Below are 43,165 nucleotides of genomic sequence, written 5' to 3'. Positions count from 1 at the left end.
CTTCGCCCGAGCCGCCCGCGCCCGCGCCGACTTCGCCCGAGCCGCCCGCGCCCGCGCCGACTTCGCCCGAGCCGCCCGCGCCCGCCTCCACCCTGCCGCCGACGACGTCCGTCCCCACCGCCCTCACCACCAACGAGTCGGCTTTCACCTCGCCGACCTCCACGACCGCACCGACCTCCACGACCGCACCGACCTCCACCACACCCATTTCCACCGCACCGACTTCCAACGAGCCTTCTTCGGTTCCACCTTCACCTGACTCGCCCACCGCGTCCGCACTCGATTCGCCTACTGCCGCCGCGCCTGGCTCGTCCACCGCACCCGCGCCCGGCTCGCCTGCCATGTCCGGCCCCGGATCGCCGGGTCCATCCGCGCCTGGTTTGTTCCCCGTGCCCGTGTCGAGTCCGCCCGAGACACCTGCCGGCCCCTCCGATCCGCACACACCCGCGACCTCGCCGGAGGGCACGCCTGGCCGGCCTTCCCACGGCTCGTCCCGGCCATCGGCACCCTCCACGCCCGGATCCAGCGAGGAAGGGGCGCGCCGATCCCCACAGCCATCGACGGATTCCTCCTCATCGGCGTCCCGCGCTCCTTCGGCTAACACAAGCGAGACAGCGACCGCAGGTGAGACCACGACCGCGGGTGAGGCAGTGGCCGCAGGTGAGACGGCTACCGCGGGTGAGGCAATGGCCACGGCCGAGACGACGGCCGCGAGTGAGACGGCAGGCGTAGGCGAGACGGCGATCGTGAGTGGGTCGTCGATCGTGGGCGAGACGGCGGCCGCTGACGGCGAGGCCGATGGTGCGTCCGGTGCCGCTGGTCGATCGGGTGGTGTTGGTAGGGACGTGGCGTTCGGGCTGGTGCCGGACGCGGTGGTGCGGACGTTCCGGTCGACGGCGGGGGAGTCCGCCTACATCGCGCACGTGCTGCGTGAGGCGCACCTGCTCTACGGCGTTCCGTGGTCCCGGATGGCGGTTCTGATGCGGTCCGCGACTCTGCAGCAGCCTTCGGTGCTGCGGGCTCTCGCCGCCACCGGGGTGCCGACCGTGATTCATCCCGAGGATCTGCCGTTGCATCTCCAACCGGCGGTGGCACCGTTCCTGTTGCTGCTGCGGTGTGCGATCGATCCGGCGGCGCTGACCGAGGAGTCGGCCGTCGCGCTGCTGCATTCGCCGCTCGGCGGTGCCGACCCATTGGCGGAGAGGCGGCTGCGGCAGGGGTTGCGGGCGCTCGCGGTGGCGGCCGGTGACCGTCGACCGTCGGGTGCGCTGCTGGTGGACGCGGTCCGTGATCCGGCGGGCCTGGACATGGTCGAACGCCGCTGGGCCCGCCCGGCTCAGACGATCGCCCGGTTGATCACGGTGGCCCGGGAGGCGGCCGGGGTTCCGGGTGCTTCCGCCGAGCAGGTCCTGTGGACGGTCTGGCGGGAGAGCGGTCTGCACGACCGCTGGTTCGCGATGAGTACGGGAAACGTCCCGATGCCGGACCAGCGTGATTCGGGCCGGGCCCGGGAGTGGCGTTCCGAGGCCGCCGACCGTGACCTGGACGCGATGGTGGTCCTGTTCGACGCGGCGGCCCGTTTCACCGACCGCCTGCCGGGTGCGGGTGTGGGCGTGTTCCTGGACCACGTCCTGGGCCAGGAACTTCCCGCCGACTCGATAGCCCCGAGCGCGGACCGTGGCGAGGCCGTCCGCCTGCTGACCGCCCACGCCGCGAAGGGCCTGGAGTGGGACGTGGTGATCCTGGCCGGAGTCCAGGAGGGCATCTGGCCGGACCTGCGCTTGCGGGGCAGCCTCCTGGGCTCGGAACGCCTGGTGGACTTCCTGGCGGGCCGCCCCGCCTCCGGCCCGGAAGCGATCATCGCCGAAACCTCGGCCCTGCTGGACGAGGAACGCCGCCTCTTCTACGTAGCGGCAACCCGAGCCCGCCACCGCCTGATAGCCACCGCAGTCTCCTCAGCCGGAGTGGGAGGCCAGCTGGGCGAGGAACAACCAAGCCGCTTCCTGACCGAACTGGCCACCCCTCTACGCCGCCCCGGCGACGGCCCCGACGGCCTCCCCCCACCACCCCCCGACGAGAACCCGAATCCAGGCCCGACTTCAGGTCCCAACCAGGGCCCCACACCAGGCCCGACTTCAGGTCCCGGCCAGGGTTCCATGCCGGGCCCGACTTCAGGTCCCGGCCAGGGCCCCACGCTGCGTCCCGGTCACGGCCCGACCTCGGATTCTGACCAGGGTCCGGCCACAGGTGTTGACCACGGCCCGATCTCAGGCCCAGGTCAGGGCTCTGGCCAAGGCTCCGACCTGGACCTCGACCCATGGGACACCGGCCCTCCCGGTGCCCCGTCCGCTCCGGATCTCCTTCGCAGCGGCGGCTTGGGCTCTAGCCCTTCCGCCGTGGACCACATGGTGGCTTCGGACAGCGTGACGAGCCGTGAAGGGACAGTGGATCGTGCCGATTTGCCGGAAATAAGCGATATTTCGGTCGAGGAGTCGCTGCTTGACCAAGCAAAGCAGACGAACCCCCACTCCGGGCATGCCGCCGCAAAAAGGAATGCGAAGAAGAAAGGGATCGGCGCCCCAGACAAAACCGATGACGTCCCGGAATCAGGTGACGTCCCGGAAGCAGACGACGCCACGGGGACGATTGGCGTAGCGGAAAGAAGTGACGTCCCGGAAGCGGACGACGCCATGGGGACGATTGGCGTAGCGGAAAGAAGTGACGTCGCGAAAGCAGGCGCCGCCATGAAAGCGATCGGCGCCATGGAAGCAGTCGGCCCACCGGAACCGGAGGGCGATGACTTCGCGGGTCCGGGCGCCGCCGACGAGGCAGATGACGTCGAAGGGGAACTTCCGGCGGGTCGCCCGCCCCGGGCGTTGACCCTCGCCTCGCTGGTGGCTGAACTCCGTACCGTAGTAATTGGGGTCAATGAATCGCCGAGCCGGAAGCGCGCCGCCGCCGCCGAGTTGGCACGTCTCGCCGCGGCCGGAGTGCCAGGGGCGCATCCGGACGAATGGTGGGGTTTGCGTCCGCTCTCCGACGACCGCCCGCTGGTCGACGAGGGCAGACCGGTCAAGGTGACCCCGTCGTCGATGGAGAGCGCACTCCGCTGCAGCTTGCGCTGGTTGCTGGAGCGGCACGGCGGCGCGGCCCCGGCCGGCCCGGCGCAGGGGATCGGCAACCTGGTGCACGCGGCGGCGATGCTGGCGGAGGACGCGAACGCGGACCGGGAGAAGCTGGTGGAGTACGTGTCGGCCAGGTTCCCGTCGATCGAGCTGGCCGCGCAGTGGCTGGCCGGGCCGGAGCAGGAGCGGGCGCAGGCGATGGTGGACAAGTTGTTGCGCTGGCTGGCGGTGAACCCGAGGCGGCTGCTGGCGATCGAGCACGAGTTCACCGTGATGTTGGAGGACGAGCGGAATCCGATCCAGTTGACCGGCCGGGTGGATCGGCTGGAGGTGGACGAGGAGGGCCGTCTGGTCGTGATCGACTTGAAGACGGGCCGGACGACCGCGGTCTCGACTGCTGACGTGGCGGAGAACGCGCAGCTCGGCGGCTATCAGGCGGCTGTCGACGCGGGCGCGTTCGGCGATTGGGGCCGGGATTCGGGCGGGGCGGCGCTGGTGCAGTTGGGCCCGGGGAAGGATGCCCGGGAGCAGATGCAGTTGCCGTTGACGGAGGTGTCCGATCCGCAGTGGGCGGACGGGATGGTGCGCCGGACGGCGGCGGCGATGGCGGCGTCGACGTTCTCGGCGGTGGCGAACAGCCGGTGCCGGGTCTGCCCGGTCCGGACGAGCTGCCCGATCTCCGGTAAGGGCCGGCAGGTGGTGGAGCCGTCATGACGGGAAGGGGGCCCCGGTTCACGCCGCGTGAGCTGGCTCTGTTGTTGCGGCTGCCGTTGCCGACGCCGGAGCAGGAGTCGATCATCGCCGCGCCGGTGGAGCCGCTGCTGGTGGTGGCGGGCGCCGGTTCGGGCAAGACGGAGACGATGGCGTCGCGGGTGGTGTGGCTGGTCGCGAACGGTTACGCCCATCCCGGCGAGATCCTCGGCCTGACGTTCACCCGGAAGGCGGCGGGCGAGCTGTCGCACCGGGTGCGGACCAGGTTGAGCCAGCTGGCGAGCCGGCTGGGCCGGGACGACGCGCTGGCTGGTGAGGCGACGGTGTCGACCTATCACGCGTACGCCGCCCGGGTCGTCACCGAGCACGGCCTGCGGGCGGGGTTCGAACCGTCGGCCCGGCTGCTGACCGAGGCGGCCCGCTGGCAGATCGTGGATTCGCTGGTCCGGACGTACACCGGTGAGATGACCGGCCTGAACCGCGCCCCGGGCACGGTGACCGACGACGTGCTGGCGCTCTCCGCCGAGCTGGCCGAGCACCTGGTCGGCCCGGACGAGCTGGCCGCGTGGACCGGCCGGTTCTTCGCGGACGTGCAGGAGTTCCCCGGCCGGGTCTACCGGGACGTGTCCGAGGTGTTGCGCCGCCAGCAGGGCCGGCTCACCCTGCTGCCCCTGGTCCGCCTCTACGAGCAGCGCAAACTCGACCTGGAGGCGATGGACTTCGGCGATCAGATGGCCCGGGCGGCGCTGGTGGCCCGGGATCATCCGCAGGTGGGTGCGATCGAGCGCGGCCGGTTCCGGATCGTGCTGCTCGACGAGTACCAGGACACCAGCCACGCCCAGGTGACGATGCTGAACAACCTGTTCGGCGGCGGTCATCCGGTGACCGCGGTCGGTGACCCGTGCCAGTCGATCTACGGCTGGCGGGGCGCGTCGGCGGGCACGCTGGAGCGGTTCCCGGAGGAGTTCCGGGACAGTCAAGGGCATCCCGCTTGGGTACGGACGTTGAGCCGCAGCTGGCGGAACCGCCCCGAGATCCTGAGCGTGGCGAACACCATCTCGGCCGCACTCCGCTCCCGCGCTCAGGTGATCGAGTTGGAGGCGTCACCGCGGGTGGCCGCCGCGGTGGGCGGCCGGACGGTGACGTGCGCGCTGCTCCCGACGTACGCCGAGGAGGCCGGCTGGATCGCCGACACCATGCTGACCGCCTGGCGTCTGGTGGCCGGGATGCCGTCGGCGCAGCCGGGCGAGATCCCGTTGGAGAGCCGTCCGACCAGCGCCGTTCTGGTCCGGGTGCGCAGTCAGATCCCGGTGATCGAGGAGGCGCTGCGGGCCCGGGGCCTGCCGGTCGAGGTGGTCGGCCTGGGCGGGCTGCTGGACACCCCGGAGGTGCGGGATGTGATCTGCACACTGCGGGTGCTCGCCGATCCGGCCGACGGGGCGTCGCTGTTGCGGCTGCTGACCGGCGCCCGCTGGCGGATCGGCCCGCGCGATCTGGTGGCCCTGCACCGGCGCGCCCGGCAGATCGCCGCGGCCCGGGCGGTCACCTCCGCGGACGGCGAGGAGGAGGCGGTCTCGACGGACCGGCTGGACGACGCGACGCTTGTCGAGGCGATGGCCGACCTGGGCCCACCGGCGCTGTACTCGCCGGACGGCCATCCGCGTCTGCTGGAGTTCGCCCGCGAGCTGGCCGCCCTGCGCCGCCGCCTGGACCAGCAGCTTCCGGACCTGCTCGCCGACATCGAGCGGACCATCGGCCTGGACGTCGAGGTGGCGGTCCGTGGCTGGGCAGCGGGTGACGCCGGCCTGGCCCGGGGCCATCTGGACGCGCTCGGCGAGGCCGCCACCCGCTACATCGGCGAGAACGAGACCGGCACGGTCGCCGGGTTCCTGGCGTTCCTGGCCGCCGCCGAGGAGGAGGAGCGGGGGCTGGAACCGGGGCAGGTCGACGTGGTCGAGGGCGCGGTGCAGATCCTGACCGCGCACGCGGCGAAGGGCCTGGAGTGGGACGTGGTCTCGGTGGCCGGCCTGTGCAAGGGTGTCTGGCCGGGTCAGGCCCGGTCCTCGGATCATTTCCTGGGCGGGATCGGGGTGCTGCCGTTCCCGTTGCGCGGTGACGCGGACGGCCTGCCGGCGCTGGACCTGTCGGACGCGCTGGAGCAGAAGGACGTGGCCGGCGCGGTGTCCGCTTTCACCCGTTCCTGGCGGGAGCACGACGAGCGGGAGGAACGGCGGCTGGCCTATGTCGCGGTGACCCGGCCGCGGCGGCTGCTGCTCTGTTCCGGCTACTGGTGGGGTGACGGGGTGAAACGCCCGCGCGGCCCGTCGGTCTTCCTCGACGAGGTCCGGGCAGCGTGTGACGACGGCGCCGGGGTGGTCGCGGCCTGGACGCCGGAGCCGGCGCCGGGTGACACCAACCCGAGCGACCAGGTGGTGCCGACCGCCGAGTGGCCGGCCGACCCGCTGGGCCTGCGCCGTCCGGCGATGGCGGCGGCCGCCGACCTGATCCGCCGCATGATCGAGAACCCGGACGCCTCCGCGGCCGAGGCCTTCGCCGACCTCGCGACGTCCGACCCCGAGGTGGCGGCCCGGGCCGGCTTGGCCGCCGACCTGGTCGGTCTGGCAAACCCAGAAGATCAAGACCCGATTGCGCCGGTACGGGTGACCGACCACGCCCCCGACCCGCCGCTGCCCGACGGCCGACCATCCCCACCCGCGCCGAACGTCCCGGTGGCGGAGCCGTCCTCTCCCACGCCGAACGTGCCGGTGGCGGAGCTGTCCTCTCCCGCGGCGAATGTCCCGATGGCGGAGCGGGAGGCTCTGCTGGTCGCGGCTGAGGCGGCGGACCGGGTGGCCGGGGCCGCGGATCCGGACATCGACAGGTGGCGGCGGGAGGCGAAACTGCTGCTGGCCGAGCGGGAGGAACGGTCCCGGCGGGACGGGCCGATCGAGGTGGTGGTGCCCGCGCATCTGTCGGTGTCGCAGCTGGTGGTGCTGCGCCGGGATCCGCAGGCGCTGGCCCGGTCGTTGCGCCGCCCGTTGCCGCAGCGCCCGGCGCCGCAGGCCCGTCGTGGCACGGCCTTCCACGCCTGGCTGGAGCAGCGGTTCGGCGCGGTCCGGCTGATCGACATCGACGAGCTGCCGGGTGCGGCCGACGACGACGCGGCCGACGACGAGGAACTGCTGGCCCTGCAGGACGCATTCCTGACCGGGGAGTGGGCGGACCGTACCCCGGTGGAGGTGGAGGTCCCGTTCGCGACGACGGTCGCCGGGGTGGTGGTGCGGGGACGGATGGACGCGGTCTACGCCGATCCGGACGGCCGGTTCGACGTGATCGACTGGAAGACCGGCCGGCGACCCACCGGCGCCGAGGCGGAGGCGGCGGCGGTTCAGCTGTCGGCGTACCGGATCGCCTGGGCCTCCCTGGCCGGTGTGCCGGTGCGTCATGTCCGGGCCGGTTTCCACTATGTGCGGGAGCAGGTCACGGTTCGCCCGGCCGACCTGATGGACGCAGCCGGCCTGGCGGCCCTGATCGAGGAGATCCCGTCCGAGTCCCGCTGACCCCGAGTCCCGTCTGCCCTGAACCCTGAGTCCCGCTGACCCCGGGTGGCGTTGACGGCCCCGAGTCTCGCTGACCCGATTCTCACTGGCCCCGGGTGGTGTTGAATCCGGGTGGCCGTGTCGACACCGATGATTGACCCCACCGGGCGATCGTGGGCCGGGACCATCATGGTGCTGATTGCCCGAAGAGGGTGGTCAAAGGGCCTCCGAGCTGTGTCTTCCGGTCCGGAACGGCACCTTTCGGAGGCCGCGCCACTTGTACTCCGAGCACTTCCGGACCTGCTTTCGCGTGCTAGGCTTCCCGCGTTGTCAGTTTGGTTCCCAAGTACTCAGGAGCGCCTGTGGGGAAGTCTGCCCCAGGCGCTCTTTGTCGTAACCCGGGCTTGTCCGGTGCGGGCGATCAGTACGGCAGCACGAGACCCACAGAACGCGGGTCTTATTACCTCGTTCCCGTCCATAATGGTCGGGAATGATCGATCGTCGAGGAGACGAGCATGGTTACCGGTGTTGTGAAGTGGTTCAACGCTGACAAGGGCTTCGGGTTCATCACCCCGGACGACGGCGGCGCCGACGTTTTCGCCCACTTCTCCGCGATCCAGATGTCCGGCTACCGGGCTCTGGAGGAGAACCAGCGGGTCGAGTTCGAGGTGACCCAGGGCCAGAAGGGCCCGCAGGCCGCGAACATCCAGGTCATCTGATTCACATCTGATCTTCGGCCGTCCCGCACGGCCGGGAGTGTGTGACATCGGCGCCGTACCCGTCCCGGGTACGGCGCCGATGCGTATCCCCACGAAGCCGGCCCATCCACGAGAAGGCCGGCCTGCCGCAAGGTCGGACCATCGCAAGGCGGTCCCGTCAGAAGGTCGGCCGCCGCAAGCCTGGCCCGTGATGAGGTCGGTCCGCGAGAAGGTCGGCCGACCCGTGATGAGGGAGGCCCGCCCGGAGCCGACCCGCCCCGAAGCCGGCGCGCTGCCAGAAGCCGGTCCGTCCAGAAACCGGCCCGCCCCGAAGTTGGCGCGCTGCCAGAAGTCGGCGAGACGGTGTGGAGAGACAGCGGAGGCTCCCGGCGCGCCGGGAGCCTCTGGTGATCGGTATCGGTCAGACGGTGTTGGCGGAGCTGGGGGGTAGCGGCGCCGAGCCACCCAGGTGCGCGGGCAGCCACCAGGTGTCGTCCGGGCCGGCGGGCTTGTCCGGGTAGGCCGCCTGGACCGCGTCGAGCAGCACGGTCAGCCGCTCCTTCAACGTCGCGGTGATCGCCTCGGGGGTGGCGTCGGCGGCCACCGGGATCGGCTCCCCGATCTTGATGATGACCGGGACGTGCCGCTTGGTCAGCTCTTTCTTGCGGCCCTTGGTCCAGAGCCGGTGCGGGCCCCAGACGGCCATCGGGATCAGCGGCACGCCGGCCTCGACGGCCATCCGGGCGGCGCCCGACTTCAGCCCCTTGATCGTGAAGGACTCGCTGATCGTCGCCTCCGGGAAGACGCCGACGATCTCGCCGGCGCGCAGCGAGTCGATGGCGTGTCTGAAGGCGGCGGTGCCGGCTTTCCGGTCGACCGGGATGTGCCGCATGCCGCGCATCAGCGGGCCGCTGATCTTGTGGTCGAAGACCTGCTTCTTGGCCATGAACCGGACCAGCCGATCGGCGGGCTGGGCCCCGAAACCGCAGTAGATGAAGTCGAGGTAACTCGAGTGGTTGCTGGCCAGCACCGCCCCGCCGCTGGTCGGGATGTGCTCGGCGCCTTCGATGACGATCTTGTTGTCGAGCACGCGGAACATCGTCTTGGCCAAGGCGACGACCGGGGGATACACCAGTTCCATGGCAGCACGGTAGCGGAAGTTCCTGAAAACAGCGCATGATCACCCGGCCTCCGGGCGAGACGGGCGTGACAGCGGTCCCGGCGCGGGTGGTGTTCACTGGAGAGCATGTCCGAGCCGAACCCGCATTCCTCGCCCTGGCAACGGCCGGGCGGGAGTTGGTCGTCGGGCACGGTCACGTCGTACGGCGTACCCAAGCAATATCCGCAACCGTCGCCCGCGCCGGAGCCGCCCGCGCCGAGCCCGCCCCCGGACCGCCGGCGGCAGTTGAAGATCTTCGGTGGGATCGCCGGGGTGATCGTCGCGGCCGGGCTGGCCGTGCTGCTGATCGTGATCTTCGGTGGTGACGGCGACCCGTTCGGGAGCAAGGCGGCGGCCCCGGCCGATCTGCGGCCCCCGCTGGCGCAGGCCTGCCCGGCGCCGAGTGTCACCGCCGGTGGCGCGTCCCCGGCCGTTCCGGCGCCGGCCTCCGGTGCGCGCACGGTGGACGAGGCGGCCGGCATCTCCTACAAGCAGTACGGCGACCCGTGGCGCCCGTGGAACGAGACGTGGAACGCGGGCGAGCTGCAGGTGCCCTACCGGGTCGGCCAGCACATCGTCACCGAGGTCTACGCGGGCGGCACCTATCACGCCTCGATCCTGTCCGCGGCGGTCCCGGCGGCCGACAACGACGCCTTCACGCTGGATCTGGACTGTGTCGGTCAGCAGGTGGCGGCGGACGTGCGCGCCGAGTACTACCCGCAGCCGAACCGGCTCGAGCCGATCCGCGACGAGCTGACCACGCTGGGCGGGCGCCCGGCCTGGGTGAGCGAGTTCCGGCTGCACTTCTCCGAACCGGGGCTGACCGCCACCTCGGAATACTCCGCGGTGGCGGTCATCGACGTCGGAAAACCCACGGCGGCGGTGTTGTACGTGTCCATTCCCAGCACCCACCGGCAGTTCGACGGCGTGGTGAAAGAGGTTCTGGAGTCGGTCCGCCCGATCTGACGTCCGGTCTAGCTTCCGGTCAGGCCCCAGCGCTTGCGCAGGGCCCGGTCGGCGCCGTTGAAGAACTGGTCGACCAGGATGCCGATGACCAGCACCACGATGATGTAGGCGAGTACCGCCACCGCGTCGTTCAGGTCGCGGGCGGTCTGCATCCGGACGCCGATCGACACCGTGCCGGGCACGATGACCAGCAGTTCACCGGCCATCAGGCTGCGCCAGGAGAAGGCCCAGCCCTGTTTGAGCCCGGAGACGAAGGACGGCAGTGACGCGGGCAGGATCAGGTGCCGGTACTTCGCGACGCCCGTCATGCCCATCACCTGGCCCACCCGCAGCCAGGTCCGCGGCACGTAGTCGATGCCGCTGATCAGGCCGTTCGCCACCGACGGCGCGGCGCCGAGGACGACCACGAACAGGATCGCCTCCTCACCGAGCTGGAAGAGCAGGATGGCCAGCGGGAACCACATGATCGACGGCATCGTCTGCAGGCCGGTGATCAGCGAGCCGATCGCCGCCCGCAGCGGCTTGAACTGGGAGACCAGCGCGCCGAGCAGGGTGCCGATCGCCACCGCCAGGGCGAAGCCGGTGACGGCCCGGGTCATGGTCAGGCGTACGCCGTCCCAGAATTTGGGTTCGGTGATCAGTTCGCCGAGTTCGGTGAAGACGTCGGCGGGCGGCGGCAGGACGTAGACCGGCCGCCACTCGGACAGGTAGACCAGCTGCCAGACACCGACCACGATCGCGATGGCCAGCAGTTTCGGCCAGGTGGCCGACCAGATCCGTTTGCCGAGGTTGCCGCGGTCCTTCTTCGGGCCCAGTTCCAGCGCGTCCAGGCCGCTGACCCGGTCGGCGGCGCCCAGGTCCGGGTCCTTCGGTTTCTCGGCCATCGGCGGGATCTCCGGCTGGAAGACGCCCTCCAGGCCGGCCCGGGTGCCGGGGAGTTCAGTTGGCATGGCGGGCGACCTCCGCGCGGAGCCGGTCGGTGATCTCGGCGGCCTGGCCGGAGACCTCGGGGGAGTCGATGCGCCGGGGGCGCGGGTGATCGATCTTGAAGTCCTCGATGACCCGGCCCGGGCGGCTGCTCAGCAGGACCACCCGGTCACCGAGCCGGACCGCCTCGCGGACGTTGTGGGTCACGAAGAGAACGGTGAGCTCCTGCTCGCGCCAGATCCGCTCCAGCTCGTCGTGCAGGATGTCACGGGTCATCGCGTCGAGCGCGCCGAACGGCTCGTCCATCAGCAGGACGTCGGCGTTCTGGGCCAGGGCCCGGGCCAGCGCGACCCGCTGCCGCATGCCGCCGGACAGCTCGTGCGGGCGCTTGTCGCCGAAACCGCCCAGCCGGACGATCTCCAGCAGTTCCAGCGCCCGCTTCTTCCGGTCGGCGCGGCCCATGCCCTGCAGCTTCAGCGGCAGTTCGACGTTGCCGGCCACCGAGAGCCAGGGGAAGAGGGCGGCCTCCTGGAACATCAGCGCGACGTGTCGCCCGTCGATGTCCAGGGTGCCGCTGGTGATCTTGTCGAGGCCGGCCACCAGCGAGAGCAGTGTGCTCTTGCCGCAGCCGGAGGCGCCGAGGAGGCAGACGAACTCCCCTTTGGCGACGTCCAGCGAGATGTGGTCGAGGGCGAGCAGAGCGTTGCTCCCCGAACCGTACTGCTTGCTGACGTCATCGATCCGGACCACCGTGCTCATGCTCGCCCCTCCCATCAGGCTGCGCCGTCGCTGACCTCAGGCTGGCCGTCCGCCTTCAGCAGCTCGTTCAGCGGGCCCAGGTCGTAGATGCCCTTCAGGTCCACCGGGTCGAGCAGGCCGACACCCTCGGCGTTCTTCGCGCTGGTGAAGAGCGAGGACGCGATCGGGTCGTAGGTGAACTTCAGGTTCGCGAACGCGGCGGTGAGGATCTCCTCCTTCAGCGGCTTGCCGGAGAGGGTCTCGATCTGGGCGTTCGCCGCCTTCTGCGCGGCGGCGTTGTTGTCCGCGATGTACTTGACCGACTCGATGTGACCCTGGAGCAGCTTCTTGACGGTGCCCGGGTACTCCTTGAGGAACTTCTGGCTGACGATCAGGTGGGTGGTCACGAACTCCTGGTTCGGCCACAGCGTCTTCTCGTCGACCAGCACCTTGGCCTTCGACTCCAGGATCAGCTTGCTGTAGTTGGGCTCCGGCACCCAGGCGCCGTCGATGCTGCCCTGCGCGAACGCCTGTACGGCTGTCGCGTTGTCCTGCGGCAGGACCGAGACGTCGCCGCCGCCGCTGGTGTCGGCGTTCAGGCCGTTCTGCTTCAGCCAGGCGCGCAGCGCGACGTCCTGGGTGTTGCCCAGCTGCGGGGTGGCGATCTTCTTGCCCTTGAGGTCGGCCGGGGTGTTGATGCCCTCGCGGACGACCAGGCCGGCGCCGCCCGAGGTGCTGCCCGCGATGATCTTCAGCGCGGTGCCCTTGGACTTGGACCAGCCGTTGATCGCCGGGTTCGGGCCGATGTAGGTGGCGTCGATCGCGCCGGAGAGCAGCGCCTCGATCGCGGCCGGGCCGGCGTTGAACGTGGTCGGCTCCAGCTTGGTGCCGGTGCCCAATGTCTTTTCGAAGATCTTCTCGTGTACGCCTACCAGCGCGGGCGCGTGCGTGATGTTCGGGAAGTAGCCCAGCTTGAGGGTGCTCGCCTCGCCGGAGCCGGAACCGGCGCCCGAGGCGGAGGTGGTCTCGTCGTCGGAACCGCAGGCGGCCAGGGCGGTGGTGGCCACCACGGCGGCCGAGGCAAGGGCGAGCGCACGGAGAGTGCGGGAGCTCATGCTCACTCCTAGATCAATTTCTTTTGATGGAGGTTCTGGAGAGTTCGGCCAGGGTCTGGTGATCGACCACACCCTCGATGGCGGCCTCGACGGCCACCCACACGTCGTGCAGCGCCGTCGCCGCACCGTGATAGGTCGCCGTGGACGTGGGCAGCCCGCGGACGGTGGTGAGGGCGCCCCCGACGGCACGGACGACGTCGCCGACGGTGATCTCCTCGGCCGGGCGGGCCAGGGCGTACCCGCCGTCCACTCCGCGATGGCTGTGCAACAGCCCGGCGCGGCGCAGATCGAGCAGGATCCCCTGCAGGAAGCTCAGCGGTATCTCCTGGGCAGCCGCCAGACCTGCGGCTTTGACCAGGCGAGGATGCTCCGCGGTGACCGCGAGCATCGCGCGGACGGCGTAGTCCGTGCGAGCCGAGACATACACGTCGCGCCGCCCCTTCCCGGATACTTCGCTTTACCTATCTGTTGGATGGGAATACTGGACCATAGGGGTTTGGTGCGTCAACCCCGGTTCGCGGTACGGGAATCCGGCAAGCGGTCGTGTTTCGGGATCTATCGAACAGCCGGTCAGTCGTTGGAGTGACCGGGATGACACTCACGCCAGATATCGATGTTTTTACTCGGCGTCGCCACTCGACTACGCAGATCAGTCGGCTAGATTCGTACCGTGGCGCCCAAAATCAAGATCCCCGCGACGAAATACCCGGTCGAGCGGCTGACTCTCGGCAACGGTCTGCGCGTGGTCCTGTCCCCGGATCGCAGCGCCCCGGTCGTCGGAGTCGCCGTCGTCTACGACGTCGGCATCCGCAGTGAACCGGAAGGCCGTACCGGTTTCGCCCATCTCTTCGAGCACCTGATGTTCCAGGGCTCGGAGAATCTCGAGAAACTCGCCCACTTCCGGCACGTGCAGGGCGCCGGCGGCAGCTTCAACGGCTCCACCCACCTGGACTACACCGACTACTTCGAGGTCCTGCCCACCGGCGGTCTCGAGCGCGCCCTGTTCCTCGAGGCCGACCGCATGCGCGGCCCGCGCCTGACCGAGGAGAACCTGCGCAACCAGATCGACGTGGTCAAGGAGGAGATCCGGGTCAATGTGCTGAACCGGCCGTACGGCGGGTTCCCGTGGCTCAAGCTTCCCCCGGTGCTGTTCGAGACGTTCGCCAACGCGCACGACGGCTACGGCTCCTTCTCCGACCTGGAGAGCGCCACCGTGCGGGACGCGCAGGAGTTCTTCGACCGCTACTACGCCTGTGGCAACGCCGTCCTCTCGGTGACCGGCGACTTCGACGTGGCCGAGGCGACCGCGATGATCGAGCGCCACTTCGGCGACGTGCCCGCGCGCCCCGCCCCGGTCCTGCCCGACTTCGACGAGCCGGGCCTGACCGCCGAGCGCCGGGAGTCGTACACCGACCGCATCGCCCCGCTGCCCGCGATCGCCGCCGCCTGGCGCGTGCCGGACCCGATCGGCGCCTTCGACGCCTATCTGCCGTTCGCCGTGCTGGCCGAGGTGCTCACCGACGGCGACGCCTCCCGGCTGGTGGAGCGCCTGGTCCAGCGGGACCGGTCGGCCACCACGATGGGCGGCTACCTCGGCTTCATGGGCGACGAGTACCAGGTGCGCAACCCGACCGCGTTCCTGCTGCAGGCCCACCTGCCGCCCGGCGGCGACGCCGACAAGGTGCTGCGCACCGTCGACGAGGAGCTCGACCGCCTGGCCACCGGCGGTCTCAAGCCCGGTGAGCTGGACCGCACCCAGGCCCGGATGGCGACCAACCTGCTGCAGGAGACCGACGGGGTGCTCGGCCGGGCCCAGCCGATGGCCGTCCTGGAACTCCAGCGCGGCCGTCCCGAGCTGCTCAACGACCTGCCGCGCCTGATCAGCGAGGTCACCGCCGAGCAGGTCGCGGCCGCCGCGGCCACCCTGCGCCCGGAGAACCGTGCCAGCGTCGAAGTCATCCCCGGAGGAGCAGCGTGACCGTCAAGACCCTCCCGGACCTCAAGCCGGACGCCGAGCTGAACCTGCCGCCCGAGCGGGAGCGGACCCTGGCCAACGGCCTCACCGTGATCGCCATCCGCCGGTCCGCGGTGCCGCTGGTCGAGGTGCGGCTGCGGATCCCGTTCGGCCGTGCCCCGCTGGCCCCGGCCACCCTGCTCTCGCAGGCGCTCTTCACCGGCACCGGCGACATGTCCAGCATCGACATCGCCGCCGAGCTGCAGGCCGTCGGCGGCAGCCTGGGCGCCGGCCTGGACCCGGACCGTCTTCTGATCAGCGGCAACGCGCTCACCGACGGCCTGGACCGGACCCTGGAACTGCTCGCCTCGGTGCTCACCGGCGCGACCTACCCGGCCGAGGAGGTGTCGGTCGAGCGGGAGCGCCTGACCGACCACATCCAGGTCGCCCTCAGCCAGCCCGCCCACGTGGCCCGGGTGGCCCTGCTCAAGCGGGTGTTCGGCGCCCATCCGTACGCCGTGCAGACCCCCGCCCCCGACCAGGTCCGCGAGATCCGGCCGGAGGCACTGCGCGAGCTGCACGCCGCCCGGGTCCGCCCGTCCGGCGCGGTCCTGGTGCTGGTCGGCGACATCGACCCGGACCAGGCCATCGACAGCGCGGAGAAGGCGCTCGGCGGCTGGACCGGCAGCGCGCCGGACGGCAGCATCCCGGCCACCCCGGCGCTGACGACCGGCCCGCTGCTGCTGGTCGACCGGCCCGGCTCGGTGCAGTCGTCGCTGCGGCTCGCGCTGCCCGCGCTGGTCCGCACCGACCCCGACTACGCCGCGCTCAGCCTGGCCAACCTGGTCTTCGGCGGTTACTTCTCGTCCCGCTGGACGGAGAACATCCGCGAGGACAAGGGGTACACGTATGGGTCGTACTCCTCGGTCGAGCACTACGTCGCCGGCTCCACTCTGGTCGCCGCCGCCGAGGTGGCCACCGAGGTGACCGGCCCGTCGCTGCTGGAGACGCAGTACGAACTCGGCCGCATCGCCAGCCTCCCGCCCGGCGAGGAGGAGCTGGAGCAGGCCCGGCGCTATGCCTTGGGCACCTTGCGCCTGGGCATGTCGACGCAGGCCGGTCTGGCCGGTCTGGCCAGCATGTACGCTGGTTTCGGCCTCCGCCTCGACCACCTCCGGGAGCACTCCGCCGCACTCTCCGCGGCCACTCGGGAGGAGGTCGCCGCGGCAGCCGCGAAATATCTGGCCCCGTCCCGTGCGGTGACCGTGATCCTCGGTGACGCAGAGAAGATCGAGGCACAGCTCGCCGCCCTGACCGTCGTGGAGCGAAGCGCAGCGTGACGAGTTCCGACCAACCGAGCGCCCCGCCGCTCGCCCGCACCACCCTCGACCGCGCGGCCCATCACCGCAAGGACGAGGACTGGCTCGCCGCCGCCTGGGTGCGGGGCCGGGTCCTGCTCGTGGACCTGGCCAAGGGCGGCCGGGCCCGGACTGCCGACTGCCCCGACGGCGGGACCGCTCTGGTCCTGGTGCCGTCGTCGGAGGCGCCGGACGGGGAGCGCTGGTTCCTCGGCGTCGACCCCGAGGGCACCCCGTTCTGGGCCGTCGACGCCCCGCTCGACGGTGGTCTGGCGCTGCGTGAGATCGGTCACCTGCTGGACGCCCGGGACACCGGGGTGCTGACCACCGCGGTGGCCCTGGGCAACTGGCACCGGTCACATCGGTTCTCCCCGCGTACCGGAAAACCGACCGTCCCGGTGGAGGCGGGCTGGGCCCGGGTCGACGAGGACGGCGCCATGATGTGGCCCCGGACCGACCCGGCGATGATCATCCTGGTGCACGACGGGGTCTCCGGCCCGGCCGGCCGCTGCCTGCTCGGGCACAACGCGGCCTGGCCGGCCACCCCCGGCGGCAACCGGCGGTTCTCCTGCCTGGCCGGATTCGTCGAGGCCGGCGAGTCGGCCGAGGCCGCGGTCGCCCGGGAGGTCCACGAGGAGGTCGGGGTCGACCTCGCCGAGATCCGTTATGAGGGCAGCCAGTCGTGGCCGTACCCGGGAAGTCTGATGTTGGGGTTCTTCGGCATCGCCGACCCGGAGCAGCCGCTGGTCCTGGAGCCGGAGGAGATCGACGAGGCGCACTGGTTCTCCCGGGAGACCATCGCGAAGATGATCTCCGGGGAGGATCCGCGGACCCTGCCGATGGGCTCTTCGATCGCCTCATACCTGATTCAAAGGTGGCTCCACGAAGATCCAGAAAGTTTTTCTGGTTAGGGAGCAACCGAATCGGGGGGTCGCTGCGTCTTCACTTCAAAGACGAGAGGGGACCTGATGACTCAGGTGGAGGCACCGGCGTGGACGCCCATGTCCGCGGAGGAGCGGGAGGCGTTCGACCGCGACGGCTACATCGTCGTGCCGTCGGTGCTGAGTGAGAGCGAGATCGAGGTCGGCCGGGCCGCGATTCTCGGGGCGTACGAGAAGGGCAAGCAGGACGGGAAACTCGGTTCGACGGGAGCGCTGCACCAACTCTCCCCGATCGCCGGGGTGCCTGAGCTGGCGTTTCTCCTGGATCACCCGAAAGCGTTCAAATACATCTGGTCGCTGCTGGGTTGGAACATCCACGTCTACCACTCCCACATCGACGTGCACCCGCAGATTCACGAGAAGCAGAAGGACTGGTGGCACTGGCACCAGGACGGTGGCCGGCAGAACCGGGAGATCGAGACCGACCCGCGGCCGATGATGTCGGTCAAGCTGGCGTACTGGTTCTCCGACCTCACCGAGACCGGTCGCGGCAACTTCACCGTGATCCCCGGCAGCCACAAGACCAACTGGCTGCCCGGCCCGCCGAGCCGTGGCGTCCCGTGGCCGCAGCCGGAGGGCGCGACCCAGATCACCGCCAAGGCTGGTGACCTCGTGGTCTTCGACCGCCGCATCTGGCACGCGCGGTCCGACAACTACTCCGACATCACCCGTGTCGGCGCCTTCTTCGGCTACACCCCGCGCTGGATCGCCATCCGCGACGAGGTCGCCGACCTGCCCAACCGCCCCGAGTGGGAGGGCTTCACCGAGGTGCAGAAGCAGCTCCTCGGTGCCTTCGGCAACGGTGACGGTGACCACCAGTGGGGTCACTACCCGGAGACGACGCCGCTGTACGGCGCGCTCAAGGAGCGTGGCCTGCTCGACTCGAGCATCCCGGCGCTGATTCCGTAAGGCTTCACGACAAGCGGCCTTCCTCGTACGAGGAAGGCCGCTTGTTCTTTTAAGCAGCGATCGTGGCGAGGTGCTGCTTCACCTGGACGATCGTCGGGTTCGTCAGCGCCGAGCCGTCCGCGAACTTCAGGGTCGGCACCGTCTGGTTGCCGTTGTTGACGTTGCGCACGAACTCGGCCGAGGCCTCGTCCTGCTCGATGTCGACCACGTCGTAGGCGATGCCCTCGCGGTCGAGCTGCGACTTCAGACGGTGGCAGTACCCACACCAGGATGTCGAGTACATGGTCAGCATCGGTCAGGACTCCTTCGATACAGGTCACACGGTGGTGCGGCTGACAAGCACAACACCCGCCGAGGGTGTCATGATTCCCTACCGTGCGGACTGAAGGGGTGCTGGCCGGGCTCGACCCGGACCAGCGGACGGCGGTGACCGCGGCGGCCGGCCCGGTCTGCATCCTCGCCGGTGCGGGCACCGGCAAGACCCGGGCGGTCACCCACCGGATCGCGTACCGGACGCTCTCCGGCGAGATCAACCCCCGGCACGTGCTCGCGGTGACGTTCACCGCGCGGGCCGCCGCCGAGATGCGGGCCCGGCTCACCGGCCTGGGCAGCGGAGCGGTGCAGGCCCGCACGTTCCACGCCGCCGCGCTGCGGCAGGTCCGCTACTTCGCGCCCCGGCTGCTCGAAGGCCGGCAGATGCCGGAGCTGATGGAGAGCAAGATCCGGGTGGTCGGCCTGGCCGCGGCCCGGGCCGGGGTCCGCGCCGACCGCGCCGCCGCCCGGGACCTCGCCGGTGAGATCGAGTGGTCCAAGTCGTCCCTGGTCGAGCCGGGGGAGTACGTGGTGGCCGCGGCCAAGGCACTGCGCGAGCCGCCGTACGAACCGGCCCGGGTCGCCGAGGTGTTCGCCGCCTACGAGTCACTGAAACGACGGCAGGGCGTGATCGACTTCGAGGACCTGCTGCGCGCCGCGGTCTGGGGCATCGAGGAGCACGCCGACGTCGCCGACCAGATCCGCGCCCAGTACCGGCATTTCGTCGTCGACGAGTACCAGGACGTCAACCCGCTCCAGCAGCGCCTCCTGGACGCCTGGCTGGGCGACCGGGACGACCTGACCGTGGTCGGCGACGCGAGCCAGACGATCTACTCGTTCACCGGGGCCACCTCGTCGTACCTGATCGACTTCCCGCGGCAGCGACGCGGCGCCGTGGTGGTCCGCCTGGTCCGCGACTACCGCTCCACACCGCAGGTGGTCGGCCTGGCCAACGCGGTGATCCAGCAGGCCCGCGGCACCGAGGCCAAACTGCGCCTGGAGCTGGTCGGCCAGCGCGCGCCCGGTCCCGAGCCGGAACTCAAGATCTTCCCGGACGAGCTGGGCGAGGCGGCGGCGGTGGCCCGCCGGTGCCGGGAGCTGATCGCGGGCGGCACCCCGGCCAACGAGATCGCGGTGCTCTTCCGGACCAACGCGCAGTCCGAGTCGTACGAGGAGGCGCTCGCCGAGGCCGAGGTCCCCTATCTGGTCCGGGGGGCCGAGAGATTCTTCGAGCGGACTGAGGTACGCCAGGCCATGGTCGCGCTCCGGGCCGCGGTCCGCTCCATCCCCGGCGAGACGCCGCTGCCCGAGGCGGTCGTCGAGGCGCTCGCCGCGACCGGCTGGGACCGCCGCCGGCCCCCGCCCGGTGGCTCCGCCCGTGAGCAGTGGGAGTCGGTCGCGGCCCTGGTCGCGCTCGCCGAGGAGTACGCCGCCACCCCCGAGATCCTGCCGATCGGGGAGGCCGGCCGCGTCCAGCGGGAGATCACCCTCTCCGACTTCAACGACGAACTGGCCCGCCGGGCCGAGCAGCAGCACGCGCCGACGGTGGCCGGAGTGACCTTGGCCTCACTGCACTCGGCCAAAGGGCTGGAGTGGGACGCGGTGTTCCTGGTCGGGCTCGCCGACGGCACCCTGCCGACCACCTATGCCAAGACCGCCGAGCAGCTGGAGGAGGAACGACGGCTCCTCTATGTCGGGGTGACGAGAGCACGTCAACTTCTTTGGCTGTCGTACGGGCAATCCCGCTCCTCGGGAGGACGGCAACGCCGGCCGTGCCGTTTTCTGCCCCAGCTCCAGCGGACCTCCTCGCCGATCGCCGAGGAACGCAGTCGGAAACCCGACCGGCGGCGCCCGCAGGTGTCGCTGTGCCGGATCTGCGGGGCCACCCTGCTGGCCGGCGCCGACCGCAAACTGGGCCGCTGTCCCACCTGCCCGTCGGACCTGGACGAGGATCTGTACGAGCGTCTCCAGGCGTGGCGCGCGACCACCGCGGCGGCGCTCAAAGTGCCTGCTTACGTCGTATTCACCGACGCGACGCTGGTGGCCATCGCCGAACGCCGCCCGGCCGACCCCGCGCAGCTGGTCGCGATCGCCGGGATCGGGGCCCGCAAGCTGGGCCAGTACGGCGACGCGGTCTTCGCTCTGGTGGCCGGGGCGAGCCCTGATGATCTTGAACCGAAAAACTTTGAAAACTAGTCCGTTAATTCGTTTGCCCTCTCCTGTAGGGCAGGCATAGCCTCAGGACACACCTTGGTGAGCAGCAGTTCGCCGGGGGATTTCCAACTACGAGTGCAGGTTTTGGAGGAGGTGGCAGACATGGAGCTCAACATCGTGATGACGACGCGACCGTCGACGCTACCGACTGCTGCCTGGCCTCTGACTGTCTCACTGCCCATCGCCGCCGCACCCGTGGCTGTGCTGGGTGCTGAGCGCGCCCCGGTTTCCCGGGAGCACCAGGTCCAAATCCAGGCCGAGCTGGGCAAAGCGGTCCTGATGCTGGTCAACGGAAACAAGGGCACCACTGGATTCGCAGCGTCCAGCAAGCGCTACGCGGATGGTGGCAGTGGTGTCCCGCCTCGAGGAAGGCCGGTCTGACAAACAGACCTCCGGCTCACCTCGAGGCCGCGGAACCCGTAAAGGGATCCGCGGCCTCAAATGTTTTTACGGCACATCCGCCGATGTAAGACCCCGAAAACGATCCAGAAGATCGCGAAAAAGAGAGAGGTGACCGGGCTTTATGAGTCTGGCGCTGGCCCCGATCGACATCACCGTCGACATCGAGGCAAACCTGCCCTGTCGGAAGTTCGACCCGGACCTTTGGTTCTCTGACTCCCCGGCCCAGCTGGAACTGGCCAAGTCGCTCTGCGGGGACTGCCCGCTGCGCGCCGAGTGCCTGGCCGGCGCGGTCGACCGTGCGGAGCCCTGGGGTGTCTGGGGCGGCGAGATCTTCGAGCGTGGCGCCGTGGTTCCGCGCAAGCGGCCCCGTGGCCGGCCGCGTAAGGCCGACGTCGCCCGGGACGCCGAGCTGGCTGTCGAGGTCGAGGAGCGGCTCGCCGCGAACGGCGTCGATTCCCGCAACGCAGTCCGTCTGGCGGCCTGAGATGCACACCCTCCCCGTGCTTCCCGTAACCGAAATCGCAATCCGAAAGCCGAGCATCGAAATGATTCCGAACGGAGCCCCCAAGGTGAGACTCATCCAAGAGGCGTTGTCCAGAGCCCGAATGCGTCGGCCTCAGAGTGACCGTGCACCTGAGGCCTTCCGCTCCGCCCGCCGTATCAGCATGGACGCCCGCGCCAGGACGTCCCGCGAACTCGGCGCCGGGCTCTAACCAACAATTCCCCACCCAACCCCACTGAGAACGACCCGCCCGCAACCACGGGCGGGTCGTTCGCCTTTTCTCAGTTGTACGGTGCCCCCACCGCGGGAAGGATCTGCGGCCTGTCGAAGTCGCAGTAGGCCGTGGCCTGCGTGCGGTCGAGGTCGGCCACGGCCGGGATCTCCGGATCGGTCATCGCCACCTGTTCACCGGTCGTCCCGCCGACGCGGCAGGTGTCGTGCGGAACGTTGTCGAGGCTTCCCCCGACGATCGCGCCGGACTTGTCGCGGAAGACCAGGGCGATGCCCCGGGAAGCCATGTTCGCGCAATTGGCCGATGCGACGTCCAACTCCAGCGATCCCTTGCCGTCGGGACTTCTCTCACCGCTGCCCGCGACCACGGCAGCGGTCACCTTGCCGAGTCCGTGGTCGCCGCCCAGCGGATCCAGCCACTGGCTCACCTGGACCTTCACCACGACCGAGTCGAGATCGTCGTCCCCGCGTTGGGTTGCTTCGGCGAGCAGGCTCGCGTTCCCGACGGCGACGGAGGCGCCGGGCAGAACGGTCGGCACGACCTGGGTCTGGAAACGCCGGAAGGACTCGTGGAGCACGGTGCGCCCGGCCGCGTTCACGGCCTCGAAGGTCACCAGAGTTCGGTAGGCGACCTTGCCGGTTTCGTTACGTAGCACCGCGCCCATGCTCGCCATCGTTCCGACCTGCGAATATCCCTGTTCCAGAATGCGGAGACCGGATGATTCGCCGGCGGACGCGACCGGGGAGGGAACGGCGGCCCGGCAGGCGGAGACCACCGGTTTCGCTTCGCCACCATCGGATTCACAGGCAGCGGTCAGTCCTATGACGAGAATGCCGACGACCGGCAGCCACCACGGTCCGGTCCTGGTATGCCGACCGCGGCTCATGCGTTGTCACCGATTCCTTCCGAGGTCAGGATGCCGCGCGAGGTCTGATCCGCGAGCGCGGGGCGCGGAAAGGAGAAGCTCGCGGGAAAGTTCGCCACCGTTTCCGACGTCACGAGCATGGCGTTCGTGATCTCGTTCTCCTTCACCATCACGAGATGGGTGAGCTGGAACAAGGCACTCTTGAGCTGGTCAACGAGAGCCCTCGGCGTTTTCGCGTCGAACACCACCGCGGAGTCCGGCCCGCCGAACTTGTCCAGGCCGGTGCCGGCCACCTGGGTAGCCGCACCTGCCACCGCGAACGCCACCGAGGCGCCGCCGGTGGTCGTCACGCTGGCAATGGACAACACGGCGCCTGCCACCGAGAGCCAGAAGACCTGTTGGTCCTGATCGAAACTGTTCATCGACACGAGCGCATTGATGGCGTTGTGGGCGATCTCGTCCACGTCCTTGCGGCACTCGGTCCACAGAGAGCGTTCGGCGTCGATCGCGGCCATCAGGGCCGTCACGAGGTGGAACTGAGCGGAGACGACACCGTCCCACTTCTCTATGTAGAGCTCCTCGAAGTTCCGGGCGGCGAACCCCTGCCAGTCGAAGACGGTTTTCGCGACGGTTCCCATGCCGGTCATCTCGGAGTTCGGCGGTATCACCGTCTTTCGTGACGGGTCGAAGCATCCGCTACCGGTCGCCATCGACTCGGCCGCGGTCTGGAGCCGAGCACGCATCGCGTCCAGCGCCTCCGGATCGGGCAGCGTGAGGAACGGCTCGAACAACTCGGCAAGGCCGACGAAGTCCGCACGGAGAAAGGTGATGATCTCCGGAGGCACGGGGTTGCGCTCCTGGATGTACTGCCCGTCGATGAGGACGATCCCCTTCTCGTCGAGAGCCGCCTTCATCGCCAGTTCCTCGATCCGCAGGGCGTGTTGCCGCAGTTCGTCGTAGCTCACGGCATCTCACCGCCGACCGGTGAGGTGGACACGGTGGTGGTCTTCGCCCGGGCACGGACGGCGCGATCCTTCGCGCTCGCAATCGCCTCGGTGTTGATCCGCTCGGCCTCCTGGTACTCGCCGGATGCCATGATCAGCACGTCGCCGCAGGCCTCCAGGTTGTCCGCGGTGTCCCGGAGAATAGCGACGGTGGTGTCGGCGAGGAAGAGCCACGCACTTCGGGCCTCGCCGTAGGGGCCGCCGAGCGACTGGTCCCGCCACAACGCACCGATTCCCGCCTCAGCCGCGGCGATGTCGGCGACCACCGACCGGTAGTGGGCCGCGATCGGCTTGAGCTTCAGTTCGCCGGCTTCCCAGAGGCGCACACAGTCGGCCACGAGTTGCTTCTGCTGATCCTCCGCCAACATGTCATTCACTCCCCGTACCGAATGGTCGTCACTCACATTCGGATACCGCGACGACGCCGGACAGGTTCAGCGTGTGGGGCTGGGATTGTCCGGCGTCTGTCGGGGGTTAGTGGGTCAGGGGACGGGGGCGAAGCCCGGCAACCACTTCTCCAGGATCTCCCGGTAGGCGGCCTCGGCCTCCAACTGGGACAGGACGCCGATCGAGCCCAGCGTCACCCGGTGGATCAGCAGGTAGGACGGGGGGAGGTTGAGTTTTCGGCTCAGCTGGTAGCCGGGGCCTCTCGGGTTGGCCAGGCGGGTGGCCTCGCTGCGGATCCAGTCGCGGGTGAAACGGAAACGGTCCGCGGCCACCGGCTCGATCATCGGGAGCAGGAACTCCAGCAGGGCATCGGGGTCGATGTCGTCGGTGGACTTGACGAAACCCTCCTCGCGCAAGCCGTCGACGACCGCGGCGGCCTCGCCGGCCAGGGCCAGGCGGACCAGACGGCCGATCGGCTCGGGATGGCCGTCGGGGAGGCGGGCGACCGCACCGAAGTCGATCACGCCGAGCCGGCCGTCGGGGAGGATCCGGAAGTTGCCGGGGTGCGGGTCGGCGTGTAGCAGGCCGGCCCGGGACGGCGCGGAGAAGTGCAGGATCGCCATCAGCCGGCCGGCCTCGTCACGGTCCTCCCGGGTGCCGTCGCTGATCACCTTGGCCAGCGGCGTGCCGTCGACCCACTCGGTGACCAGGATCTGCGGTGCGGAGGCGACCACCCGGGGAACGAAGATCTCCGGATCGTCCTGGTACGCGGTGGCGAAGGCCCGCTGGGTCTCCGCCTCCATCTCGTAGTCGAGCTCCTCGACGACCCGCTCCCGCAGCTCGGCGATCAACGGCTTCATGTCGATGCCGGGCTGAATGATCTTGAACATGCCGGCCAGCCGGGACAGCTGTTTCAGATCGGCGACCAGCGCTTCACCGGCACCCGGGTACTGCACCTTGACGGCCACCGGCAGCAGTTTCGGTTTCGCGTTGCGCCGGGCCGGCGGCAGTTTCCACACCGCCCGGTGCACCTGCCCGATACTTGCCGCGGCGGCCGGGCTGTCGTCGAACTCGGCGAACAGGTCACGCCAGTCCGGGCCGAGCTGCTCGGTCAGTGCCTTGTGCACGTTCGCCACCGGCATCGGCGGCGCGGCCTCCTGCAGTTTTGTCAGGGCCTGCCGATAGGGGCCGGCCATCTCCTCGGGCATGGCCGCCTCGAAGACCGAGAGGGCCTGACCGAATTTCATCGCTCCGCCCTTGAGCTGGCCCAGCACGCTGAACAGTTGCTCGGCGGTGCGCTGCTGGATGTCGGCGGAGATGACGTCGGAGGCGATCCCGACAGCGCGTTTGCCGAGGCCCAAGGCGGCGCGCCCGGCGAAACCGAGCGGTAGCGCGGCGAGCTTTGCCGTCCGGGAAGCGGCACGGCGCGGTATGTCCGTCACCAGATCATTGTGACCGACATCCGGCCCGTACCCGGCCCGTCACGAGTTGGTTTGGTGCTTATGCGGTGAAGGTCCGGTGAAGGTTGGCCCGTACCGACGCTTTCGGCACCCGCAGTCCGGATGCGGCGGCCAGGTCCGGCGGCGGAACCGGCCGGGCTCGGAGATCTCCACGGCGGCGCCCAGGGTCTCCGGGGTGACACCGTCGAGAAACGCCAGCGCCTGGGCCGTCGCGTAGGCGGTGGCGGCCAGCAGGGTGGCGACCGTCCCGGGCTCGGGCGCGTCGGTCAGTGGCCCCGTCGCGCCCGCCCAGCCCTCGTCTCGCGCCCTGCGATGCAGGTCCAGACAGTTGAGGCAGGGTGCGCCGGACTCCGGCACCAGGGGGCCGACCACGGCGACACCGTCGCGCAGCACCGCGGCCAGGTGGGGCTGCCGTCGGGCGGCGTGCCCGGCGGCGACCAGGGCGGGTGGCTCGTCGTGGGTGAGTTGGATCACCAGGGAGGCCGGGCTGGTCCGCACCGGGTGGACCGAGGTGCCCGGCACCACGCGCAGGACGGCCGCCTCCACGGCGCTCCGCCGGGGCGAGCCGACATCCTGCGGGCCGAGCGGCGAGCCGGTGATCTCGGCCGGACCGACGACGCCGGACAGATCGGGGAAGACGTGGCCGATGCCGGCCTCGGCCAGGGCCACCGCGATCGGGGCGCCGAGCCGGCCCCGGCCGCTGATCACCACCCGGGCCGTCCGGCGGCGGCGGAGCACCCGGGCCGGAGAAGGGTCGCCGGAACCGGCCGAGCGCAGGGCCAGCGCGGCGGCCTCGCAGGTGAGCCGCTGGCGGACGCCGGTCGGCAGGGTTGCCGGGAGCAGCGCCGCGGCGGGCATCACCAGCCCGGCCCGGCGCAGCAGGTCGATCAGGGCGATCGCCTGGTCGGGTGGGACGCCCCGCTCAGCGGCCCGGGCCAGGATCAGTCGCTCCGGGCTGTTGCCGTCGAGCAGGTCGAGGACGCCGGCCGCCCGCGGGTCCGGAAGCTGGATCAGGACGGCGTGCCCGGGGCCGAGCCCCAGTTGCAGCTCCCCCGGATCGCGCCAGACGCGGGCCAGCCCGGGGATCAGGGTGGGCCTGGGTAGTGGTGTCCGGTTCATGCCCCACAGGGTGTCACCGGGAAGCTGCGGAGCGATGATGTTATCCACAGGCCGAAACCGCCCGGCCGGGAGTTGTCCACAGCTTTGGGCGAGTTATCCACAGGCTCCGGTTGACTCAACGTGCCGGAGCGAACACGGTTACGGCTTCAAGGGTGGAGAGGATTACGGCTCTGAGAGCGGAGGCGGTTGCGGTTCCGGGGGTGCAGGCGATTGCGGCTCCGGGGAGAGCGGGTCGGCGACCCACCCTCCCCGGGGCGTGGTCACGCCTTGGCCTTGCCCAGGATCCGGTTCATCGTCGTTCCGCAGACCGGGCACTTGCCCTTGGCCATGTTCATGCCGGTCTTGGAGACGGCGACCTCTCCCTGAAAGTCGCGCTTCTCCTTGCACTTGACGCAGTAGCCGTTGTAAGTGGTGTCGGCCACGGTTCCTCCTCGTTGTTCTCGTCGGCCGCCCGGCCCGGTGCCGGTGGACGGCAGCGGGCGCGGGCCTGCCACGCGGATGTGGCCACCCGTCCGGGGCGGTCACTTACCCAGGTCAGGCCGGTTCCATGTCAGCGCAGCGTCGGCGGTGTCGCCGACGTCGTGAGTGTGCCTGCCCGAAGTTCCCTTTATGGCCGCTTTTGCCGGGACACGCCGACGATTCCCATCGTAAAGGCACAAAACGGACATCCGAGGTGACTGACGACCTGAGTCGACGATGGTCTAGGTTGACGGATGTCATCGATGTTGCCGGTGAGGAAATTTTTTTCGGGTATATGCGGGCGAAGTGCTCATATTCCGCGACCGTCATTGTCCGTACTCTTGCGGTAACAGGGGTCCGGCGGATTAGCGTCTCAACGTGAACCCGAATCTGGGCCGCGCGAGCCGGTAATGGCCCGCGCGCGCAAGCCTGTCGTGGAAGTGCGGCGCAGCCAGCGCCGGCGACGGACGGTGTCCGCCTATCGCGACGGCGAACGAGTCGTGGTGCTCATCCCGGACCGCTTCTCCCGCGCGGAGGAGACGGAGTGGGTGGAGCGCATGCTCGCCCGCCTGGAAGCTCGCGAGGAACGGCTGCGGTGCACCGATGCCGAGCTGCTGGCCCGTGCCCGGCGCCTGACGACCCGGTACCTGGCCGATCACGCCGCGGCGGTGGCCCCGGCGAGTGTGCGATGGGTCACGAACCAGAACGGCCGCTGGGGCTCCTGCACCCCCGACGACGCGACCATAAGGATCTCCCACCGGATCCAGGAGATGCCCGACTGGGTCATCGACTACGTCCTCCTGCACGAACTCGCCCACCTGGTCGTCCCCAGCCACAACGCCCGCTTCTGGGACCTGGTGAACCGCTTCCCCAAGGCCGAACGCGCCCGCGGCTACCTGGAGGGAGTCTCCGCCGCCGGCACCCTGGTGATGGCCGAGTAGGACTGGGTCGCTGACCGAAAAAGCCCACTCGTCGCCCGCACCCGGTGACGATCAGCACAACCATGCGCGACACCGGACCCGCGATTTCCTCCCGGCAGCCGTCGCGCCTCCGGCGGGGTTTGCGGTACGTCCGGAGCACCCCACCGTCACCACAGGTGCTCATCTCGCCGCCGAAGGACCACGCCAGTCCTCACCCACCACCGCGGGCCGCCGTCTCCCGAGTTGGGCCTTGCTGGTGGAGGACCGTGCCGGGCCCGTCCGCGGCAGGGTCGGCGTCTCTCCAGCTTTGCCTCGCTGTTGGAGGGCCACCCGGGCCCCGTCCGCCGGTGCGGGTCGGCGTCTGCCGAGCTTCGCCTTGCTGGTGGAGGGCCGCTCCCGGTCCTGCCCGCGGGAACGGGCCGTTGTCTGCCTGAGTGTTCGCCTTGTCGGTGGAGGGCTGTGGGTCGGGGCTGAGTAGGGTTGCGGCGTGACCCGGCGCGTGGTGGTGGTGATGCTGGTCCCGGTGCCGTGGAGCCCGCCCGGGGTCGACCTGCGGGCCTGGCGTGCCGCGATGGCCGAGGACGTGGTCGACCTGCTGGCCCGGCTGGCCACGGCCGAGGCGGCGATCGCGGCCACCGCCGACGACGTGGCGCTGGCCGAGGAGATCGCCTGGCCGGGTACCCGGATCTACCAGGTGCCGACGCCGACGGTGCTGCCGGTGCTGGCGGCGGCCGCGAAGGACGGTTTCGACGAAGCCGCCGTGATCGCCGGTGACGCTCCGGACGTACCGGGAATGACGCTCGGAAAGCTTTTGCGCCCTTTGGACGGGAAAGCGGTGGCGGTGTCCCCGGCGGGACCGCCCGGTGGCCTGTTCGGTGTCGCGGCCCGGCTGCCGGCACCGGACTGGCTGGCCGACCACGACCTGGACAGCGCCTCGGCCCCATTGCTGCGCAGGACAGCCCCGGCGCCGGGCGAGGTCACCTCGACCCCGCAGTGGCGCCGCCTGCGCGGCCCGGCCGACCTCGCCGGCCTGGACGTGGCCCTGGAGGGCTGGGAGAACACCCGAACCCTCCTGGGCGGCTGACCTCCCGGAAACCCGGAGCACCTCCCGGGAAACCCGGCGCACTTCCTAGGAAACCCGGCGCACCGCGACAGGGCTTCCGGCCTCGCGGCACACCGTGAGATGTGATCTGCGCCCCGACGGCTACGCGCACCGCGAACGGCTGCGGCCTTCTGCCATCGGCGGGTGGGGAAGTGCCGGTGCGGGGTCGCCGAGCGCGGGCGTGCGGCACCCCTGGTGGGCCGGGCACGCACACACCTGGTGGGCCGGCCGGGTCGCGGAAAGCCGGAAGCGCACCGGGAGCGGTCGGGACGGCTCGCGGTGCGCTTCCGGGGTGGTTCAGTCTTCCTTGGGGCCCTCGCCCAGGTTGTCCAGCTCGCTGATGTCCCAGTCGGAACGCCCGCGGGCGAAGGCAGCCGGGTCGGCGAAGTCCTCGTCGGTCGGGAGCAGGTCGGGGTGGTCCCAGAGCGCGTCCCGGCCGGCGGTGCCGCGCTGCTCGGTGACCGCGGACCACAGGGCCCCGGCCTCCCGCAGACGACGAGGTCGCAGCTCCAGGCCGACCAGCGCGGCGAAGGTCTGCTCGGCGGGACCACCGGCGGCCCGGCGGCGGCGGAACGCCTCACCGAGCGCGGCGACCGACGGCAACCTGTCACCGGCGGCGTCGTCCACCACGTGGCCCACCCAGCCCTCGATCAGCGCGAGCGCCGTCTCCAGCCGGGCCAGGCCGGCTTTCTGCTGCGGGGTGTCCTCCGGCGTGAAGATGCCTTCCAGGGCCATGGCCTGCATCGACTCCGGATCGGTCGGGTCGACGCGGCTCATCGCCTCCTCGATCGCCTCCCGGTTCACGGTGATGCCGTTGGCGTACGCCTCGACCGCGCTGAGCACGTGCGCGCGCAGCCACGGGACGTGACCGAACAGGCGCTGGTGTGCGGCCTCGCGCAGAGCGACGTACAACCGGACCTGGTCCTCGGGGAGTTCCAGCCCGTTGCCGTAGGCCTTGATGTTGGACGGGACCAGCGCGGCGGTGCCGGCCGGGCCGAGCGGAAGGCCGATGTCACCGGCCGAGAGGACCTCGGCGGCGAGCTGGCCGAAGGCCTGGCCGAGTTGACCGCCGAAGAGCGCGCCGCCGAGGGTGGCGACCATCGACTGCATCGGGCCCAGCTGGGCCCGGGCCTCCTCGGGGACCAGGTCGCCCATCGCGCCGACCATCCGGCCGGCGATCGGCTCGCACAGCTTCTTCCACACGTCCAGGGTGTTGTAGATCCACTCGTTGCGGTTCCACGCGACGGACTTGCGGATGCCGCTGGGCAGCGAGCACACGGGATCGAGCCAGAGGTCGGCGAGGCGCAGGGCCTCCTCGACCTGATGGCGCTCGAGGATGTTCACCGCCGGGTCGCCGGTCGCCGACAGCTGGCTTGCGGCCACCTGCCGGGCCAGGTCCCAGTTGACCGGGCCACTGCCGGGTGCGGCGAACATCTGCTGCAGCTGCGCCATGAACTGCTGCATCTGCTGCGGGTCGGAGGGGTCGGGCGGCTGAGCGCCCGGCAGGGAGAAGCCGAACGGGATATCAGGCACGTCCCCACGGTACGCGCGAAAAGCCCGTAGCGGACGGAGGGAGGTATCAGCTCAGAGAGAACTCAGACAGGGTGGGTACTCTCACGCGCATGAGACGTCGCGGAGTCACTGTCATCCTCGGCGCCCTGATCACCGCCCTGTTGGCTGCCGGTGTCATGGTCGCACCGATGCCCTACGTGGTGCTCAAGCCCGGGCCCACCGTCGATACCCTCGGCTCGTCCGACGGCACCGAGGTCATCCAGGTCACCAAGGGCGACACCTCGAAATCCACCGGTCAACTGCGTCTCACCACGGTGAACGTGCAGTCACAGGTGGAGCTGGTGTGGGCGATCCGCGGCTGGCTGAGCGACTCCGACGCGGTCGTGCCCCGCGAGTTGATCTATCCGCCGGACCAGAGCGAGAAGCAGGTCCAGGAGCAGAACGCGCAGGAGTGGAAGGCTTCGCAGACCAGCGCCGAGACGGTCGCCCTGCGCGAACTGGGCTATCCGGTGCAGGTTTTCGTGCGGAACGTCACGGCGGGCGGCGCGGCTGAGGGTTCGCTGAAAGCGGATGACGTGATCACCGCGGTGGACGGGACACAGATCACCAAGGCGGGCCAGGTCACCGACCTGGTCCGGGCCAAACCCGCGGGGACCGAGCTGACCATTTCGTACGTCCGGGCAGGCACCGCGGGGACCGCGAAGATCGCCGCCAAGGCCGACCCCAAGGACGGCACCCCCCGGATCGGCATCGAGATCGACACCAAGCAGCCGCACCCGTTCGAGATCAACATCGACCTCGACAAGATCGGCGGGCCGAGCGCCGGCCTGATGTTCTCGCTCGGGATCATCGACAAGATGCGCCCGGAGGACATGACCGGCGGCAAGGTCATCGCGGGCACCGGCACCATCGACGACGACGGCAACGTCGGCGCGATCGGTGGCATCCCGCAGAAACTGAACGGTGCCAAGCGCGACGGCGCCACGCTCTTCCTGGTTCCCAAGGACAACTGCGCGGAGGCGCTGCGCAACACCGTCCCCGGCCTGACCATGGCCGAGGTGGCCACGGTGGACGACGCGCTCACCGCACTCGAGACCTACGTCGCCGGCGGCACACCCAAGCCGTGCACGGCGTCGTGATGCCCACGCCGGTAGTGACGGAGACAGTTCTGCCGCGTATAGCAGTCGGATGCGACACCCTGAGGTGAAACACCGGCCAGACGAAGTGTGGAGCCAACGTTGGTCATGCGTAACAGTCCTCTACCGAGGATGAGCCGGCGCGGTCGCGTCACCGTCGGCGTCCTGGTCGGGGTCTTCATTTTATTCACGCTCCTCGGGTGGGGCATCGACGCGTACACCGACTACCTGTGGTTCGACGAGGTCAAGAAGACGAACGTCTTCTCCGGCGTGCTGCTCACCCAGCTCGTCCTGTTCCTGGTCGTCGGCGCGGCAATGACTCTGGTCGTCGCCGGCAACCTCTACCTGGCGTACCGTCTGCGGCCGCTGCTGCGCCCGCACTCGGCCGAGCAGGCCACCCTGGAGCGTTACCGAATGATCCTGGCGCCCCGTCTGGGCACCTGGATCTCCGTCACCGGTCTGGTCATCGGCTTCTTCGCGGGGCTCTCCGCGATGGGCCGGTGGAGCGACTGGATGCTGTTCCGTAACGGCGGATCCTTCGGGGTCGCCGATCCGGAATTCAAGGTCGACATCTCCTTCTACATCTTCGAGTACCCGATCTGGCGTTACCTGCTCGGTCTCGGCTTCACCGCGGTGGTGCTGTCGGTCCTGGGTTCGCTGGCGGTGCACTACATCTTCGGTGGCGTACGCCTGCAGGGTGTCGGCGACCGGATGACCAGCGCGGCCCGGGCCCACCTGACCTCGTTGGTCGCGATCTTCGTGCTGCTCAAGGCGGTGGCGTACGTCCTGGACCGCCGTGCCCTCCTGCTGGAGCAGCACGTGGACCCGGGGCTGTACGGCGCCGGCTATACCGACATCAACGCGTTGCTGCCGGCCAAGGAGATCCTGGCGTACATCTCGGTGGTCGTGGCCATCGCGATCATCGTCTTCTCCAACGCAGTCATGCGGAACCTGGTCTGGCCCGGTGTCTCGCTGGCCCTGCTCGCCATCTCGGCGGTCGCGATCGGCGGCATCTACCCGCTGGCCGTGCAGAACTTCCAGGTGAAGCCGAGCCTCGCCGAGAAGCAACGGCCATACATCGAAAGATCGATCGATGCCACCAGGGCGGCGTTCGACCTGGAGGGCACCGAGGTCTCGAAGTATCAGGCCAAGAACGAACGGCCTGTCGAATCACTGCCGACCGACGCCAGCGCGCAGAACGTGCGGATCATCGACCCGCAGCTCGTCTCGCAGGCGTTCACCCAGTCCCAGCAGTCCCGTGGTTTCTACGACTTCGGCGAGAAACTGGACGTCGACCGCTACACGATCGACGGCAAGACCCAGGACTACGTGGTCGGCGCCCGGGAGATCGACGACGACAAGCTGACCGCCCAGCAGCGCAACTGGATCAACCGGCACACCGTCTACACCCACGGCTACGGCCTGGTGGCGGCGCCGGCCAACAAGGTCTGCGGCACCGGCCTGCCGTACTTCGCCTCCGGCCTGATCGGCGGCGGCGACAACTCCGGCGCCGGCGCCTGCATCACCCCGACCGAGGCGCTCGAGGCCGAGCAGCCCCGGATCTACTACGGCGAGCAGTCCAGCGAGTACGCGATCGTCGGCCAGGCCGAAGAGGGCCGCAAGGTCGAGTTCGACCGCCCGCAGGACGCCAGCACCAACAGCGGCGAGGTGCTCTACACCTACACCGGTGAGGGCGGCGTCGAGATCGGGTCGTTCTTCCGGCGGCTCGTGTTCGCGATCCACAACACCGAGAGCAACTTCCTGCTCTCCGACGCGGTCAACAGCAACTCCAAGCTGATGTACACGCGTGAGCCCCGCGAGCGGGTGGCCAAGGTCGCGCCGTTCCTGACCATCGACGGCGACCCGTACCCGGCCGTCGTCAACGGGCGGATCACCTGGATCCTCGACGGTTACACGACGGCGAAGACCTACCCGTACGCCCAGAAGATCAACCTGGCCACCGAGACGCGCGACGAACTGACCGGCACCGGCTCCTTCGCCCTCGCCCGGGACGACGTCAACTACATGCGCAACTCGGTCAAGGCGACCGTCGACGCGTACGACGGCACCGTCACGCTCTACGAGTTCGACGACCAGGACCCGGTCCTCAAGGCGTGGAACAAGGCCTTCGGCGGCGACCTGATCGTCCCGAAGGACCGGATCCCGACCGCGCTCGCCGACCACTTCCGCTACCCGGCCGACCTGTTCAAGGTGCAGCGCAACCTGCTCACCAAGTTCCACGTCACCGACCCGCGGACGTTCTTCTCCGGCGACGACTTCTGGCAGGTCCCGAACGCGCCCGACTCCCCGTCGGACGGGTTCCAGCCGCCGTACTACCTGAACGTCAAACTGCCCGAGCAGGACGAGACCCGATTCCAGCTCACCGCCGGCGTGACACCCCTCAACCGGGAGAACATGGCGGCCCTGATCTCGGCGTCCTACGTCGGCGGGCAACCCAGGCTGGAGATCCTCGAACTACCCGACGACACGGTGGTGCCCGGGCCCGTCCAGGTGCACCAGCGGATGGTCAACAACTACAGCGTGTCGCAACAGCTGGCCCTGCTCACCCGCGGCGGCCAGGCGACAGTCCTCTACGGCAACCTGATCTCACTGCCGCTGGCCGACGACATCCTGTACGTCGAACCGGTGTACGTGCGGAGCAGCCAGGCCGGAGCGGCGCCACTGCTGCAGAAGGTGCTGATGTCGTACGGCGACGGCGGCACCTACGTCGTCCTCGAGGACAGCCTGGAAGAGGGCCTGAAAGCCCTCGCCGAACTCGGTAAGACCGGCGCACCCAGCACCGGCACCCCCACCAACCCGGGAACCGGGACGCCGGGCACCACGACACCCACCACACCACCGGCCAACACGCCGCCCGGCGACGTCAGCACCGAACTCGGTGCCGCCGCTGCCGCCATCGACAAGGCCATCGCCGACCTGCGGGCCGCCAAGCAGTCCGGCGACTTCGCGGCGGAGGGCGCGGCCATGAAGGCCCTGGACGACGCCGTCAAGCGTTTCCAGGCCGCCCAGCAGTCCGGGGCGACCCCGGCGGCGTCCGCCAGCCCGAACCCCACCCCGAGCGGGTGACGAGCGTCTCCGGGGGCCGTTTTGCGGCCCCCGGAGACCGTGGGGTAGGGTTTACACATGCCGACGCGGGGTGGAGCAGCTCGGTAGCTCGCTGGGCTCATAACCCAGAGGTCGCAGGTTCAAATCCTGTCCCCGCTACGAGTGCAGAGGGCCTTTGTTCGCGGAAAACGCGAACCGGGGCCCTCTTCGCGTTTCCTGGGGGGCCGAGCCCCCCAGACCCCCGCGTTACGGTGGGCGCTGTTGGTGGCTTGCCGGCGGGCTGTCTCTCGGAATCGGCTGGAGCCGAGCGAAACCTCCCGCCCTGCGACAGCGCGCGCTGAGCACCCGGGGCTTCGAGGCAGTCCGAAAGACAACCCGTCAGCAATCGACGACAGCATTCACCAAGACGCAGACGTTGAGGGGCCCGCGGGATTGAGGGCCCTTCGACGTTTGTGGGGGTTATTGGGTTAGCTTGTTTTGGCCGGCGCCTCCGTAGAGGGTGTCGTTGCCGGGGCCGCCTACCAAGGTGTCGTTGCCTGAGGCTCCGTAGAGGGTGTCGTTGCCGGGGCCGCCCAGCAGGAGGTCGTTGCCGATTCCGCCGGAGATCACGTCGTCGCTGTCGGGGGCGTTGCCGTTCAGGGTGCCGCCGATCAAGGTGTCGTTGCCTCGCTGGCCGTAGATGTGGTCCTTGCCGGGGCCGCCCTCGATCTTGTCGTTGCCCCGGCCGCCGAACAGGTGGTCGTCGCCGTTGCCGCCCTGCACGTCGTCGACCCCGTCGTCACCGTTGAGGGTGTCGTTGCCGGGGCCGCCGAAGACGGTGTCGTTGCCGGTGCCACCGTGGATGTAGTCGGTGACCGAACCACCCCGCAGGAAGTCGTTGCCGGGGCCGCCGTCGGCCACCAGGCGGGTTGCGCTGCGGTTGGTGACCGTGTCGTTCCTGTCGCCCAGCTTCACGCTGATCTGGGTGGGCTTGCCGGACGTGGTGCACTTGATCTTGGTCTTGTCGCCCTTGACCGCTTTGCAGCCCCGGCCGGGCCTGATCGCCACCTTGTCGTCGAGCGTGACGGTTCGGCCGGAGATGGTGATGACCAGGGAGTTGGCCTGACCGGAGGCGGCGGTGAACGTGACGTAGGCACCTTTGGCACCGGCCACCCTTGCCGTGGCGGCGGTGGCGGCGGTGGCGGCCTGCGCCGGCGAGGCGAACAGGGCCACACCGGCGGTCGCTGCCATGGCCGCAGCCCCGACGGCCGCCATTCTCTTACGGCTGAACGTGAACATCTGATCCCCCGGATCGTCGTCATTCGTCGACCGGAGCCTATATAGACGACGCTCCCCATAACTCCTGGTTCAGTGTCACCCAGGTGGCCGGGAACAGCCCATCCCGTAAACAACCCGCGACGCCCATCCCGGCGGCAAGCCGGCGACCACGCGAGGCCTGGCCATCACCCGCCGGCAAGCCGCCAGCAGCGCCCACCGTGACGCGGGGGTCTGGGGGGCTCGGCCCCCCAGGAAACGCGAAGAGGGCCCCGGTTCGCGTTTTCCGCGAACAAAGGCCCTCTGCACTCGTAGCGGGGACAGGATTTGAACCTGCGACCTCTGGGTTATGAGCCCAGCGAGCTACCGAGCTGCTCCACCCCGCGTCGGTATGTGTAAACCCTACCGCACGGTCTCCGCGTACTGCAAAACGGGGCCTGCTTCAGGGGTCTGGGTGCTGTTTTCCCAGTTCAGAGAGAAGGCCCCGGCGGGATTCGCCGGGGCCTTCTCTTCTTGGGTCCGGGTTGTCAGCAGGTGGTGTAGCCCTTGCCGGGCTTGGTCCACTTGCAGGTGTCGATCTGCTTGTTCTTGTCGGTTCGCAGGTAGGCGGTGTCGCCGCTGTTGTTCCAGACGTGGTACTTCTTGCCCCAGTAGCGGGTGGCCGTGGTGTTGGTGCCCTTGCCGGTCCGGACCACGACGCTCTTGCCGGCCGCCAGGGTGTAGTTGGTGGTGAAGCGGTACAGGTTGCCGGCGGCGTCCTTCACCGTCCAGCTCTTCAGGTTGATGGACTTCTTCGTCTTGTTGGTCAGACGGAAGTACTCACCGTTGATGCTCGTGTTGGTCTTCCTGTCCACGCCGGGCGCGTTGTACTGGATCCGGGTGAACTGGACCGAACCCGCCGCGGGGCCGGACGGCGCCGGGGTCGTCGGCTTCGGAGTGGTCGGCTTCGGCGTGGGCGACGAGGACGGCGAGCTGGAGCTCGGGCGCGGCGTCGGTGACGTCGAGGAGGCCGACGGGCGCGGCGTCGGCGAGGAGGTCGCCGGCGGCGGGGTCACCGTGCCGGTGTCGTAGACCGGGGTGGGCAGCGGGTTGCCCGGCGGGGTGCCGTTGCCGGCGCCGTTGCCGGCGGGCTGGTTCTCCGAGTAGTTGGCGACGATGTAGTTGGACTGGTCGGCCCAGTTGGTGTCGTCGCCCTGGAGGAACGCGCGGTAGTACGACGTGCCGGACGGCTGGCTGCCGACCGATCCGGTGTAGGTGGCGGCGTTGCCGACCTGCACGGTGGCGCCGGAGGCGATGGTGCTCCAGCCGCCGGACGTCGAGTAGCGCTGGATCGCCACGGGCAGGCCGGGCTGCGACGGGTCGGCGTTGACCGAGAAGTTCACTGTGCCGTTGCTCGCGGTCACGTTGAGGTCGGCCTTGACGCGCAGGGCGGCCTTACGGATCTGCGAGTAGCCGTCGGCGGTGCCGACCATGAACACGTGCCCGGAGTCGAGGTCCCGCGAGATGGTCCACCGGCCGCTGGAGTTGGCCGTCGTGGTGACGTAGCCACCGGTCGTGTAGTTGTTCGCCCGCTCCTGGGCGAGACGCGACTGGCTGTAGTTGTAGCCCCAGACATAGGCGTACTCGTACAGATTCACTGTCGCGTTCGGCTCGGCGGTTCCGCTCAATGTGACCGGACCGAAACCGGTGCGGAGCGGGACGATGTCGAACGTCGGTGCGGTGGCGGCTGATGCCGAAGCGGTCGGGAACAGCAGTGCCGTGCCCGCGAGGAGTGAGCCGACCGCGGCGCTCACGCCGAGATTCTTTTTCGGTCGTACGTGCATTGAATGGTCCTCCGTCATGGGGCAGCGTCCGGCACCCGCATCGGTATTGAACGCCGACGTTATCGGGATCGACCTGCAAGGTCATCGTCTTCCCGTCTGGGCACCCTACCCGCAGGTGCCACCCCATGTGGTCTCTCTCGGCGGCCCGTGAGGAATATTGCAGTGGACGGTGCCGGTAAAGTTACGCACGGCGATTTCGGTCATCGGCCGCATTTCGTCGGAGCAAGCGCCGAACACGAAACCAACAGCTAATACGGAACCGGATAAATGACCGAACTCGCTGCCGATTGTTCCCGGTGTGCCGCCCTCTGTTGTGTGGCGCCCGCTTTCTCGAAGTCGTCCGATTTCGCCGTCGACAAGCCGGCGGGGCGGGCCTGCCGGAATCTGGGTGACGACTTTCGGTGCACGGTCCACGAGAAGCTGATTCCGCTCGGTTTTCCCGGTTGTGTGGTGTTCGTCTGTTTCGGGGCGGGGCAGCGCATCACACGGGAGCGCGGTGGCGACTGGCGGTCGGACCGGGCGGTGGCGGCGGAGATGTTCGCGGCGCTCCCGGTGGTGCGGCAGCTGCACGAGCTGATGTGGTACCTGACCGAGGCGCTGAAGCTGGACGAGACCCGGCGGCTGCACCCGAAACTACGTGTCGCGCTGGCGGAGACCGACGCCCTGGCCGGAACCCCGGATCCGCGGAAACTGGATCTGGACTCGTACCGCAGGAAGGTCGTGCCGTTGTTGCGCCGTGCCAGTGCGGCGGCCCGCAGCGGGCACCGCGGCCCGGACCACAGCGGAGCTCATCTGATCGGGCGCCGGATGCGGGGCGCGGATCTGCGCGGGGCGAGTTTCCGGGGTGCGCTCCTGATCGGCGCCGATCTGCGCGACACGGATCTGCGGCGGGCCGACTTCACCGGCGCCGACATGCGCGGCACGGATCTGCGGGGCGCGAATCTAAACGGGGTTCTGTTCCTTACCTCGTCACAGTTGCGTGCCGCGGTGACCGACCCCGATCAGCCCTAGGATGAGCGGATGCAGCCGGTGTCCGGTGTGGTGTGGGTCCTGACCGTCGTAGCGATCGTCGCTCTACTGCTTTTCGACTTCTATTTCCATGTGCGGCGGGCGCACATCCCGACGTTGCCGGAGGCGGCGCGCTGGTCGGCGATCTACATCGCGATCGCGCTCCTGTTCGGAGCCGGGCTGTGGGTGTTCGGTGGCTCCACGATGGGCGCCGAGTACTTCGCGGGCTACGTCACCGAGAAGGCGTTGTCGGTCGACAACCTTTTCGTCTTCCTGCTGCTGATGGGCAGTTTCAAGGTGCCCCGCGCCGATCAGCAGAAGGTGCTGCTGTTCGGCATCGTCTTCTCGCTGCTGGCCCGGACCGGGTTCATCCTGCTCGGCGCGGCGCTGATCAATCGGTTCGCCTGGGTGTTCTACCTGTTCGGGCTGATCCTGCTGATCACCGCGGGCAACCTGCTGAAGGGCAAGAGCGACGAGGACGAGGCGCCGGACAACTTCGTGATCCGGCTGGCCCGGCGGTTCCTGCGGACCTCGGACACGTACGACGGGGACAAGCTCTTCACCGTGCAGGACGGCAAGCGGGTGCTGACCCCGATGCTGCTGGTGATGGTGGCGATCGGCGGCACCGACATCCTGTTCGCGCTGGACTCGATCCCGGCGATCTACGGGCTCACCCAGAACGTCTACCTGGTCTTCACCGCCACCGCGTTCTCCCTGCTCGGGCTCCGGCAGCTGTACTTCCTGATCGACGGCCTGCTGGACCGGCTGGTGTTCCTGTCGTACGGGCTGGCCGCGATCCTGGCCCTGATCGGCGTGAAGCTGACCCTGCACGCGCTGCACGAGAACAACGTGCCGTTCATCAACGACGGTGAGCACGTGAACGTGATCGAGATCCCGACCGCCGCGTCACTCGGGTTCATCATCGGTGTCCTGGTGATCACCGTGGTCGCGTCGCTGCTCAGCCCGAAGGGCCGGGCCAAGACCGCGATGGCCGCGGCGCGCCGGCACGCCAACGAGTTCCTCGACATCGAGACCGATCCGGCCTACTGCGACGAGATCTATCACCGGCTCCAGGTGGAGGAGCGGCGCATCGCCGAGCTGCCGGAGAAGTACAAGCGGCGGGTCCGCCAGCAGGCCGAGCTGATGGAGTTGCTGGACCGCGCGCACCGGGTGCACGAGGAGCGGGTCGCCGCCGGGCACTGTTTCGTCCCGGCGACGACGTAAGTAAGTAGAAAGCTCAGCGGTCCAGGAACTGGGAGAGGTTCGCGCCCCGCCCGTTGTCCGGTTCCTGCGAGACCAGGTTCGCCACCCGCGCGGCCAGGCTCGCCGCCCGGGACGCCAGATCGGGCTCCTCGTGCAGGGCCTGCTCGGCGCGCATGGCCTGTTCGGCGCGGAGCGCATCGGCTTCGACCCCGGGCCGTTCCGAGTGCGGGCCGGAGACCGGCGCGATCGGGGCCACCGGCTCATCGATCTCGGGGGCCGGCACCGGCACCGCGCCGAGCAGCGACACGGTCTGGCCCTCGCCACCCTGGTAGTTGCTGAACTCCGGCCCTATCACCAGCCGGGACAGCATCCGGGCCTGCGGCGCGGGCACCCCGATCAGGTCGGCGTTCTCCACCCGGAACCGGGCGATCGCCTGCCGCAGCGTGTTGGCCAGGTGGTCGGCGGCGCTGACCTTGCTCAGGTCGCCACCGGCGACGACGAGCGCCGGGAAGGTGCCGTCGGGCCCGTTGCAGACGAGCTGGATCTGGGTGACCGTGGCGTTGCGGCCGGTCTCCCGGTTCCCCGGTTGCACCCGTAGATGTTGTGGCCACAGCCAGAACAGCTCACCACTACTCTGCGCGTCCCCGTTGTCGTATGAGTAACGAACACGGCGGTCCGTGACGACGACCTGGGTCTCCTCCGGCAGGGTCCAGCGCGGCAGCGAGGACGCCTCGTCGAACGCGTACTCGGCGACGGCGCAGCTGCCCTGCCAGAGGACCCGCTCACCGCCGTCCAGCGGTCCGAGGTCCATGCCCGCGGGGGACAGGAAGTGCTGGTGGAACATGGATGCCTTCCCCGTGCTCGCCACGAACGGAAACTCGCGGCCGCCTCGATTACAACGTGCTACCGACGGCGTCGCCAGTCACTGGGCGCGGATCACACCTCGACTCGGGAAAACGACACAGGACGGTAACCAAGGTTGTACCTTCAGCCTATTCAGTAATTACTTTCGGTTACTGAAGAGGTTGTCTGGTGGTAATGGTGAGGGTACCGCCGTCGCGTCCGGCACGGGGGCCACCCCGCCGGTGAAGCGATCCAGGTCGGTCTCCACCCGGCCCGGGAACCAGTCGCCCGCGGCCCGCCGGGACAACTCGGCGACCGGCGGCGCGATCCGGCCGGCGACCACCACCAGATTGCCGAACCGGCGGCCGCGCAGCACACCGGCGTCGGCCACCAGACACGCCTCCGGCAGCGCCGCCCGGATCGTGGCGACCTGGGCGCGGGCGTACTTCAGCGGCGGGCCGTCGGCCACGTTCGCGATCAGCATGCCGGCCGGGGCCAGCACCCGCGCGGCCTGCTGGGCGAACTCGGCGGAGGCCAGGTGGGCGGGGGTGCGGGAGCCGGCGAAGACGTCCAGGATCACCACGTCGTACCCGGCGTCGCGCATGCCCTCCACCGCGGCCCGGGCGTCGGCGACCCGGACCCGGATGCCGGCCCGCTCGGGCAGCGGCAGCTCCCGGCGCACCATCTCGACCAGCGGGCCGTCGATCTCGACCACCCGCTGTGCCGAGCCGGGCCGGGTGGCCGCCACGTAGCGCGGCAGGGTGAGCGCGCCGCCGCCGAGGTGCAGCACCCGCAGCGGCTGCCCGGCCGGCGCGGCCAGGTCGATCGCCGAGGCCATCCGCCGGATGTACTCGAACTCCAGATGGGTGGGGTCGGCCAGATCGACGTGCGACTGCGGGGCGCCGTCCAGCAGCAGCGTCCACGCGGTGTCCCGATCGGGGTCGGGCACCAGTTCGGCCGTCCCGGAAGCCACCGTCTCCACGGTCCGTCGTGCCGACCTTCGCTGTGCCATCCGGCCAGTATCCGGGTAGCGATCCGGTTGCCTCCAAGGGGAAGGGTAGCGATCCGGTTGCCCCGGGCGGGGAACCCACAAGTCACAGCGGTAACGACCGACCTTTGCCGGCGTGAAGACGATGACGCGCCGGACCGTGGTGGGCTCGACCGCTGCCGTGGGGGTGGCCGCCGTGGTGACCACCGGGACGCCCACCGCCGCCGTGGCCGCCGCGGCCGATCCGTCGCCGGCGACGTTCCTGCCCGCCGACCCGCTGCTGCACCTGCTGCGCCGGGCCACGTTCGGGCCGAGCCCGTCGTCGATCGCCGAGATCCGCAAGCTGGGCGCGGCGGCCTGGCTGGAGCGTCAGCTGAACCCGTCGAAGATCGACGACCGGGTGGCCGACGGCCTGGTCGCCCGGCTGCCGCTGGCCCGGCTGTCGACAGCCGAGATCCGGGCCCGGGTGGCCGCCGGGTCGCTCAAGCAGTACTCGTGGGATCCGATGTGGCAGCTCGGCTTCGCCGCGGTGGCCCGGTCGATCTGGAGCGAGCGGCAGCTGTTCGAGGTGATGGCCGACTTCTGGAGCAACCACCTCAACGTGACCTGCCCGCACGGTGACGTCTGGGACAGCCGGATCGACTACGACACCATGATCCGCCGGTACGCGCTGGGCAAGTTCTCGGACCTGCTGAAGGCGTCGGCGCGCCACCCGGCGATGCTCACCTACCTGGACAACAGGTACTCCAGCAAGGCCGCCCCGAACGAGAACTACGGCCGTGAGCTGCTGGAACTGCACACCGTGGGCCGGGAAGGCTACACCGAGGCCGACGTCAAGGACGCGGCGCGCCTGCTCACCGGGCTGACGGTCGACACCAAAACCGGCGCTTTCCGGTACGACGGAGCACAGCACGCCACCGGCGCTGTCCGGGTGCTCTCCTTCCGGCACGCCAACGCCACCGCGGCCGGTGGTGAGGCGGCCGCCGTCGCGCTGCTGGACCACCTGGCGACGCACCCGCTGACCGCCCGCCGGATCGTCACCAAGCTGTGCGTCCGTTTCGTCTCCGACACCCCGCCGGACAGCCTGGTCACCGCCCTGGTGAAGGTGTACCTGGACAACCGGACGGCGATCGTGCCGGTGCTGCGCGCGCTGTTCACCTCGGCGGAGTTCGCCGCGTCGATCGGGGCCAAGTGCCGGACCCCGCTGGAGGACC

Annotated in this window: 35 protein-coding genes, 2 tRNA genes and 1 pseudogene (1 of these 38 cut by a window edge); 19 read left to right on the top strand and 19 right to left on the bottom strand. The window is 69.6% G+C overall.

The window, feature by feature from the left end; all coding sequences use genetic code 11:
* On the bottom strand, positions 1 to 229 hold a 229-nt coding region (locus tag Aco03nite_RS12215), incomplete at its 3' end, for a hypothetical protein (protein WP_203795149.1).
* 457 nt (positions 230 to 686) lie between these two features.
* Between Aco03nite_RS12215 and Aco03nite_RS52840 the strand changes: the two genes are divergently transcribed.
* The 3 genes from Aco03nite_RS52840 to cspE all read left to right on the top strand — a co-directional run bounded on the left by Aco03nite_RS52840 (position 687) and on the right by cspE (position 8,094).
* On the top strand, positions 687 to 3,839 hold the full coding sequence (locus tag Aco03nite_RS52840; protein ID WP_239145081.1) for a PD-(D/E)XK nuclease family protein: 3,153 nt from the start codon (positions 687 to 689) through the stop codon (positions 3,837 to 3,839).
* A complete protein-coding gene (locus Aco03nite_RS12200) occupies positions 3,836 to 7,396 on the top strand; it encodes a UvrD-helicase domain-containing protein (protein ID WP_203795148.1) in 3,561 nt (1,186 codons plus the stop codon). Before Aco03nite_RS52840 ends, Aco03nite_RS12200 begins: the two co-directional genes overlap by 4 nt.
* 494 nt (positions 7,397 to 7,890) lie before the next feature.
* Complete coding sequence (cspE, locus tag Aco03nite_RS12195; RefSeq protein WP_043533476.1) at positions 7,891 to 8,094, top strand: transcription antiterminator/RNA stability regulator CspE; 204 nt, start codon at positions 7,891 to 7,893, stop codon at positions 8,092 to 8,094.
* Between the two features lie 400 nt (positions 8,095 to 8,494).
* Here cspE and Aco03nite_RS12190 read toward each other — a convergent pair whose 3' ends face one another.
* Positions 8,495 to 9,214, bottom strand: coding sequence for a lysophospholipid acyltransferase family protein (locus tag Aco03nite_RS12190; protein ID WP_203795147.1), 720 nt, complete (start codon positions 9,212 to 9,214; stop codon positions 8,495 to 8,497).
* 105 nt (positions 9,215 to 9,319) lie between these two features.
* Here Aco03nite_RS12190 and Aco03nite_RS12185 point away from each other — a divergent pair, with 105 nt between their 5' ends.
* On the top strand, positions 9,320 to 10,198 hold the full coding sequence (locus Aco03nite_RS12185) for a hypothetical protein (RefSeq protein WP_203795146.1): 879 nt from the start codon (positions 9,320 to 9,322) through the stop codon (positions 10,196 to 10,198).
* A gap of 8 nt (positions 10,199 to 10,206) precedes the next feature.
* Here the strand turns inward: Aco03nite_RS12185 and Aco03nite_RS12180 are convergent, their stop codons facing one another.
* From Aco03nite_RS12180 to Aco03nite_RS12165, 4 genes are read right to left on the bottom strand one after another with little or no spacing between them, the layout of a single operon-like run.
* Positions 10,207 to 11,148: an ABC transporter permease gene (locus tag Aco03nite_RS12180; protein WP_203795145.1), complete on the bottom strand. Its 942-nt coding sequence runs from the start codon at positions 11,146 to 11,148 to the stop codon at positions 10,207 to 10,209.
* Positions 11,138 to 11,884 (bottom strand): ABC transporter ATP-binding protein, encoded by a 747-nt coding sequence (locus Aco03nite_RS12175; protein ID WP_203795144.1) that lies wholly within the window; start codon positions 11,882 to 11,884, stop codon positions 11,138 to 11,140. The genes Aco03nite_RS12180 and Aco03nite_RS12175 overlap by 11 nt, the downstream gene beginning before the upstream one ends.
* A 14-nt stretch (positions 11,885 to 11,898) precedes the next feature.
* Positions 11,899 to 12,978 carry an ABC transporter substrate-binding protein gene (locus Aco03nite_RS12170; protein WP_203795143.1) on the bottom strand — a complete coding sequence of 360 codons (1,080 nt, stop codon included), beginning with the start codon at positions 12,976 to 12,978 and terminating at the stop codon, positions 11,899 to 11,901.
* 13 nt (positions 12,979 to 12,991) lie between these two features.
* The gene (locus tag Aco03nite_RS12165; RefSeq protein ID WP_203795142.1) at positions 12,992 to 13,405 is read right to left on the bottom strand and encodes an RrF2 family transcriptional regulator; all 414 of its coding nucleotides are present in this window, start codon (positions 13,403 to 13,405) and stop codon (positions 12,992 to 12,994) included.
* Positions 13,406 to 13,648: 243 nt separating this feature from the next.
* On the opposite strand from Aco03nite_RS12165, the gene Aco03nite_RS12160 reads away from it, so the two are divergent.
* From Aco03nite_RS12160 to Aco03nite_RS12145, 4 genes are read left to right on the top strand one after another with little or no spacing between them, the layout of a single operon-like run.
* Entirely contained in the window at positions 13,649 to 14,956 is a 1,308-nt protein-coding gene (locus tag Aco03nite_RS12160) for a M16 family metallopeptidase (protein WP_203795141.1), read from the top strand.
* Positions 14,953 to 16,272, top strand: a complete 1,320-nt coding sequence (locus Aco03nite_RS12155) for a M16 family metallopeptidase (protein WP_203795140.1) — start codon at positions 14,953 to 14,955, stop codon at positions 16,270 to 16,272. Before Aco03nite_RS12160 ends, Aco03nite_RS12155 begins: the two co-directional genes overlap by 4 nt.
* Positions 16,269 to 17,201: an NAD(+) diphosphatase gene (nudC, locus tag Aco03nite_RS12150; RefSeq protein ID WP_203795139.1), complete on the top strand. Its 933-nt coding sequence runs from the start codon at positions 16,269 to 16,271 to the stop codon at positions 17,199 to 17,201. Before Aco03nite_RS12155 ends, nudC begins: the two co-directional genes overlap by 4 nt.
* Positions 17,202 to 17,258: 57 nt before the next feature.
* Positions 17,259 to 18,140: a phytanoyl-CoA dioxygenase family protein gene (locus Aco03nite_RS12145; RefSeq protein ID WP_203795138.1), complete on the top strand. Its 882-nt coding sequence runs from the start codon at positions 17,259 to 17,261 to the stop codon at positions 18,138 to 18,140.
* Positions 18,141 to 18,189: 49 nt separating this feature from the next.
* On the opposite strand, the gene Aco03nite_RS12140 is transcribed toward Aco03nite_RS12145, so the two are convergent.
* The gene (locus Aco03nite_RS12140; RefSeq protein ID WP_203795137.1) at positions 18,190 to 18,432 is read right to left on the bottom strand and encodes a mycoredoxin; all 243 of its coding nucleotides are present in this window, start codon (positions 18,430 to 18,432) and stop codon (positions 18,190 to 18,192) included.
* Between the two features lie 83 nt (positions 18,433 to 18,515).
* Here Aco03nite_RS12140 and Aco03nite_RS12135 point away from each other — a divergent pair, with 83 nt between their 5' ends.
* The 3 genes from Aco03nite_RS12135 (at position 18,516) to Aco03nite_RS12125 (ending at position 21,552) form a co-directional block, all read left to right on the top strand.
* Positions 18,516 to 20,648, top strand: a complete 2,133-nt coding sequence (locus Aco03nite_RS12135; RefSeq protein ID WP_203795136.1) for an ATP-dependent DNA helicase UvrD2 — start codon at positions 18,516 to 18,518, stop codon at positions 20,646 to 20,648.
* 120 nt (positions 20,649 to 20,768) lie between these two features.
* A complete protein-coding gene (locus Aco03nite_RS12130) occupies positions 20,769 to 21,047 on the top strand; it encodes a hypothetical protein (RefSeq protein WP_203795135.1) in 279 nt (92 codons plus the stop codon).
* Between the two features lie 142 nt (positions 21,048 to 21,189).
* The gene (locus tag Aco03nite_RS12125) at positions 21,190 to 21,552 is read left to right on the top strand and encodes a WhiB family transcriptional regulator (protein ID WP_203795134.1); all 363 of its coding nucleotides are present in this window, start codon (positions 21,190 to 21,192) and stop codon (positions 21,550 to 21,552) included.
* Positions 21,553 to 21,851: 299 nt separating this feature from the next.
* On the opposite strand, the gene Aco03nite_RS12120 is transcribed toward Aco03nite_RS12125, so the two are convergent.
* The 6 genes from Aco03nite_RS12120 to Aco03nite_RS12095 form a co-directional block, all read right to left on the bottom strand.
* A complete protein-coding gene (locus Aco03nite_RS12120) occupies positions 21,852 to 22,457 on the bottom strand; it encodes a hypothetical protein (RefSeq protein ID WP_203795133.1) in 606 nt (201 codons plus the stop codon).
* A 227-nt stretch (positions 22,458 to 22,684) separates the two neighbouring features.
* Positions 22,685 to 23,632, bottom strand: a complete 948-nt coding sequence (locus Aco03nite_RS12115) for a hypothetical protein (RefSeq protein WP_203795132.1) — start codon at positions 23,630 to 23,632, stop codon at positions 22,685 to 22,687.
* A complete protein-coding gene (locus Aco03nite_RS12110; protein ID WP_203795131.1) occupies positions 23,629 to 24,039 on the bottom strand; it encodes a hypothetical protein in 411 nt (136 codons plus the stop codon). Before Aco03nite_RS12110 ends, Aco03nite_RS12115 begins: the two co-directional genes overlap by 4 nt.
* A gap of 114 nt (positions 24,040 to 24,153) precedes the next feature.
* Complete coding sequence (locus Aco03nite_RS12105) at positions 24,154 to 25,500, bottom strand: ABC1 kinase family protein (RefSeq protein ID WP_203795130.1); 1,347 nt, start codon at positions 25,498 to 25,500, stop codon at positions 24,154 to 24,156.
* 39 nt (positions 25,501 to 25,539) lie between these two features.
* Positions 25,540 to 26,637 carry a hypothetical protein gene (locus Aco03nite_RS12100; RefSeq protein WP_203795164.1) on the bottom strand — a complete coding sequence of 366 codons (1,098 nt, stop codon included), beginning with the start codon at positions 26,635 to 26,637 and terminating at the stop codon, positions 25,540 to 25,542.
* A 260-nt stretch (positions 26,638 to 26,897) separates the two neighbouring features.
* Positions 26,898 to 27,059 (bottom strand): DUF5679 domain-containing protein, encoded by a 162-nt coding sequence (locus tag Aco03nite_RS12095; protein WP_172890699.1) that lies wholly within the window; start codon positions 27,057 to 27,059, stop codon positions 26,898 to 26,900.
* Positions 27,060 to 27,506: 447 nt separating this feature from the next.
* Between Aco03nite_RS12095 and Aco03nite_RS12090 the strand changes: the two genes are divergently transcribed.
* Together Aco03nite_RS12090 and Aco03nite_RS12085 are read left to right on the top strand one after the other, a co-directional pair.
* The gene (locus Aco03nite_RS12090; protein WP_203795129.1) at positions 27,507 to 28,037 is read left to right on the top strand and encodes a M48 metallopeptidase family protein; all 531 of its coding nucleotides are present in this window, start codon (positions 27,507 to 27,509) and stop codon (positions 28,035 to 28,037) included.
* Positions 28,038 to 28,527: 490 nt separating this feature from the next.
* Entirely contained in the window at positions 28,528 to 29,100 is a 573-nt protein-coding gene (locus Aco03nite_RS12085; RefSeq protein ID WP_425544595.1) for a hypothetical protein, read from the top strand.
* Between the two features lie 315 nt (positions 29,101 to 29,415).
* On the opposite strand, the gene Aco03nite_RS12080 is transcribed toward Aco03nite_RS12085, so the two are convergent.
* A complete protein-coding gene (locus Aco03nite_RS12080) occupies positions 29,416 to 30,582 on the bottom strand; it encodes a zinc-dependent metalloprotease (RefSeq protein ID WP_507762612.1) in 1,167 nt (388 codons plus the stop codon).
* A 158-nt stretch (positions 30,583 to 30,740) separates the two neighbouring features.
* Between Aco03nite_RS12080 and Aco03nite_RS12075 the strand changes: the two genes are divergently transcribed.
* The 3 genes from Aco03nite_RS12075 (at position 30,741) to Aco03nite_RS12065 (ending at position 34,991) form a co-directional block, all read left to right on the top strand.
* Positions 30,741 to 31,769: a YlbL family protein gene (locus Aco03nite_RS12075; RefSeq protein WP_203795126.1), complete on the top strand. Its 1,029-nt coding sequence runs from the start codon at positions 30,741 to 30,743 to the stop codon at positions 31,767 to 31,769.
* Between the two features lie 129 nt (positions 31,770 to 31,898).
* A complete protein-coding gene (locus Aco03nite_RS12070) occupies positions 31,899 to 34,853 on the top strand; it encodes a UPF0182 family membrane protein (protein WP_373872596.1) in 2,955 nt (984 codons plus the stop codon).
* Between the two features lie 64 nt (positions 34,854 to 34,917).
* A tRNA-Met gene (locus tag Aco03nite_RS12065) sits at positions 34,918 to 34,991 on the top strand.
* A 300-nt stretch (positions 34,992 to 35,291) separates the two neighbouring features.
* On the opposite strand, the gene Aco03nite_RS12060 is transcribed toward Aco03nite_RS12065, so the two are convergent.
* From Aco03nite_RS12060 to Aco03nite_RS12050, 3 genes are all read right to left on the bottom strand, one after another.
* Positions 35,292 to 36,062 (bottom strand): calcium-binding protein, encoded by a 771-nt coding sequence (locus Aco03nite_RS12060; protein ID WP_203795124.1) that lies wholly within the window; start codon positions 36,060 to 36,062, stop codon positions 35,292 to 35,294.
* 336 nt (positions 36,063 to 36,398) lie between these two features.
* Positions 36,399 to 36,472 (bottom strand) — tRNA-Met (locus Aco03nite_RS12055).
* A gap of 141 nt (positions 36,473 to 36,613) precedes the next feature.
* On the bottom strand, positions 36,614 to 37,879 hold the full coding sequence (locus tag Aco03nite_RS12050) for a lamin tail domain-containing protein (protein WP_239145080.1): 1,266 nt from the start codon (positions 37,877 to 37,879) through the stop codon (positions 36,614 to 36,616).
* Positions 37,880 to 38,176: 297 nt separating this feature from the next.
* Between Aco03nite_RS12050 and Aco03nite_RS12045 the strand changes: the two genes are divergently transcribed.
* Both Aco03nite_RS12045 and Aco03nite_RS12040 read left to right on the top strand, forming a co-directional pair.
* The gene (locus Aco03nite_RS12045; RefSeq protein ID WP_203795123.1) at positions 38,177 to 38,920 is read left to right on the top strand and encodes a pentapeptide repeat-containing protein; all 744 of its coding nucleotides are present in this window, start codon (positions 38,177 to 38,179) and stop codon (positions 38,918 to 38,920) included.
* A gap of 18 nt (positions 38,921 to 38,938) precedes the next feature.
* Positions 38,939 to 39,919, top strand: a pseudogene (locus tag Aco03nite_RS12040) (TerC family protein); the annotation flags it as partial.
* 235 nt (positions 39,920 to 40,154) lie between these two features.
* Here Aco03nite_RS12040 and Aco03nite_RS12035 read toward each other — a convergent pair.
* Together Aco03nite_RS12035 and Aco03nite_RS12030 are read right to left on the bottom strand one after the other, a co-directional pair.
* Positions 40,155 to 40,964 carry a translation initiation factor 2 gene (locus Aco03nite_RS12035; RefSeq protein WP_203795121.1) on the bottom strand — a complete coding sequence of 270 codons (810 nt, stop codon included), beginning with the start codon at positions 40,962 to 40,964 and terminating at the stop codon, positions 40,155 to 40,157.
* Between the two features lie 159 nt (positions 40,965 to 41,123).
* Positions 41,124 to 41,975 (bottom strand): spermidine synthase, encoded by an 852-nt coding sequence (locus tag Aco03nite_RS12030; RefSeq protein WP_203795120.1) that lies wholly within the window; start codon positions 41,973 to 41,975, stop codon positions 41,124 to 41,126.
* A 121-nt stretch (positions 41,976 to 42,096) separates the two neighbouring features.
* On the opposite strand from Aco03nite_RS12030, the gene Aco03nite_RS12025 reads away from it, so the two are divergent.
* Positions 42,097 to 43,165, top strand: the 5' portion of a protein-coding gene (locus tag Aco03nite_RS12025) for a DUF1800 domain-containing protein (protein ID WP_203795162.1). Its footprint extends 470 nt past the window's final position; 1,069 of the gene's 1,539 nt are visible here — the first part of the coding sequence; its start codon is at positions 42,097 to 42,099; its stop codon lies off the right edge, out of view.

It is taken from the genome of Actinoplanes couchii, from assembly GCF_016862075.1.
Lineage (GTDB): Bacteria > Actinomycetota > Actinomycetes > Mycobacteriales > Micromonosporaceae > Actinoplanes > Actinoplanes couchii.
Note: the sequence above shows the minus strand (reverse complement) of the source record. Positions and strands in the feature narration are given on the sequence as shown.

Coding starts and splice junctions, on each gene's coding strand:
- Aco03nite_RS52840 (WP_239145081.1), top strand. CDS start 687: ATGGCCACGGCCGAGACGACGGCCGCGAGTGAGACGGCAGGCGTAGGC.
- Aco03nite_RS12200 (WP_203795148.1), top strand. CDS start 3,836: ATGACGGGAAGGGGGCCCCGGTTCACGCCGCGTGAGCTGGCTCTGTTG.
- cspE (WP_043533476.1), top strand. CDS start 7,891: ATGGTTACCGGTGTTGTGAAGTGGTTCAACGCTGACAAGGGCTTCGGG.
- Aco03nite_RS12190 (WP_203795147.1), bottom strand. CDS start 9,214: ATGGAACTGGTGTATCCCCCGGTCGTCGCCTTGGCCAAGACGATGTTC.
- Aco03nite_RS12185 (WP_203795146.1), top strand. CDS start 9,320: ATGTCCGAGCCGAACCCGCATTCCTCGCCCTGGCAACGGCCGGGCGGG.
- Aco03nite_RS12180 (WP_203795145.1), bottom strand. CDS start 11,148: ATGCCAACTGAACTCCCCGGCACCCGGGCCGGCCTGGAGGGCGTCTTC.
- Aco03nite_RS12175 (WP_203795144.1), bottom strand. CDS start 11,884: ATGAGCACGGTGGTCCGGATCGATGACGTCAGCAAGCAGTACGGTTCG.
- Aco03nite_RS12170 (WP_203795143.1), bottom strand. CDS start 12,978: ATGAGCTCCCGCACTCTCCGTGCGCTCGCCCTTGCCTCGGCCGCCGTG.
- Aco03nite_RS12145 (WP_203795138.1), top strand. CDS start 17,259: ATGACTCAGGTGGAGGCACCGGCGTGGACGCCCATGTCCGCGGAGGAG.
- Aco03nite_RS12140 (WP_203795137.1), bottom strand. CDS start 18,432: ATGCTGACCATGTACTCGACATCCTGGTGTGGGTACTGCCACCGTCTG.
- Aco03nite_RS12130 (WP_203795135.1), top strand. CDS start 20,769: ATGGAGCTCAACATCGTGATGACGACGCGACCGTCGACGCTACCGACT.
- Aco03nite_RS12125 (WP_203795134.1), top strand. CDS start 21,190: ATGAGTCTGGCGCTGGCCCCGATCGACATCACCGTCGACATCGAGGCA.
- Aco03nite_RS12110 (WP_203795131.1), bottom strand. CDS start 24,039: ATGTTGGCGGAGGATCAGCAGAAGCAACTCGTGGCCGACTGTGTGCGC.
- Aco03nite_RS12100 (WP_203795164.1), bottom strand. CDS start 26,637: ATGAACCGGACACCACTACCCAGGCCCACCCTGATCCCCGGGCTGGCC.
- Aco03nite_RS12090 (WP_203795129.1), top strand. CDS start 27,507: ATGGCCCGCGCGCGCAAGCCTGTCGTGGAAGTGCGGCGCAGCCAGCGC.
- Aco03nite_RS12085 (WP_425544595.1), top strand. CDS start 28,528: ATGCTGGTCCCGGTGCCGTGGAGCCCGCCCGGGGTCGACCTGCGGGCC.
- Aco03nite_RS12080 (WP_507762612.1), bottom strand. CDS start 30,582: ATGCAGCAGTTCATGGCGCAGCTGCAGCAGATGTTCGCCGCACCCGGC.
- Aco03nite_RS12075 (WP_203795126.1), top strand. CDS start 30,741: ATGAGACGTCGCGGAGTCACTGTCATCCTCGGCGCCCTGATCACCGCC.
- Aco03nite_RS12070 (WP_373872596.1), top strand. CDS start 31,899: ATGAGCCGGCGCGGTCGCGTCACCGTCGGCGTCCTGGTCGGGGTCTTC.
- Aco03nite_RS12060 (WP_203795124.1), bottom strand. CDS start 36,062: ATGGCAGCGACCGCCGGTGTGGCCCTGTTCGCCTCGCCGGCGCAGGCC.
- Aco03nite_RS12045 (WP_203795123.1), top strand. CDS start 38,177: ATGACCGAACTCGCTGCCGATTGTTCCCGGTGTGCCGCCCTCTGTTGT.
- Aco03nite_RS12035 (WP_203795121.1), bottom strand. CDS start 40,964: ATGTTCCACCAGCACTTCCTGTCCCCCGCGGGCATGGACCTCGGACCG.
- Aco03nite_RS12030 (WP_203795120.1), bottom strand. CDS start 41,975: ATGGCACAGCGAAGGTCGGCACGACGGACCGTGGAGACGGTGGCTTCC.